The sequence below is a fragment of the Cupriavidus neocaledonicus genome, from assembly GCF_000372525.1.
Classification (GTDB): Bacteria; Pseudomonadota; Gammaproteobacteria; order Burkholderiales; family Burkholderiaceae; genus Cupriavidus; species Cupriavidus neocaledonicus.
The window spans coordinates 110,748-167,422 of sequence record NZ_AQUR01000103.1 but is presented as its reverse complement, the minus strand read 5'-3'; the positions used below and the strand labels follow the sequence as shown (position 1 = coordinate 167,422).

The 56,675-nt window shown below is 68.7% G+C and carries 46 protein-coding genes and 3 pseudogenes (2 of these 49 cut by a window edge); 24 read left to right on the top strand and 25 right to left on the bottom strand.

The window, feature by feature from the left end:
- Positions 1-99, bottom strand: partial view of an antibiotic biosynthesis monooxygenase family protein gene (locus A3AG_RS0122065; RefSeq protein ID WP_026164392.1) — the 5' portion only. It extends 192 nt beyond the left edge of the window; the window shows 99 of its 291 coding nt (coding positions 1-99); its start codon is at positions 97-99; its stop codon lies beyond the left edge, outside the window.
- A 154-nt stretch (positions 100-253) separates the two neighbouring features.
- On the opposite strand from A3AG_RS0122065, the gene A3AG_RS0122060 reads away from it, so the two are divergent.
- Entirely contained in the window at positions 254-2,068 is a 1,815-nt protein-coding gene (locus A3AG_RS0122060) for an ExeM/NucH family extracellular endonuclease (RefSeq protein WP_020384474.1), read from the top strand.
- Here A3AG_RS0122060 and A3AG_RS0122055 read toward each other — a convergent pair.
- From A3AG_RS0122055 to A3AG_RS0122025, 7 genes and pseudogenes are all read right to left on the bottom strand, one after another.
- Positions 2,020-2,487, bottom strand: a complete 468-nt coding sequence (locus A3AG_RS0122055) for a DUF2127 domain-containing protein (RefSeq protein ID WP_018007522.1) — start codon at positions 2,485-2,487, stop codon at positions 2,020-2,022. The genes A3AG_RS0122060 and A3AG_RS0122055 overlap by 49 nt on opposite strands.
- Positions 2,488-2,576: 89 nt before the next feature.
- Entirely contained in the window at positions 2,577-3,056 is a 480-nt protein-coding gene (locus A3AG_RS34765; protein WP_026164406.1) for a YbhB/YbcL family Raf kinase inhibitor-like protein, read from the bottom strand.
- A gap of 105 nt (positions 3,057-3,161) precedes the next feature.
- Positions 3,162-3,698 (bottom strand): annotated as a pseudogene (locus tag A3AG_RS34760) (SRPBCC family protein); the annotation flags it as partial.
- A 106-nt stretch (positions 3,699-3,804) separates the two neighbouring features.
- Complete coding sequence (locus tag A3AG_RS0122040) at positions 3,805-5,322, bottom strand: efflux transporter outer membrane subunit (RefSeq protein ID WP_115678623.1); 1,518 nt, start codon at positions 5,320-5,322, stop codon at positions 3,805-3,807.
- Positions 5,323-5,410: 88 nt separating this feature from the next.
- Entirely contained in the window at positions 5,411-8,596 is a 3,186-nt protein-coding gene (locus A3AG_RS0122035; protein WP_018007519.1) for an efflux RND transporter permease subunit, read from the bottom strand.
- A 322-nt stretch (positions 8,597-8,918) separates the two neighbouring features.
- Entirely contained in the window at positions 8,919-10,160 is a 1,242-nt protein-coding gene (locus tag A3AG_RS0122030) for an efflux RND transporter periplasmic adaptor subunit (RefSeq protein WP_018007518.1), read from the bottom strand.
- Positions 10,161-10,406: 246 nt separating this feature from the next.
- A complete protein-coding gene (locus A3AG_RS0122025; RefSeq protein WP_026164391.1) occupies positions 10,407-11,315 on the bottom strand; it encodes an alpha/beta hydrolase in 909 nt (302 codons plus the stop codon).
- Between the two features lie 418 nt (positions 11,316-11,733).
- Here A3AG_RS0122025 and A3AG_RS0122020 point away from each other — a divergent pair, with 418 nt between their 5' ends.
- Positions 11,734-12,669 (top strand): LysR family transcriptional regulator, encoded by a 936-nt coding sequence (locus A3AG_RS0122020; RefSeq protein ID WP_026164390.1) that lies wholly within the window; start codon positions 11,734-11,736, stop codon positions 12,667-12,669.
- Positions 12,670-12,812: 143 nt separating this feature from the next.
- The gene (locus A3AG_RS0122015) at positions 12,813-13,385 is read left to right on the top strand and encodes a superoxide dismutase family protein (RefSeq protein ID WP_018007517.1); all 573 of its coding nucleotides are present in this window, start codon (positions 12,813-12,815) and stop codon (positions 13,383-13,385) included.
- Positions 13,386-13,448: 63 nt separating this feature from the next.
- Here A3AG_RS0122015 and A3AG_RS0122010 read toward each other — a convergent pair whose 3' ends face one another.
- Complete coding sequence (locus tag A3AG_RS0122010; RefSeq protein WP_018007516.1) at positions 13,449-14,447, bottom strand: isopenicillin N synthase family dioxygenase; 999 nt, start codon at positions 14,445-14,447, stop codon at positions 13,449-13,451.
- A 429-nt stretch (positions 14,448-14,876) separates the two neighbouring features.
- Between A3AG_RS0122010 and A3AG_RS0122000 the strand changes: the two genes are divergently transcribed.
- Complete coding sequence (locus tag A3AG_RS0122000) at positions 14,877-16,454, top strand: phospholipase D family protein (protein WP_018007514.1); 1,578 nt, start codon at positions 14,877-14,879, stop codon at positions 16,452-16,454.
- Positions 16,455-16,522: 68 nt separating this feature from the next.
- On the opposite strand, the gene A3AG_RS0121995 is transcribed toward A3AG_RS0122000, so the two are convergent.
- Positions 16,523-16,786: a hypothetical protein gene (locus A3AG_RS0121995; RefSeq protein WP_018007513.1), complete on the bottom strand. Its 264-nt coding sequence runs from the start codon at positions 16,784-16,786 to the stop codon at positions 16,523-16,525.
- 125 nt (positions 16,787-16,911) lie between these two features.
- Complete coding sequence (locus A3AG_RS0121990) at positions 16,912-18,171, bottom strand: M20/M25/M40 family metallo-hydrolase (RefSeq protein WP_018007512.1); 1,260 nt, start codon at positions 18,169-18,171, stop codon at positions 16,912-16,914.
- Between the two features lie 181 nt (positions 18,172-18,352).
- Here A3AG_RS0121990 and A3AG_RS0121985 point away from each other — a divergent pair, with 181 nt between their 5' ends.
- Positions 18,353-19,456, top strand: coding sequence for a GlxA family transcriptional regulator (locus A3AG_RS0121985; protein ID WP_026164389.1), 1,104 nt, complete (start codon positions 18,353-18,355; stop codon positions 19,454-19,456).
- An 18-nt stretch (positions 19,457-19,474) separates the two neighbouring features.
- On the opposite strand, the gene A3AG_RS0121980 is transcribed toward A3AG_RS0121985, so the two are convergent.
- Positions 19,475-20,206, bottom strand: a complete 732-nt coding sequence (locus A3AG_RS0121980) for a BON domain-containing protein (RefSeq protein WP_018007511.1) — start codon at positions 20,204-20,206, stop codon at positions 19,475-19,477.
- Between the two features lie 173 nt (positions 20,207-20,379).
- Positions 20,380-22,044: an AMP-binding protein gene (locus A3AG_RS0121975; protein ID WP_018007510.1), complete on the bottom strand. Its 1,665-nt coding sequence runs from the start codon at positions 22,042-22,044 to the stop codon at positions 20,380-20,382.
- A 233-nt stretch (positions 22,045-22,277) separates the two neighbouring features.
- Here A3AG_RS0121975 and A3AG_RS0121970 point away from each other — a divergent pair, with 233 nt between their 5' ends.
- Positions 22,278-22,952, top strand: coding sequence for an SOS response-associated peptidase (locus tag A3AG_RS0121970; protein WP_018007509.1), 675 nt, complete (start codon positions 22,278-22,280; stop codon positions 22,950-22,952).
- An 80-nt stretch (positions 22,953-23,032) separates the two neighbouring features.
- Here the strand turns inward: A3AG_RS0121970 and A3AG_RS0121965 are convergent, their stop codons facing one another.
- Positions 23,033-25,243, bottom strand: coding sequence for a TonB-dependent siderophore receptor (locus tag A3AG_RS0121965; RefSeq protein WP_026164388.1), 2,211 nt, complete (start codon positions 25,241-25,243; stop codon positions 23,033-23,035).
- A 316-nt stretch (positions 25,244-25,559) separates the two neighbouring features.
- Between A3AG_RS0121965 and A3AG_RS34850 the strand changes: the two genes are divergently transcribed.
- Positions 25,560-25,853, top strand: a complete 294-nt coding sequence (locus A3AG_RS34850) for a BrnA antitoxin family protein (protein WP_370866998.1) — start codon at positions 25,560-25,562, stop codon at positions 25,851-25,853.
- Here A3AG_RS34850 and A3AG_RS0121960 read toward each other — a convergent pair.
- The 3 genes from A3AG_RS0121960 to A3AG_RS0121950 all read right to left on the bottom strand — a co-directional run bounded on the left by A3AG_RS0121960 (position 25,781) and on the right by A3AG_RS0121950 (position 28,713).
- On the bottom strand, positions 25,781-26,329 hold the full coding sequence (locus tag A3AG_RS0121960) for a TetR/AcrR family transcriptional regulator (RefSeq protein WP_018007507.1): 549 nt from the start codon (positions 26,327-26,329) through the stop codon (positions 25,781-25,783). The two genes, A3AG_RS34850 and A3AG_RS0121960, sit on opposite strands and share 73 nt — an antisense overlap.
- Before the next feature lie 111 nt (positions 26,330-26,440).
- Entirely contained in the window at positions 26,441-27,832 is a 1,392-nt protein-coding gene (locus A3AG_RS0121955; RefSeq protein ID WP_018007506.1) for a dihydrolipoyl dehydrogenase, read from the bottom strand.
- 149 nt (positions 27,833-27,981) lie between these two features.
- Positions 27,982-28,713: a glutathione peroxidase gene (locus A3AG_RS0121950; protein WP_018007505.1), complete on the bottom strand. Its 732-nt coding sequence runs from the start codon at positions 28,711-28,713 to the stop codon at positions 27,982-27,984.
- Between the two features lie 255 nt (positions 28,714-28,968).
- Between A3AG_RS0121950 and A3AG_RS0121945 the strand changes: the two genes are divergently transcribed.
- Positions 28,969-30,741, top strand: coding sequence for a dipeptidase (locus A3AG_RS0121945; RefSeq protein ID WP_035849407.1), 1,773 nt, complete (start codon positions 28,969-28,971; stop codon positions 30,739-30,741).
- Positions 30,742-30,795: 54 nt separating this feature from the next.
- Here the strand turns inward: A3AG_RS0121945 and A3AG_RS0121940 are convergent, their stop codons facing one another.
- The gene (locus A3AG_RS0121940) at positions 30,796-31,275 is read right to left on the bottom strand and encodes a nuclear transport factor 2 family protein (protein ID WP_018007504.1); all 480 of its coding nucleotides are present in this window, start codon (positions 31,273-31,275) and stop codon (positions 30,796-30,798) included.
- A 203-nt stretch (positions 31,276-31,478) separates the two neighbouring features.
- Between A3AG_RS0121940 and A3AG_RS0121935 the strand changes: the two genes are divergently transcribed.
- On the top strand, positions 31,479-32,228 hold the full coding sequence (locus A3AG_RS0121935; RefSeq protein WP_051073558.1) for a 2OG-Fe(II) oxygenase: 750 nt from the start codon (positions 31,479-31,481) through the stop codon (positions 32,226-32,228).
- A gap of 7 nt (positions 32,229-32,235) precedes the next feature.
- A complete protein-coding gene (gene ada / locus A3AG_RS0121930) occupies positions 32,236-33,315 on the top strand; it encodes a bifunctional DNA-binding transcriptional regulator/O6-methylguanine-DNA methyltransferase Ada (RefSeq protein WP_018007502.1) in 1,080 nt (359 codons plus the stop codon).
- A gap of 13 nt (positions 33,316-33,328) precedes the next feature.
- On the opposite strand, the gene A3AG_RS0121925 is transcribed toward ada, so the two are convergent.
- Positions 33,329-35,077, bottom strand: a complete 1,749-nt coding sequence (locus A3AG_RS0121925; protein ID WP_018007501.1) for an FAD-dependent oxidoreductase — start codon at positions 35,075-35,077, stop codon at positions 33,329-33,331.
- Positions 35,078-35,282: 205 nt separating this feature from the next.
- Here A3AG_RS0121925 and A3AG_RS0121920 point away from each other — a divergent pair, with 205 nt between their 5' ends.
- The 3 genes from A3AG_RS0121920 to A3AG_RS0121910 all read left to right on the top strand — a co-directional run bounded on the left by A3AG_RS0121920 (position 35,283) and on the right by A3AG_RS0121910 (position 37,846).
- Positions 35,283-36,014: a YceH family protein gene (locus tag A3AG_RS0121920; RefSeq protein ID WP_026164386.1), complete on the top strand. Its 732-nt coding sequence runs from the start codon at positions 35,283-35,285 to the stop codon at positions 36,012-36,014.
- Between the two features lie 202 nt (positions 36,015-36,216).
- Positions 36,217-37,119 (top strand): patatin-like phospholipase family protein, encoded by a 903-nt coding sequence (locus tag A3AG_RS0121915; protein WP_018007500.1) that lies wholly within the window; start codon positions 36,217-36,219, stop codon positions 37,117-37,119.
- Positions 37,120-37,237: 118 nt separating this feature from the next.
- Complete coding sequence (locus A3AG_RS0121910; protein ID WP_018007499.1) at positions 37,238-37,846, top strand: TetR/AcrR family transcriptional regulator; 609 nt, start codon at positions 37,238-37,240, stop codon at positions 37,844-37,846.
- 19 nt (positions 37,847-37,865) lie between these two features.
- Here A3AG_RS0121910 and A3AG_RS0121905 read toward each other — a convergent pair whose 3' ends face one another.
- From A3AG_RS0121905 to A3AG_RS0121895, 3 genes are all read right to left on the bottom strand, one after another.
- Complete coding sequence (locus tag A3AG_RS0121905) at positions 37,866-38,372, bottom strand: hypothetical protein (RefSeq protein WP_018007498.1); 507 nt, start codon at positions 38,370-38,372, stop codon at positions 37,866-37,868.
- Between the two features lie 197 nt (positions 38,373-38,569).
- Complete coding sequence (locus tag A3AG_RS31870) at positions 38,570-39,319, bottom strand: Hpt domain-containing protein (protein WP_240619924.1); 750 nt, start codon at positions 39,317-39,319, stop codon at positions 38,570-38,572.
- A gap of 1 nt (position 39,320) precedes the next feature.
- A complete protein-coding gene (locus A3AG_RS0121895) occupies positions 39,321-39,944 on the bottom strand; it encodes a response regulator transcription factor (protein WP_026164385.1) in 624 nt (207 codons plus the stop codon).
- Positions 39,945-40,415: 471 nt separating this feature from the next.
- On the opposite strand from A3AG_RS0121895, the gene A3AG_RS0121890 reads away from it, so the two are divergent.
- A complete protein-coding gene (locus A3AG_RS0121890; protein WP_018007495.1) occupies positions 40,416-42,401 on the top strand; it encodes a PAS domain-containing sensor histidine kinase in 1,986 nt (661 codons plus the stop codon).
- 10 nt (positions 42,402-42,411) lie between these two features.
- Here the strand turns inward: A3AG_RS0121890 and A3AG_RS0121885 are convergent, their stop codons facing one another.
- Positions 42,412-42,885, bottom strand: a complete 474-nt coding sequence (locus tag A3AG_RS0121885; RefSeq protein WP_018007494.1) for an Lrp/AsnC family transcriptional regulator — start codon at positions 42,883-42,885, stop codon at positions 42,412-42,414.
- Positions 42,886-43,121: 236 nt separating this feature from the next.
- Here A3AG_RS0121885 and hppD point away from each other — a divergent pair, with 236 nt between their 5' ends.
- The 8 genes and pseudogenes from hppD to A3AG_RS34845 all read left to right on the top strand — a co-directional run.
- A complete protein-coding gene (hppD, locus tag A3AG_RS0121880; RefSeq protein WP_018007493.1) occupies positions 43,122-44,201 on the top strand; it encodes a 4-hydroxyphenylpyruvate dioxygenase in 1,080 nt (359 codons plus the stop codon).
- Positions 44,202-44,384: 183 nt separating this feature from the next.
- A complete protein-coding gene (locus A3AG_RS0121875) occupies positions 44,385-45,779 on the top strand; it encodes an amino acid permease (RefSeq protein WP_018007492.1) in 1,395 nt (464 codons plus the stop codon).
- A gap of 115 nt (positions 45,780-45,894) precedes the next feature.
- The gene (locus tag A3AG_RS0121870) at positions 45,895-47,091 is read left to right on the top strand and encodes an amino acid aminotransferase (protein WP_018007491.1); all 1,197 of its coding nucleotides are present in this window, start codon (positions 45,895-45,897) and stop codon (positions 47,089-47,091) included.
- Positions 47,092-47,386: 295 nt separating this feature from the next.
- Positions 47,387-47,956 (top strand): 2Fe-2S iron-sulfur cluster-binding protein, encoded by a 570-nt coding sequence (locus A3AG_RS31865; RefSeq protein ID WP_018007490.1) that lies wholly within the window; start codon positions 47,387-47,389, stop codon positions 47,954-47,956.
- Positions 47,957-47,964: 8 nt separating this feature from the next.
- Entirely contained in the window at positions 47,965-48,963 is a 999-nt protein-coding gene (locus A3AG_RS0121860) for an FAD binding domain-containing protein (RefSeq protein ID WP_018007489.1), read from the top strand.
- Positions 48,960-51,167: a xanthine dehydrogenase family protein molybdopterin-binding subunit gene (locus tag A3AG_RS0121855; protein ID WP_018007488.1), complete on the top strand. Its 2,208-nt coding sequence runs from the start codon at positions 48,960-48,962 to the stop codon at positions 51,165-51,167. The genes A3AG_RS0121860 and A3AG_RS0121855 overlap by 4 nt, the downstream gene beginning before the upstream one ends.
- A gap of 92 nt (positions 51,168-51,259) precedes the next feature.
- Positions 51,260-52,132 (top strand): MipA/OmpV family protein, encoded by an 873-nt coding sequence (locus A3AG_RS0121850; RefSeq protein ID WP_051073554.1) that lies wholly within the window; start codon positions 51,260-51,262, stop codon positions 52,130-52,132.
- Between the two features lie 58 nt (positions 52,133-52,190).
- Positions 52,191-52,292 (top strand): annotated as a pseudogene (locus A3AG_RS34845) (tripartite tricarboxylate transporter substrate binding protein); the annotation flags it as partial.
- 49 nt (positions 52,293-52,341) lie between these two features.
- Here A3AG_RS34845 and A3AG_RS31860 read toward each other — a convergent pair.
- Positions 52,342-54,565: pseudogene (locus tag A3AG_RS31860) on the bottom strand (TonB-dependent receptor).
- 247 nt (positions 54,566-54,812) lie between these two features.
- Here A3AG_RS31860 and A3AG_RS0121835 point away from each other — a divergent pair.
- Positions 54,813-55,415 carry a cysteine hydrolase family protein gene (locus tag A3AG_RS0121835; RefSeq protein WP_018007486.1) on the top strand — a complete coding sequence of 201 codons (603 nt, stop codon included), beginning with the start codon at positions 54,813-54,815 and terminating at the stop codon, positions 55,413-55,415.
- 60 nt (positions 55,416-55,475) lie between these two features.
- Positions 55,476-55,850, top strand: a complete 375-nt coding sequence (locus A3AG_RS0121830) for a VOC family protein (RefSeq protein WP_018007485.1) — start codon at positions 55,476-55,478, stop codon at positions 55,848-55,850.
- Between the two features lie 27 nt (positions 55,851-55,877).
- On the opposite strand, the gene A3AG_RS0121825 is transcribed toward A3AG_RS0121830, so the two are convergent.
- Positions 55,878-56,675 carry the 3' portion of a universal stress protein gene (locus A3AG_RS0121825; protein WP_018007484.1) on the bottom strand. 45 nt of this gene lie beyond the right edge of the window, so the window shows 798 of its 843 coding nt (coding positions 46-843); its start codon lies off the right edge, out of view — the gene reads right to left on this strand; its stop codon occupies positions 55,878-55,880.

The following is a 56,675-nucleotide window of genomic DNA, read 5'->3' as shown; positions in this document are numbered from 1 at the left end:
GTGCGAGCGCAGAAACAGCGGCGTGGCCTGGCTCACGCCTTGCTCGAACTGCTTGTCCATGCCGGGCTTGATGGTGATTTGCGCGATTTCCTTGATCATGTCGTCGTGGCGATGAAGTGGTTGCCGGCGCCGGTCGGGTACCGGCGGGTCTCTACTACCTTAGCACGATCGCGACGTCACATGCCCACGGCAAGCATTCCGTTACAAGCGGGGGTTAGCATCGTCCACCTCGCCTCGACCTGCCGAAACCGCCATGCGTTTGCCCTTGCCTGAATCCAGCACTGCGCTGCCCGCCCTGTACCTGGCCTGCCTGATGGGATTGCCGTCCGGCGCGGATGCTGCAATGCAGCCATGCGGCAGCCCGGCAACCGCGCTTGCCGACGTCCGCAGCCCGGCCCAGGTCGCGGCGCTGGCGGGACGCATGATCGAAATACAGGCCATTGTCACGGCGGACTTCAGCGGCGACGGCGGCCTGCGCGGCTTTTTCCTGCAGACCGCGGACGCGCAACGCGTGCATCGGCCGGGCCTTTCGGAAGGGCTCTTTGTCTACGCACCGCGCGCGCGTGCCGATGTCGGCGACATGGTGCGCGTGTCCGGAAAGATCGAAGAAAAATTCGGACAAACGCAACTGGTGCTGTCAGGCTCGCCCCCCGTCGTCTGCGCCCGGGGGCTGTCCGTCACGCCGCAAACGCTGACGCTGCCGCTTGCCGGCGAATCCGACCTGGCCGCGCTGGAGGGCATGCTGGTGCGGCTGCCGCAGACACTGACCGTCAGCGATGTCCACGAGCTCGGCCGGTATGGCACGTTGGCGCTGAGCCACGGGCGCCCCATCGCGCCCACGCAACAGGCCCTGCCGGGGCCGGCTGCGCAGCAGGCCGCCGTGGCCAATGCCCGCAACCGCTTGTTGCTCGACGATGGCTCGACGCGGCAGTTTCCCGCCGTGGTGCCCTACCCGCCCCCGCGCCTGTCGCCGGACCATCCGGTACGCGCCGGCGATACCATTACCGGCGTGCAGGGCGTGCTGGAGCGACGCCACGGACAATGGCGGCTGCAGCCGGTACGCGGTGCCGGCGCACCGGTCTACCAGCACGCCAACCCGCGCCCTGTGGCGCCCCCGCGGCATCCCGCCACCGCGCTGCGCGTGGCGGCCTTCAACCTGCAGAACTATTTCAATGGCGATGGCCACGGCGGAGGCCTGGATGCCCCTGACAATCGCGGTGCGCCGGACACTGCAGCGCTGGCACGGCAACAGGCCAAGCTTGTGGCCGCGCTACGCGGCCTGGACGCCGACGTGATCGGCCTGATGGAAGTCCAGAACAATGGCTATGGCCCGACCGGCGCGATCCGCCAGTTGGCCGCGATGCTGGGGCCGGACTGGCGCGTCGCCGATCCCGGCACCCCCGCGCTCGGCACAGATGCCATCGCGGTCGGGCTGCTCTATAACGCCCGCAGCGCGCTTCCCGCCGGCCGGGTGGCCACCACATGGCTTGGCGAGCGCAGCCCCCAGCCGCTCGCGGCCACCTTCCGTGCCGCGGTGAGTGGCGCGCCGGTGACGGTGGTGGTCAACCATTTCAAGTCCAAGAACTGCGTCGAGGCCGCCGGCGCGCAAGCCGACCAGCGCGACGGCCAGGGCTGCTGGAATCCCGCGCGCGTGCAGGCCGCCGACACCCTTGCGCGCTGGCTCGGCACCGCGCCGACCGGCATCGCCGACGCCGGCGTGCTGGTGATCGGCGACCTGAACAGCTACGCGATGGAAGACCCGATACGCCTGCTGGCACGACGCGGCTACTCCGACCTGGTGGCGCGCTTTGCCGGCCCGCACGCCTACAGCTACGTCTACGCGGCGCAGGCCGGCTACCTGGACCATGTGCTCGCCGACCCCTTGGCCGCGGCGCATGTGGTGGCCGTGCAAGCCTGGCATATCAATGCCGACGAGCCCGCAGCCTTCGCCTATGCCCCGACCCGAGGCTCCGGCGGCGCGCCTGGCTTCTATGCGCCCGGCCCGTACCGCTCTTCCGATCACGACCCTTTGGTGGTCGACTTCGCCAGCAGCCCGCGCACCAGGTAGAGCACCACCAGCAGGTTGGCAGCGGCCAGCGCGCCATGCAGCCAGCTGGGGTGGACCAGCGCTTCGTACAGTTCCAGCGGAATATAGATGCCGCCCGACCACACGCCGAGCCAGTTGCCCCACGCCAGCCCGCGCCAAAGCCCGTAGGCCTCGGCAAAGCGCAGCAGCGCATAGGCCGCGGCGGATCCGCCGATGGCCCACAGGCGTGCATTGTCGGGATGCTCGAGCAGCGACAGGAAGATGGTGGGATAGCGGCTGGCCGGATTGACATGCCAGCGCTGGATGATGGCTTCGGCCAGTGCCTGGGCATCGCGATGCAGCAGTGCGGCAAGGCCCAGCCCGGCCACGATCACCAGCAGCCCCTTGGCGGCCTCGAACAACGCAATGCTCCTGAGGCCCAGTGCGCCCTGCTTTGCCATGCGGTATCTCCGGTCGATGCAAGATCTGCAAAGCCGGTATTGTGCAATATCGACAAACGCAAGGGCTGGCCGAGCCCCGCGCGCGCCGCCTACGGGCGTGCCTTCTGGTAAGTGCCGATCAGTTCCGCCTTGGCCAGCACATGGCCTTGCATCGATCGCTCCAGGGCGGCCTTGTCCGGCTTGCCGATGTCCGGCAGCGCCACATCCAGCGCATAGAGCTTGAAGACATAGCGGTGCCGGCCGACCGGCGGACACGGGCCGCCGTAGCCCGTGCGGTGCCAGTCGTTGAGCCCCTGGCGCGTGCCGGCGGGCAAGCCGGTCCTGGCGATGTCGGCGGGGAGCGCGGCGGCGTCGGCCGGCAGGTTGTAGAGCACCCAGTGGACCCACGTCATCTTCGGCGCGGCAGGGTCGGGCGCGTCCGGGTCGTCGACGATCAGCGCCAGGCTTGCCGTGCCGGGCGGCAGGCCGCTCCAGGCCAGCGGCGGAGAGATATCGGCGCCCTCGCAGGTGTGCTGCGCCGGGATCGCGCCGCCCGGGGCAAATGCGGTCGATTGCAGCTGGAACGGCATACGGGCCTCCCTGGAGGCAATGCGCAATGGCTCCAACTTAGGCCGGATCGGTGCCGCGCGCAAGGCGCCGCGCTGCGATGGCGGCGGCTCGGCCTCGAGCAGCGCCTTGAGCCGGCGCACCGCTTCGGTGGACTCGGCCTGCAACTGGTCGCGCAGCATCAGGCGGTTGATCAGCGCGAACAGCAGCGTCGGCGAGCGGTAGTGGAATTCGCGCTCGAAGCGCGTGCCTTCGGCCGCCGGGGTCAGCGAGGGGGTGATGGCGGGCGTCAGCCGGTAGGTGATGGTGCCGACGCGGCGTCCGGCGGCCACGCCCTCGATCGACCACGTGCGCGGCCGCTGGCTTTCGATCACCGTCCAGACCACCACGCCGCCGCGCCGCGCCAGCATGAACGTTTCGGCGACGCGCTCGCCGCGCTCCAGCGGATGGTCAGTGGCGCCCGCCACGCCGAGCGAGGCCGGATGCCAGGCGGGCCAGTGCCGCGGGGTCGCGACAAAATCGAAGACCAGCGCCAGCGGACGGGCGATCACTACCTCGTCATGGATGGCGGTGCGGTCCAGCCCGGGCAGCGGCGCCAGCAGCGCGCCCACCGTGACCGCGGCGAAGACAAAACCCCAGAGCAGTTTCCTGTGTCGGACAAGCATGGCGGCGGGACCGGATGCAACCGGGGCGCACCCGTGCATCCCATACGCATGGCGCGATGCTTACAGTGTAGTGACTGCCCGGCATCGCGCCAGTCCCATGCGTGGCTCAGCGCGCCACCGGAGCGGCGGCGCCGTCGGCCGCAGGCGCCGCCGCCACGGATGCCGGCAGCGGTCCCCAGCCCCCGCCCAGGCGCCGCACCAGCGAAACGGTGGCGGCCGCGCGCAGTCCGGCAACCTGGTTGGCCTCGCGCTGCGACTGCAGCACGGTGCGGTCGGCGTCGATCACCGTCAGGTAGTCGACCGCGCCCGCGTCGTAGCGGCTGCGCGAAATCCGCGCCGCCCGCTTCGCGCCGCCGAGCGCGCTGTCCAGCGCGCCGGCCTGCTGGCTGAGCCAGCGCACGTCCGCGAGGCTGTCCTCCACCTCGCGGAACGCCACCAGCACGGTCTGGCGGTAGCTGGCCACCGTTTCCTCATGCGCGGCGCGGGCGCCGGCCAGGTTGGCGCTGTTGCGGCCCCCGTCGAACACGGTCTGCGCGATGCTGGAGCCGATCAGCGGCCCGAGCATCCAGGTGCGCGATGACCACTTGAACAGGTTGGACAGGTCGGCCGATTCAAAGCCGAACAGCCCGGTCAGCGTGATGCGCGGGAAAAACGCCGCCTTGGCCACGCCGATGCGCGCGTTGGCCGCGGCCATCTGGCGCTCGGCCGCGGCGATATCCGGACGCCGCTCCAGCAGCTCCGACGGCAGCCCGGCCGGGATCGCCACCGGCGCGGCATCGAACGGCCTGGACGGCAGCGCGAACGCCGCCGGCGGAACGCCGGTCAGCACCGCCAGCGCATGCTCCTGGTTGGCGCGGCGACGCTCGATGCCGGCCAGGTCCGCGCGCGCGGTGCCCAGTTCCGCTTCGGCGCGGGCGGGGTCGAGGTCGGTGGTTTCCCCGGCGTCATAGCGCTTCTTCAGCAGCGACAGCGCATCCTCGCGCAGCCTGATGGTGGCGTTGAGCAGCTCGCGCTCGCTGTCCAGCGTGCGCAGCGCGAAATACGCCTGCGCCACGTCGGCCTGCAGCGCCAGCTGCACCGAGCGGTACAGGTCTTCCGCGGCCTCGCCTTCGGCGCGGGCGGCGTTGACGCTGGACGCGACGCGGCCGAACAGGTCCAGCTCATAGCTGGCGAAGGCACGTGCCTTCAGCACCGTCTGCGGCGGCACGCGGGTGCCGTCGGGCAGGCCTTGCGAGGCCGCCGACGGCTGCGAGCGGGTCGGGTCCAGCCCCACGCTCAACTGCGGATAAAGGTCCGCCTCGGTGGCGCCGGTGAAGGCACGCGCCTGCTTCAGGCGGGCCGCGGCGATGGCGAGGTCCTGGTTGGATTCGCCCGCCGCTGCGATCAGGCGGTCGAGTTCGGCGTCGCCGAAGATCTTCCACCATTCGCCGCGGTGCTGGCCCTCGGCCGGCGTCGCGGTCTTCCATTGCGCGCCTTCGGCCTGGGCCGCCTCGGCTTCCTTGAAGGCCGGCACGGTGGCCGTCTCCGGCACCTTGTACGTCGGCGCCAGCGAGCAGCCGGCCAGCACCAGTGCGGCGGCCAGCGTGGCGATTCGGGGCAACTGCCTTGAGATCTGGGCAATCATGTTCATTCCTTGATTGTTCTGCGCTCTGGCGGATTCCACCCGCCGAGATCGCTCCCTCTCCCAGTGGGAGAAGGGAGCAAACATGCGTTTATTCAGCCGAAGCCACGGCCTGGTGCTCTACCTGCGCCGGCTGCGCGCGGCGCTGGCCGCGCGTCGCCAGCAGCCGCAGCGCCACATAGAACACCGGCGTCAGGAACAGCCCGAAGAAGGTCACGCCAAGCATGCCGGCGAACACCGCCACGCCCATCGCATGGCGCATCTCGGCGCCGGCGCCGGTGGAGACCACCAGCGGCACCACGCCCATGATGAACGCGAACGACGTCATCAGGATCGGGCGCAGGCGCAGGCGGCTGGCCTCGATCGCCGCCTGCACCACGGTGCGGCCGTGATGCTCCAGCTCGCGCGCAAACTCGACGATCAGGATCGCGTTCTTCGCTGACAAGCCCACCAGCACGATGAAGCCGATCTGCGTGAAGATGTTGTTGTCGCCCTGCGTCAGCCACACCCCTGTCATCGCCGCCAGCAGGCTCATCGGCACGATCAGGATCACCGCCAGCGGCAGCGTCAGGCTCTCGTACTGGGCAGCCAGCACCAGGAATACCAGCAGCACGCACAGCGGGAAGATCCAGATCCCGGCATTGCCGGCCAGGATGTCCTGGTAGGTCAGCTCGGTCCATTCGAACTTGATGCCCTTGGGCAGCGTTTCCGCGGCGATGCGCTCGGCGGCGGCCTGTGCCTGGCCCGACGAGAACCCAGGCGCGGGCCCGCCGTTCATGTCGGCGGCGGTAAAGCCGTTGTAGCGCACCACGCTGTCCGGACCGAAGCCCTGCTTGACCTGCACCAGCGACGACAGCGGCACCATGTCGCCGGCGGCATTGCGCGTCTTCAGCTGCAGGATGTCCTCGGCATGGGCGCGGAACGGCGCGTCGGCCTGCACCTTGACCTGGTAGGTCCGGCCGAACTTGTTGAAGTCATTGACGTACGCCGAGCCCAGGTAGGTCTGCAGCGTGTCGAACACATCCGTCACCGGCACGCCCAGCTGCTTGGCCTTGACGCGGTCCAGCCTGACGTCGAGCTGCGGCACGTTGACCTGGTAGTTGCTGAAGATGCCGGTCAGCTCGGGCGTGGCGCGCGCCTTGTTGGCGAACGCGTTGGTGGCCTCGAACAGCGCGTCATAGCCCAGCGCGGCACGGTCCTCGATCATCAGCTTGAAGCCGCCGATGGTGCCCAGGCCCTGCACGGGCGGCGGCGGGAACACCGCGATGAAGGCGTCCTGGATCGCCGCGTACTTCTGGTTCAGCTCGGCGGCGATGGCCGCGCCGCCCAGCTCGGCGCTCTTGCGCTCCTCGAACGGCTTGAGCGTGGCGAACACGATGCCGGCGCTCGGGCTGTTGGTGAAGCCGTTGATCGACAGGCCAGGGAAGGCCACCGCCGATTCCACGCCCGGATGCTTGAGCGCGATGTCGCTCATCTTGCGGATCACGTCTTCGGTGCGGTCCAGCGTGGCGCCGTCAGGCAGCTTGGCAAAGCCCACCAGGTATTGCTTGTCCTGCGCCGGCACGAAGCCCTTGGGCACCAGCTGGAACACGCCCCAGGTCAGCGCCAGCATCACCGCGTACACGCCGAACACCGAACCCTTGCGGCGGATCACGCCCTTCACGCCGCGGCCGTAGCTCTCGGCGCTGCGGCCGAAGAACTTGTTGAAGCGCTTGAAGAAGCCGCCGAAGACGCGGTCCATCCAGCGCGACAGCCAGTCCTTGGGCGCGTCGTGGCTCTTGAGCAGCAGCGCCGACAGCGCCGGCGACAGCGTCAGCGAGTTGAACGCCGAGATGATGGTCGAGATCGAGATGGTCAGCGCGAACTGCTTGTAGAACTGGCCGGTCAGGCCGGTCATGAAGGCCAGCGGCACGAACACCGCGATCAGCGTCAGCGCGATGGCGATGATGGGGCCGCTGACTTCGCGCATGGCCTTGTAGGTGGCCTCCTTCGGCGTCAGCCCCTCCTCGATGTTGCGCTCGACGTTCTCCACCACCACGATCGCGTCATCGACCACGATACCGATTGCCAGCACGAGCCCGAACAGCGACAGCGCATTGATCGAAAAGCCGAACAGATGCATCAGCCCGAAGGTACCGACGATCGACACCGGCACCGCCAGCAGCGGGATGATCGACGCACGCCAGGTCTGCAGGAACAGGATCACCACCAGCACCACCAGCGCGATCGCCTCGAACAGCGTGTGCGTGACCGCCTCGATCGAGTGGCGCACGAACTGCGTCGGGTCATAGACGATGCTGTAGTCGATGCCGTCGGGGAAGTTCTGCTTCAGCTCTTCCATGGTCTTGCGCACGTCATCCGAGATCTGGATGGCGTTGGAACCGGGCGCCTGGAAGATGGGGATCGCCACCGCCGGCTTGTTGTCCAGCAGCGAGCGCAACGCGTATTCCGACGCGCCCAGCTCGATCCGGGCGACATCCTTCAGGTAGGTCACGGCGCCGTCGGCGGAGGTGCGCACGACGATATCGCCGAACTCTTCCACCGTGCTCAGGCGGCCCTGCGCATTGACCGACAGCTGCAGGTCGGCGCCCGGCAGCGACGGCGACTGGCCGATCACGCCGGCCGCCACCTGCACGTTCTGCTCGCGGATGGCCTTGATCACGTCGCCCGTGGCAAGCTGGCGCTCGGCCATCTTTTCCGGGTTGAGCCACACGCGCATGGCGTAGTCGCCCGAGCCAAACAGCTGCACCTGGCCCACGCCCTGCAGCCGCGCCAGCCGGTCCTTGACGTTGATCACCGCGTAGTTACGCAGGTAGGTCATGTCATAGCGGTCGTTGGGCGAGACCAGGTGGACCACCATGGTCAGGTCCGGCGAGCTCTTGACCGTGGTGATGCCAAGCCGCCGCACGTCTTCGGGCAGCCGCGGCTCGGCCTGCGAGACGCGGTTCTGCACCAGCTGCTGCGCCTTGTCCGGGTCGGTGCCCAGCTTGAAGGTCACGGTCAGGGTAAGCAGGCCGTCGCTGTTGGACTGCGAGGACATGTAGAGCATGTCCTCGACGCCATTGATCTGCTCTTCCAGCGGCGACGCCACGGTCTCGGCGATCACCTTGGGGTTGGCGCCCGGATACTGCGCGCGCACCACCACCGACGGCGGCACCACTTCCGGGTACTCCGAGATCGGCAGCTTAAACATCGAGATGGCGCCGATCAGGAAGATCAGCACCGACAGCACCCCCGCGAAGATGGGGCGGTCGATAAAGAATTTTGAGAGATTCATGTTGGTCTCTGCTAAAAGCGCTCCCCTGGCGGCCCGCTCGTGGCGGGCACCATCAACTGCTTTGGGAGCAATACAAACTAGGGCGCTGGCAAGGCCGACGGTTTTGGGTGCGCCAAAGCCGCCCGAACTAGCCTAGGCAAGGTGTTCTCCCTCTCCCCTCATGGGGAGAGGGCCGGGGTGAGGGGGGTCTAACAAGGAACCACAACAAACGAAGCCAACTGTTTTAACCCACTGGCCTCAGCCTTTGACGCTCCTGCCCTCATCCCCTGCCCCTCTCCCGCAAGCGGGAGAGGGGAGCAAACCGCCTCAAGCTCTGCTGCGCTCAACTCACCGGCTTTGCCTCACCCTCGCCCTTCTCGCTCGCGGCCTGCTTGCGGTCAGGCGCTGCCGGGCGCGGTTCCAGTTCGCTGCGGTAGGCCATGGCCACCGTCTTGGGCTGCACCGTGTCGCCCGGCCGCACGCGCTGCAGGCCATTGACGACGATGTTCTCGCCCGGCTTCAGCCCCTTGCGGATCACGCGCAGGCCTTCATAGTTGGGCCCGAGCTCGACTTCGCGGTAGACCAGCTTGTTGGCCTTGTCGACCACCAGCACGAACTTCTTGCCCTGGTCGGTGCCAACCGCACGGTCGTTGACCAGCACCGCCGCATGCGGCGCGCCACCGCCCATCTTGACCTTGGCGTACAGGCCCGGCAGCAGGCGGCCGTCGTCGTTGTCGAACACCGCGCGTACACGGATGGTGCCGCTGCGGGTGTCGAGCCGGTTGTCGACCGACTGGATCTTGCCCTGGTGCGGATGGCCGTCTTCGTTGGCCAGGCCCAGGAAGACCGGCAGGTTGGCCTGCCCGCCGCCGGCACCGGGAGCGGTGTAGCGCAGGTAGCTCTGCTCGTCGATCTCGAAGCTGGCGTAGATCGGCGACACCGACACCACCGTGGTCAGCGGCGGCGTGGCCACGCCGGGCGCCACCAGGTTGCCCACCGTGATCTCGGCGCGCGACACGCGGCCGGACACCGGCGCGGTAATGCGGGTGTAGGCCAGGTTCAGGCGCGCGGTTTCCAGCTGCGCCTGCGCCGCGCGCACGTTGGCGCCGGTTTCGCGCGCGGCGTGGATGCGCTCGTCGAACTCGCGCCGCGAGATCGCGTTGTCGTCCAGCAGGCGCTGGGCGCGCTCGCCCTCGCTCTTGGCGTGCGCCGCGCGCACCTGCGCCGCGGCCAGCGCGGCCTCGGCGCGTGCCACCTCCGCGGCATAAGGCCGCGGGTCGATGGTGAAGAGCGGATCGCCCTTCTTCACCAGCGCGCCTTCGCGGAAGTGCACGGCGTCGATGGTGCCGCCCACGCGCGGGCGGATTTCGACCCGGTCCACCGCTTCGAGGCGGCCGGAGAATTCATCCCACTCGGTGATGGTCTGCCCGACCACGGCGGCCACCTCGATGGCCGGCGCCGGCGGCGGCGTGTTGGCGTGGGCTTCGCCGCTGTGCCAAGGGCGCAGGACCGAACCGGCCACGCCGGCACCGAGCACCACGACGATGGCGAGGGCAATCAGGGTACGTCGCTTCTGCTGCTGCATTTCTCAAACTCCTGGATCGGGTTTTCTTCAACCGGAAAAGCAAATGGCCGAACGCCGCCTGCCGGTCCGCGCGGGCGGATCGGAACCATGGTCAAACTGATGGTCGGACTTGGGACCGCGCGCATCACGGCGCGCGCTGCGGTCCTGGCTCTGGCCGAAACAGAGCCGGCTGGCGGTTGTCTGGAGCGGCTCAGCCGGCGGGCTTGGCTCCAGGCCGGCTGGCGTTGGCGCCAGCGCAGCGTTCAGTCAAGGTGAGGTAGCGTCGGCCACGGCCAGACATCGCCGCAGGAACCGCGCCCCTTCGTCGACCCATGCCTGACAGCTGTCATGGGCCTCTTCCACGCCGTCGCCGCAGGCGCCGGGCATGATCATGGCTTGGGCCGGCACACCGGCCTTGCCCAGGCGCCCGGCGAAGGCTTCGCCTTCGGCACGCAGCGCGTCGTGTTCGGCCACCTGCACCAGCGTGGGCGGCAGCCCGGCCAGGCGCGAGGCCAGCGCCGGGGCGGCATACGGATGCACCGTATCGGCCGGCGTCGGCAGGTAGTCGCGATAGTTGTCGGCCAGCCGGCGCAGCGTTTCCATCGGCACCGTGCCGCCGCCAAAACCCGCGCAGGAGGCATGCTGCAGGCACGGATCGGTCACCGGGCGGATCAGCCACTGACCGCGCGGCTGGGCGGTGCCGCGGTCACGCAGCATCTGCGCCAGCGCGATCGCCAGGTTGCCGCCGGCTTCCTCGCCCACCAGCGCAAAGCGGGTCTTGTCCACCTTCAGGCGCCGGGCGTTGCGCAACACCCATTGCACCGTGCTGTGCGCGTCCTCGGGCGCCGCCGGGAACGGGTGGTCGGGCGCCAGCGAATACGCCGGCGTGACCACCACCGCGGGCACCGTCGTGGCCAGGTCCTGCACCAGGTGGCAGGCGTGCTCCAGGCCGCCGTCGACGAAGCCGCCGGCGTGCAGGTACACCAGCCACGGCAACAGCGCGGCGCTGTCGATGCCCGGTGCCGGGTAGCCCGGCGGATAGCACACCCGCACCAGGATCTCGCGGCCGTCGCTGGTCACCGTGTGCTCGGCCACGCGCGCCTGTCCCGGCCCGGCTGCCGCGGGGGCAGTGGCGGCGCTGGCGGCTGCGGAGCGTTGGCCTGGCTTCTGTGACATGGCATCGGCGCACGGCATGGACAATGCGCTTGAGTGTTGCGATGCAACGGATTATGGTGATTGACGAGGATGGGATAAAGCGAGAGATCGCCAATGCACTGTTCCGGGATTGGAATAATCGCAAACCGCCCTGTCATGCGTCTGAAAACCGAAATCCCCACGCATGACAAGGTCTTGGATTTTGTGATTCACTCCCGATCTCGGCACGCGCGGCGGTTGGCCAGGCCGTTGCGCGCCCGGTCCGCGGGTCGGACTCTGGCGGCGCCGCACGCCTGACTGAACCCATGCCGGCATCGCGCCCAGCCAGCGCGCATCCAGTGCCAGCCGCCGGCAGACTCCCCATCACAACAACAAGACAGGCCGCGTGCGCCACGAGCGCGGGCGGCGCGCCGTTCGGATCTATCGTCGGAACCTCATCATGGACCGTCTCGTATCAATGCAGGCATTCACCCGGGTCGTCGACGTCGGCAGCTTTGCGCGTGCCGCCGAGTCGATGGACCTGCCCAAGGCCACGCTGACCCGCCTGATCCAGAACCTGGAGACCCACCTCGGCGTGAAGCTGCTGCACCGGACCACGCGCCGCATCAGCGTGACCAACGACGGCGCCGCCTACTACGAGCGGTGCGTGCGCATCCTGGCCGATGTCGAGGAAGCCGAGCAATCGCTGACGCGGCAGAATAATTCGCCGCGCGGCACGCTGTCGGTCGACACCACCGCCGGGCTGGCGCAACTGGTGCTGGTGCCGCACCTGCATGAATTTTTCCAGGCCTATCCGGACCTGAAGCTGGAGCTGACCATCAACGGCAAGCCGATCGACCTGCTGCAGGAAGGCGTCGACGTGGTGCTGCGCGTCGGCATTCCGCTGGACGAGGCCATGGTGGCCCGCCGCATCGGCCACGTGCAACTGGCGTTCTACGCCTCGCCGATCTACCTGAACCGCAACGGCACACCGCGCGACCTGGCCGAACTGGCGCAGCACAAGGCGGTCAATTTCCTGTCCAACCGCACCGGCCGGGAAATGCCCTGGCCGCTGGCGCGCGGCACCGAGCGCGGCGAGGTGCTGCTGCCCTCCGCCATTTCCACCAATGACGCCGATGTCTACCTCGGCTGCGCGCTGGAAGGCCACGGCATCGCCCGCATCTCGCGCGCCATGGCCGAGCCCTATGTGGCCAGCGGCCGGCTGGTCGAAATCCTGGCCGACTGGCAGACCGATGAATTGCCGATCTCGGCGATGTACCCGCAGAACCGGCACCTGTCGGCCAAGGTGCGGGTGTTCGTGAACTGGGCCGCCGAGCTGTTCTCGCGTCATCCGCATTTTGGTGCGGCACAGCAGCCGCTGCCCGTGGCGGCCTGACAGGTGAATGCGTGGCTGGCCTGCGCTGGCGCGTCCGGCATCGGCGCGCATGCCAGGCGCCATGTAGGATAAAACCGGAAATCGGTTCAGCGGCCGCCGACCTATACTGTTTCTTCCGAAATCACGACAAGAAGAGGATTCCGATGAAACAAGTGCTTCTCCCCCTGGCGGCGTGCATTGCCGCAACCGTGGCACTAGCCGGCTGCGCCGGCTCCGGCATGCCTTCGTCGTCGGCGGCCCAGCCCGCCGCCACCGGCGCCACCACCGGTGCCAGGGCGTCGGCCACGCTGCAGCCCAAGAGCGGCTCCAACACCGCGGGCACCGTCACCTTCCAGCAGCAGCCGGGCGGCGTGATGATGACCGCGGCGATTACCGGGCTGCCGCCCAATTCCGTCCACGGCTTCCACGTCCACGAGAAGGGCGACTGTTCGGCGCCTGACGCGATGAGCGCGGGCGGCCATTTCAACCCGACCGGCAAGCCCCACGGGCAGATGACCATGCCGGACCACCATGCCGGCGACATGAACAACGTCACCGCCGATGCCAGCGGCAACGTGCGCGTCAGCATGCTGCTGCCGTCGCTATCGGTGGGCACCGGGGCCAACAGCGTGATCGGCCGCGCGGTGGTGGTGCACAAGGATCCGGACGACTACAAGACGCAACCCACCGGCAACGCCGGCGGCCGCATTGCCTGCGGCGTGGTGGCCGCGTCCTGAGCGCCGCGCGGGCGGCGGGCCTGGACCACGCGGGTCCGGGCTCGCCGCGCTGCCGCGCTCCTTTCAATACCCCTTGAAGTTCGCATTGACCCGCTGGCGCAGGTAATCCCCCGCGCTGATCGGCGGGTACTTGCCGCCCGGTCCTGCGATCGTCGCACCGCGGTTGGCCTGGCAGAAGAACGCCATGCTGTAGCGCGGCCCCATGTATTCGCCCGGCGCGGGATTGCGGACCCGATGGAAGTTCGACGGCAGTCGGTCATCGCTCCAGCGCATCAGCATGTCGCCGATATTGCAGGTGATGACGGTTTCGTCCGGCTCGATCGGGGTCCATGCCTGCGCCGCCATCTCCTTGCCGGGGCACACCTGCAGGCCGCCCTGCCCGGGGCGCTGGAACAGCAGCGTCAGGCAGTCGAAATCCGTATGCGCGCCGGCGCGCCACAGCCCCAGCCCGTCGCGCCGCTCGGGCGGGATCGCGTAGTAGTGCAGCAGCCGCAGTGTGCTCTGGTAGTCCGGCGCGCGCGGATCGTGCGCCTGCCTGAAAAAGTCGCTGGCGAAGCCCAGCTTGTCGGCAAAGCATGACAGCACTTTCATGCCGACTTCCCAGCATTGCGCCTCGAAGGCAAGCATGGTGTCGCGGAAGCCGTCGAGTTCGTCATCGCCCGGCCACAGGCTATCCATGTGCGGGCGCGTGATCTGGTAGGACTCTTTCTGGTCCGGCGTGCCGGTGGAGGGCCGGACCTGCGCGCGGCTTTCCCAGCCGGCGTTGTTGGCCTTCTGCAGCGGATATTGCGCCTTCACTTCATCGGGCAGCGCAAAGAAGCGCTCGGTCATGGCAAAGGCATGGCGCACGCTGTCCAGGTCGATGCCGTGGTTGGCAAGCTGGAAGAAGCCGACATCGACCGACGCCTGCCACAGCGCGTCGGCAATCTTCGGCTTGCGCCGCGCGTAGTCGGACAGGTCGATGCGGCGGATCTCGCGCCGGCGGGTTTCGGAACCGAACGCGCCCATGCGCGATTCGCGGTGGAGTTCGTCCAGGGTACAGGCCTGGTCTGGCTGGGTCATGGCATTCCTCGTGGCAAGCGGGTCAGGGACTGGCCCCGTGCCGGCCCAGGCATGGCCGCCAACGACAATGCGCGCCGGGACAGCGCGCTCCTGAGGCCGACGGTGCCAGCCTGCGCAGCGGCGCGGGGCACGGACTTCAAGAGCAATTCCCGGCCAGCCCGCATGCGCATCGATCTGGCGCGCGGCTGGTGAACGCTTCTACTCTTGCCAGCGCTTACGCAGGTTCCGGGCCAGCGCCGTGCCCGCGCGACACGGCGGTTTTGCCCCATGGCGGCCCGCGCGGTGCGCCGTCATGGCGCATGCCGGGGCCTCTCTGGTGCAGTGCACAGTCGCGCCGGCCGGCCCGAATCGCGACGCCCGCGGCGCGGCATGGCAACATGGCAGCATCGCCGACACCACGGGCCCGCAACCGGGCCGCCCGGACGCCCGATGCCTTTGCCGACAGACACCGCATTCGCCCCGCCCCGCCGCCTGCGCGCCAGTTCGCTGATGCTGTGCTGCGCCGCCCTGCTCGGCGGCTGCGCGCTGCCGCCGCTGAGTCCCCGCACCGAATCCTCGGCGCTGACGCCGGCCGAGGGCCGGGCCACGCCGCTGGGGCAGGCGCTGGCCGATGAACTGGCCCGGCACCCGGGACTGAGCGGCATCCATCCGCTGCCGAACGCCTACGCCGCCTTTGCCGCGCGCGTGCAGCTGGCCCGCACCGCGCAGCGCACGCTCGACGTGCAGTACTACATCTGGCGCGACGACCTGACTGGCACGCTGCTGCTCGAGGCACTGCATCAGGCCGCCGAACGCGGCGTACGGGTGCGCCTGCTGCTCGACGACAACGGCATTGCCGGCATGGACGAACTGCTGGCCGCGATGGACGCGCACCCGCAGGTCGAAGTGCGCATCTTCAATCCGTTCGTGATCCGCCATCCCAAGGCACTGAATTTCCTGACGGACTTCGGGCGCCTGAACCGGCGCATGCACAACAAGTCGTTCACCGCCGACGGCGTTGCCACCATCATCGGCGGGCGCAATGTCGGCGACGAATACTTCGGCGCCAGCGACGGCGTGCTGTTCGCCGACCTCGACGTGATTGCCGTCGGCCCCGCGGCCGGCGACGTGGCGCACGATTTCGACCGCTACTGGTCCAGTGCCTCGGCCTACCCGGTGGACCGGCTGCTGCCGCCGGTCAGCATGGAACGCCTGCAGGCTCTGGTCGGACACGCGCGTGAGGTCGAGCGCAACCCGGCCGCGGCGGCCTACCTGGCCGCGGTGCGCGAACTGCCCGACGTGCAGCGGATGCTGGACGGCACGCTGGAGTTCCAGTGGGCCACCACGCGCATGGTCAGCGACAATCCCGCCAAGGCGCTGGGCGAAGCCACGCGCGGCACCCTGGTGGCGCACCAGCTGCGCGAGATCCTGGGCGAGCCGCAACGCGAGCTCGACCTGGTCTCGCCGTATTTCGTGCCCTCGACCGGCGGCACCGCCTTTTTCACCGACATGGCAAGTCGCGGCGTCGCGGTACGCGTGCTGACCAATGCGCTGGAGGCCACCGACGTGGCCGCCGTGCATTCCGGTTATGCCAAGCGGCGCAAGGCCCTGCTCGAGGCCGGCGTGGACCTGTACGAGTTGCGGCGCGCGGCCGAGCCGCGCAAGAAGGAAGAGCGCGCCGGCCCCTTCGGCAGTTCGGGCTCCAGCCTGCACGCCAAGACCTTCGCGGTCGACGGCAGCCGGGTCTTCGTGGGCTCGTTCAATTTTGATCCGCGCTCGGCCATGCTCAACACGGAACTCGGCTTCATCATCGACAGCCCCGCGCTGGCGGGCCGCATCGAATCCACCTTCGCCAGCGTGGTCCCGCAAGCGGCCTACCAGGTCAAGCTGGACCAGACCGGCCAGCTCTACTGGCTGGAACGGCGTGGCGACGAAGTGATCCGCCACGATACCGAGCCCAACACCAGCTGGTGGCGCCGTCTCGGCATCTGGTTCCTGTCGATCCTGCCGATCGAGTCGATGCTGTAGCCACGCGCTCGCTCGGGTCCGGCCACTCAGGTCCGGCCACTCAGGTCCGGCCACTCAGGTCCGACCGCTCAGATCTGGTCGATCAGGCTGCGCACCACGTCGGCCAGCCGGCCGGCGCGCTGGCGCCCCTTGGCGTCGAGCCCCATGCCGCTGCCGCCGGCCAGCGCCTTCAGGCCGAACAGTGCATCGCCCACGTCGCGCCACGCCGGGAAATCGGCATGGAGCTTCTCCAGGGCGGCGGCGCCCGCCTCCACCTGCGCGGGCGCGGGGGTGTGGCCGGCCGCCAGGTCTTCCAGCGCCATGGCGGCGTCGACCAGGCCTTTGCGATTCATCTGCTGTCTCCCCGAAAGCGCTTTTGTCATGGCCGCCAGGCAGGCGGCCATGACACTGTAGCAGGCCCGTGGATGGCCTTTGCCGGGATGGGGGAAAGCCCGGGGGCGGGCAAGGTGATGGCGGCTCAGTTGCTGCCGATATCCTGCAGGATCCGGGTCATCAGGTACAGGCGCGGCACGATCGAATCCAGTTCGATATATTCGTCGCGCGCGTGGTAGCCGAAGCCGGCCAGGCCGAAGCTTTCCACCACCGCGGGCTTGCCCGAACGGGCGGCGTAGCTGGCGTCGGTGGCGCCGCCGGTGCCTTCGGCCAGCGCCAGCGTGCGGCCGTCCAGCTCGGCATAGATTTCCTGCGCGCGCCTGGCGAGCGCACGGCCGCGCGCGTCGGCAACGAACGGCGGACGGCCTTCTTCCATCGTCACCGTGGTGTGGGTGTCGGGCACCAGCTGGCTGGACTTGACCTTGTCCTGCAGCGCCACCTTCAGCTTTTCGGCGGCACCGGCGGCCGTGGTGCGCACGTCGCCATAGGCCACGGCGCTTTCGGGGATCTGGTTGCGCACCGTGCCGGCCTGGGCCTGGGTCCAGTTCAGCTGCGAACCGGGCACCAGGCTGGCCGCGTCGCGCGTCTGCTGCAGCTGGTGGGCCAGTTCGAGCAGCGCATTGCGGCCGCGCTCGGGCGCGGCGCCGGCGTGGGAGGCGCGACCCTTGACCTGCATGGTGGCGGTGGCGGTGCCGGAGGCGCCCAGCAGCAGTGCCTCGGCCTTGACCACGTCCTTGGCCGCGGTGGGCTCGCACGACAGCACCACGTCATGCTGCGCCGCCAGCGTGGCGATGGTGTCGGCCGACCCGACCGAGCCCACCTCCTCGTCGGGATTGAACAGCACCGTGATCTGCGCGTAGTCGCGCCAGCCCTGTTGCTTCAGGATCTCGAGCGAGTGCAGGATCACGGCGATGCCGCCCTTGTCGTCGGCGATGCCCGGGCCATAGAGCCGGTTGCCCTCCTCGCGGATCGGCTGCGTGGCGAGCGTGTTGTCGGGGTACACGGTGTCGAGGTGGGCAATCAGCATGACGCGGCGCTTGCCGGTGCCGGTGAAGGTGGCCTTGACCATGGTGCCCGGGCCCTTGGTCACGGGCAGGCGCTCCACCCTGGCGCCCAGCGCCTGCAGGCGCTTCTCGGTGTAGCTGGCCATCTGCGCCAGCCCCTTGGCATTGGCGCTGCCGGATTCGATCGACACCATCTCCTTGAGCGACTGCACGACCCTGGGCTGCGCAGCCTGCGCGGCGGACAGCAGCGCGGCATCGGGCTGCGCGGCAATGGCCGGCATGCCGGCTCCGGCAAGCGTCAGGGCAGCGGCAATGGCAACGTGGCGAACGGAAAACGGCATGGAATCTCCTCGGTTTGGTCTTGTTGGTGGTGCCGCGGGCATGGCCGTTCGCCGCGACACAACGGCACGATGCTAGTCCTTGCCAGCAACTATGGGGAGGTTCAATATCGCCAATCCGGATGCCGATCCCGCCACGAGCCCCGGCGCCCCCCGTCCGCAACCATTCGAAGCGCCTCAAGGCATGCCAGCCCCCACCGTCGCCATCGCGCCCCCGTCACAGAACGTCCCGCTGCACGTGCGCCTGCTGTGGCTGCCGCAAGCCATGCCCGGCAGCCTGTTCACCACGCTCGACGTGCTGCGCACGGTCGCCGGCGTAGCCAGCCTGCAGCGCCCTGGCGCCGCGCCCACGCTGAGCTGGCAACTGTGCCGTGCCAACGGCCGCACCCTGGCCACCGAACTGCCCGGGCTGGTGTCGTCGACGCGGCGCGCCCGTGCGCCGGGCAGCCGCACGCTGCTGGTCATTCCCGCGCTGCTGGCCAGCAATGCGCCGGAACTGGGCGAACTGGTGCTGCGCGATGCCGCGGCGCTGCGGCTGGTGGAGCGCCACGCGCGCGCCGGCGGCTGGATCGCCGCGTGCGCGTCGGGGATGGTGCTGCCGCTGCAGCTGGGCTTGCTGGATGGCGCCAGCGTGGGGGCGCCATGGATGTTCCAGAGCTGGATGGCGCGCCAGTACCCGCATTGCGATCTGACCAGCGACGCGGCCATGAGCGTGCACGGCCACGTGTTTTCCTGCGTGGCGCCCGCGCTGCAGGTGGAATTCATGCTGCGCGTGCTGGGCCATCTGCACGATCCTGACCTGGCGCAGGCGGCGTCGCGGCTGATGCTGTTCCAGCCCGAGCGCCAGCGCAGCGTGCCGGCGCTGGTGTCGCAACGCTGGCTCGGCCGCACCGCCGACAGCCCGGTCTACCGCGCCATCCAGTGGCTGCGCGACCATGTGTCCGAGCCCTACCGGCTGGCTGCGGTGGCGCAGGCGGCGGCGGTCAGCGAACGCACGCTGCTGCGGCATTTCGGCCAGGTCACCGGCATGACGCCGCTGGACTACCTGCACACGCTGCGCGTGGAGCGTGCCCGCATGCTGCTGGAAGTCACGCTGCACGGCACCCATGCCATTGCCGAGGCCTGCGGCTACAGCGACGCCGCGGCGTTCCGCCGGCTGTTCCAGCGCGCCACCGGCATGTCGATGTCGGATTACCGCGCCCGCTTTGCGCTGCGGGCGCGGCGGCGCTACTGGCGCATGGAAGATACCGCGGCAAAGCGCGCCGCGCAGCGCGGCGCACACCGGTAGCCGGTCCCGGGCCCGCGCTCAGGGGCGCAGCGAGATGTGGTTGACCACGTCCTCCACGCCCTGCACGTACCAGGCATCGCGCTCGGCCTGGAGGCGCGTGCGCTCGTTGCTGACGCAGCCCTCGAGCGTCACCACGCGGTCCTGGGTATGCGCGCTGAGCTGGGCGGCATCGACAAAGGGGTCGGTTTCCAGCACCAGCATCAGCGCCTCGGTGATTTCATCGTCGCGGTCGGTTTCGGCGGGCGCCACCACCAGTTCATTGACCACGCAGCGGCAGCCGCGCGACCACCACGCCAGCACGCCGGCCAGGCGCATGTGCGACAGGCTGATCACCTGGCCCCACAGCGTCACCACGCCGTCCTGCACCGCGACTTCGATCCAGCCGTTGCGTTCGCTCACGGGTTCGCGCATGGCCTCTGGCTTGCCCTTGACGCGCGCGCAAATCTTGCAATTGTGAAATTCGACGGCATTGAGAAGGCGCTCGCACACGGCGTCGCGCAGCTCGCCGTCGCCGATCGGGGCGCCGCCGTCGGCCACGCGCAGGTGGTCGATCACGCTGGTGACGCCGTCCACGCGCCGCAGCGTCGCCGCGGCCCGGGTCTTGTCGACGATATCGGCCACTTCGCCCTCGAGGATCAGGGCCCCGTCCGAGAGCCGCAGCTGGATGGTGGGATGGAGGACATGGCCCTGATAGGGCACATGGGCCAGGGCTGCGCGCGCCTGCGTCAGCACCGCTTCGCTACTCTGCATGTTGTCGCCTCGCCGGTTGTCTGGAGATGGAGGGAGGCGCGCCCCTGCCTGCAGGCGCGCCGGAGCGGCGCCGCGGCCTCCTTCACCCCCGGGACCCCGGCAACCGCTTCCTCATTATAGGAAGCGGTCCGCCCCCGGGGCGCTGCCGCCCAGCCGAGCCGGCAGCGCCCGGTTCAGGCGCCGGCCGCCGTGCGCGCGCGGGCGACCTCCTGGTTGCGCAGGATAAAGCGCTGGACCTTGCCGCTGGGGGTCTTGGGCAGTTCGGCGACGAACTCGATTTCGCGCGGGTAGGCATGGGCGGCCAGGCGCTGGCGCACGTGCAGGCGCAGGGTCTCGGCCAGCTCGGGCGAGGCCGGGTGCTGCGGGTCCAGCACCACGAAGGCCTTGATCAGTTCGGTGCGCTCGGGGTCGGGCTTGCCGATCACCGCAGCCTCGACCACGGACGGGTGCTCGATCAGCGCGCTTTCCACGTCGAACGGGCCGACCCGGTAGCCGGAGGTGGTGATGACGTCGTCGGCGCGGCCGATAAAGCTGATGCTGCCGTCGTCGTTGAGCTCGGCGGAATCGCCGGTCAGGTAGTAGTCGCCGGCAAAGGCGCTGGTGGGCGTACCGTGGTAGCCGCCGAACCAGCACATCGGCGAACGCTTCAGGTCTAGCGCCAGCGTGCCCGGCTGGCCCGGCGGCAGCTCGCGCAGGGCCTCGTCGACCACCACCACGCGGTGCCCCGGGCTGGCAAAGCCGGCCGCGCCCATGCGCACCGGGTGGGCCAGGGCGTGGTGGTTGCACAGCACCATGCCCAGCTCGGTCTGGCCATAGTGGTCGTGGATGGTAACGCCCAGCTCGCTGGCGAACCAGCGGATCACTTCCGGGTTGAGCGGCTCGCCGGCGCTGCTGACGGCGCGCAATTGCCCGCGCAGCGGGCCGGACACGGCCTCGCCCGCCGCGATCAGCAGCCGGTAGGCCGTGGGCGACCCGGCCAGATTGGTGATGCCGTATTTGCGGATCACGCGACAGGTGCTGTCGACGCTGAACGGGCCGTCGTAGAACGTAGTGGCATGGCCCAGCGACAGCGGGCCGGTGACGGCGTAGTACAGGCCGTAGGCCCAGCCCGGGTCGGCCAGGTTCCAGAACGCATCGTCGTCGCGCAGGTCAACCGCATCGCGCATATAGGCGGCAAACGCGGCAATGGCCTTGAGCGGCACCAGCAGCGGCTTGGCCGGGCCGGTGGTGCCGGAGGTGAACATCATCAGGAAGGGGTCGTCGCCGCGCCGCATCACGGGCGCGAACGATGCCGGCTGGCGTGCCAGCTCGGCCCAGAAGCTGAAATCGCCTGCCGTCACGGCCGGTTGTTCCGTGCCGCCCCGGCTGCCGGCCACGGTGACGATAGCCGGACAGCCGGCTACTTCGGCCAGCTTGGGCCGGTTAGCGGTATCGGTGACCACCACTTTCGCCCCGGACGCATTGAGGCGATGCTCGATGGCCTTGGGGCCGAAGGCGGTAAACAGCGGCTGGTACACGGCACCGGCGCGCCACGTGCCGAGGATCGTCACCAGCAGCTCGGCGTTGCGCGGCAGCAGCCCCGCGACGCGGTCGCCCGGCTGCACACCCTGTGCCTTCAGGAAACCCGCGAACTGCGCCGACAGCGCCTGCAGCTCGGCAAAGGTCCAGCTGCGCGCGTCGCCGTGGCGGCCTTCCCAGTTCAGCGCAATGCGGCCTGGCTGTGCGTGCCGGTCGCAGCATTCGACGCAGGCGTTCATCGCCGCCAGGCTGCCGTGCAGTTGCCGTGCCACGGCGTCGTCATAGGAAAATCCGTCGAAAGCTTGGGCGTAGTCGCGCATGGGGTCTCCTGAATCCGGCTTGTGCCTTGTAGTCGGTGGCCGTGCGCGTTCGCCGCGCCACGGCTGTCGCAAGAGTGTGCGCCACGGCGCGCCGGTCCGGCAATAACCGATTCCGCCAGCGCGGCTGACGGTTTTTGCCATGCCTGCATTGCGGATCAACGGGGCGCCGCAGCGGCCTTGACGCGGCGCCCGCGGCCCCACACGATACCGGCATCACCCTCCGGAGAGAGCGCATGTGCACCAACTATGCCCCGGTCCAGCGCCGCATCCTGCGCGAAATCTTCGGCGTGGAGCCACCGCCGGGCGTGTACAAGGCCGAGACCTATCCCGACTATGCGGCGCCGATCGTGCGCGCCGCCGAGGATGGCAGCCGCAGTGCCGACCTGGCCTCGTTCGGCATGGTGCCGCGCGCGCGCATTCCGCCCGGCGCACGGCGCTACGACACCACCAATGCCCGCAGCGAAACCGTTGGCGAGCGCCCCGCCTTTGCGGGCTACTGGCGCCAGGGCCAGCTCTGCCTGATACCGGCCACGGCGTTCTATGAGTTCGCGTATCCCGACCACGGGGCGGACAGTGCGGCGCCGGGCAAGCCAGTGCGCTGGCGCGTCTGGCTGCCCGGCGAGCCGGCCTTCGGCATTGCCGGGCTGTGGCGCGGCTGGCCGGACCAGGCGCTGTCCTTCACCATGCTGACCGTCGACTCGGCGCAGCACCCGCTGATGCAGCGCTTCCACAAGCCGGGCGACGAGAAGCGCTCGGTGGTGATCGTGCCGCGCGCGCAGTGGGACGACTGGCTGGCGTGCCGGAACCCCGAGATCGCGCGCACCTTCCTGCGGCTGTTGCCGGCCGATGCCCTGCAGGCCGAGCCGGCGCCCAAGGTGCAAGGCGCGCCCATCCCCGACGCCGATTAGCCCGCCGGGCGGCGACTTTGGCCGGCTTATCGGCCCCCGACCGTCCTGGCCGGGGGCGCGAGGCTTTGCGCCAGTTCCGCTCAGAAGCGGTAGGTGACGGTACCCACCACGGTGCGGCGCGCGCCGAAGTAGCAGTCCCCGCGCGCCAGGCAAGTGGTCAGGAACTGCTTGTCGAACAGGTTGTTGGCGTTCAGCGCGACCCGCAGCGGGCCATGGTCATAGGCAATCATGGCGTCGTACAGCGTTACGCCGCCCACCCGGTTCTGGTCGGCGCCGTCATAGCTGGGGCCGACGTAGCGCAGGCCGCCGCCCGCCACGAAGCCCGGCATCCCGAACAGCTTGAAGCGATAGTTGGCCCACAGCGAGGCCATGTTCGACGGCGTGCTCGCCAGCTTCTTGCCGACCTCGGCCGGGGTGCCGTCGATCACGCGCGCATCCAGGTAGGTGTAGGTCGCGATCAGGTCCAGCCGGTTCGTCAGCGAAGCCAGTGCCTCCACTTCGATGCCGCGCGTGCGCGCTTCGCCCACCTGCACCGAATCCGGAATGCCGTTGACCACGCCGGCGGTCTTGCGGTTCTTCTCGCGCATGTCGAATGCCGCGATGGTCAGCGTGGCGTTCTTGCCAGGCGGCTGGTACTTGATGCCCGCCTCCCACTGCGAGCCGCGCAGCGGCTTGAAGGCCTGGTTGGCCTTGTTGAACCCGGCCAGCCCCTGGAACGACTCGGAGTAGCTGACGTACGGGTTCAGGCCGATGTCCGAACGGTACATCAGGCCGGCACGCTTGGTCAGCTCGCTGTCGTCGCGGCTGGCCGAGGGCGTGTTGTCCTGCGCGGCGCGCGACCAGTCATAGCGCAGCCCCAGCATCAGCAGCCACTTGTTCCAGGCCAGCTGGTCCTGCACGTACAGGCCGGTTTGCGCCTGCGTGGCCGGATTCAGCGAGCGCGTGCCCGGCGGCGTGAAATTGCCGTAGACCGGGTTGAACACATCGAGCGGCGCGGCGGACCCGCCCACGCCGGTGGTCCCCGTGATTTCAGCGTGCTGGTAGTCAACGCCCGTCAGCAAAGTGTGCTGGATCGGGCCGGTGCGGAAGTTGGTCTGTGCCTGCGTGTCCAGCGCGAACGAATTCAGCGTCGGCTGATTCACGTAGACGGTGCGGTTCATCAGCGTGTTGCTGCCCGGCACCCAGCCACGATTGGCATCATTGAATCGCGCATAGATGCTGCGGTAGTCCACCGAGCTGTGCGAATAGCGCAGGTTCTGCCGCACCGTCACAGTGTCGTTGAACTTGTGCCGAAATTCGTAGCCGACCGACTGCTGCTCCGCGGTGTAGCGGTCAAAGCCGGGTTCGCTGATGAACAGGTGGTCGGGAATCTGCCCGCCCGGGTTCGGATATAGCGTGCCGCGCCATGGGAAGAATCCGACCGAGGTCCCGCTCACATCGCGCTGGAAGTTGGCCAGCAGCGTCAGCGAGGTGTCCTGTGTCGGCCGCCAGGTCAGCGACGGCGCGAGCAGGTAGCGGTTGTCCTGCACGTAGTCCACCTGCGTGTCGCTGTCGCGCGCCAGCGCCACCAGACGGTACAGCCACTTGCCGTCCGCATCCAGCGGCCCGGTCAGGTCGGCCTGCACCTGCTTGCGGTTGTAGTTGCCGAACTGCACCCCGACCTCCCGCGCCGCTTCCGCCTGCGGACGCTTGCTGACCAGGTTCAGGATGCCGCCGACCGCGCCCTGCCCGAACAGCATCGACGACGGCCCGCGCAGCACATCGATGCGCTCGAGTGCATAAACATCGGGACGCACGTTGTTGTAGAAGCCGACCTGGTTCAGCAAGCCATCGCGATACTGCGTGAAGTCCGTGCCGCGGAACTTGCCCCAGTCTCCGCGCGCGTCATTGCCGAAGGGACCGGCGTAGACGCCGGCGCTGTAGCCGATGGCTTGCTGCACGGTCTGCGCACCCTGCGCTTCCATGCGGTCACGAGTGATGACGGTGATCGACTGGGGCGTCTCCATCACCGGCGTGTCGGTCTTGGTGGCGGTGGCGCTGCGTTTCGCCACAAAGCCATGGACCGGGCCGGTGGCGGTCTCATCGTCGTGGCTGGCGCGCACCGTGACCGCCGGCAATTCTCCTGCGGCTGCGGCCGCCGGCGTGGCCGGCACAGGGCTATCGCCGACCTGCGCAAACACGCCGCCGGCCTGCAGGCTCAGCACAAGGGTGGTCAAGGAAAGACGGCATGGGGTGACAAGCGGGGAGCGGGCAAAGCGCGACTTCGCCCGACGGTTCGGGTGCAGAGACATCACTCAGGGATCAAATTGTGGCGGTGCCGCTAAGCGGCATCACAAGTGGAAAATTCTGATTACGAATAGGAATGATTCGTGATTACATCAGAATTGTAGCCTGAATGTGTCACGGACGAGACATATGATTCGGACTTTTCGTGGATCTTCCTTGCTCGAGAGACCGATTTTCCTGCGGGACTATGAACAGGAAACCTGACCTCATCCGCCCCCCCCCCCGGCAGAGGACGCCGCCATCGCGCGCGGCATTGAGCTAGACCCCGATGCGGCGTCAGTGCCGACAGAGCAGTTCACGAAGATGCGCCCGGCATGAGAGTTGCTCGGCGACGAGACGGTCGAGGCACTGGCGAAACGTCGCGGCAGGCCTGCCAAACCGGTTGGCGAGCGCAAGGTGAATCAGACGCTGCGCATCGATCCCGACGTGCTGGCGCCCTACAAGGCAACCGGTAGCGGCTGGCAAACGCTGATGAACGAGGCGCTGCGCGACTATCCGGCAGCCCGCAGGATGCTGCCCCGGCGCCAGGCCGGACGATCCCGTCATTCGCCCTGCAAACGGCCAAGGAACCGCCTGCCCGCCTCGATCACCGCGCTGTCCGGCTGCATCTGGTAGCGCACGATCATGCCCTCGATGCACAGCATCGCCTCCGCCGCCACCGCCAGTGGCTCGCGCAGCCCCAGGTGCGCCGCGATATCGGCGACGAAGGCCTCCAGGTCAGCCTTGTGGGCCACCGCCTGCTGCTGCGCCTCAGCGTCGCCCCCCGCTTCCGCCACCACGTTGATGAAGGCACAGCCGCGAAAGTCGCGGGCGAACCAGTCGGCCAGCGCGTCGGCGATCACGTCCAGGCGGGGCCGCTCGGCGAGGCGGGCTTCCACGTCCTGGCGGAACCACGCCATCCACTCGTCATGCCGGCGCGCCAGGAACGCCGCGATCAGCGCGTTCTTGGAGGCGAAATGCCGGTAGAGCGACATCTTCGCCACGCCGGATTCGGCAATGATCCGGTCGATGCCGGTGGCGCGATAGCCCTCCTGGTAGAACAGGCGGGCGGCGGTGTCGAGGATGCGGTCGCGGGCGGAAGGCGTGGCCATGTGATTCAAGCGGGATAGCGAGAACAGGAGAACGCCCGGGTTGCGCGCAGCGCGGCCCCGGGCCTGTGCTTCGATACTATGACAGACAGACCTGTCTAGCAATCGCCGCGATCAGCCTTCCAGCCTGGCGGCCGCGTCGCGCAGTGCCGTGCGCAGGCCTTCTTCCACCACCGGATGGTAGAACGGCATCGTCAGCATCTGCGCGATGGTCAGGCCCTGCTGGTACGACCACGCCAGCAGGTGGGCGATATTCTCGGCGCGCGGGCCGGTCCATTCGGCGCCCAGGAAGCGGCCCGTGGCCCTGTCGGCATAGACGTGCATCAGTCCCCGGTTCTTCAGCATGACGCGGCTGCGACCCTGGTCTTCAAAGCTCACCTCACCGGTGACGAAGCTGCCCTCGGCCAGGTCTGCGTAGCGCTGGCCGACCATCGCGATCTGCGGGTCCGTGAACACCACCGCGATCGGCGCGCGGCGCGCCAGCGGCCTCACCTGCGGATAGCTGGCGGCGTTCTCGCCGGCGGCCTTGCCCTCGTCGGCGGCCTCATGCAGCAACGGCAGGATGTTGTTGGCATCGCCGGCGATAAAGACCGGCGCGTTGCCGCACTGGAGCGTGTTCGCGTCGAACAGCGGCACGCCGCGCGCATCCAGCGCCAGGCCGGTGTTTTCCAGGGCCAGGCCGCGCACATTGGGGGCGCGGCCGGTGGCCGCGAGTGCGTAGTCGAAGCGCTCGGTCACGCTGCGGCCTTCGCGGTCGAGGTAGGTCACCACCACCTGGTCGCCATCGCGGTCCATGTCGGTCACCTGCGCGTCGGGATCGAGGTAGAACTCCTGGTTGAAGGTGCGCGCCGCGTCGGCGCGGATCACCGGGTCGGTCAGCGGCCCGAGCGAGCCACTGACGCCGAACACGCGCACCCGCACGCCCAGCCGCGACAGCGCCTGCCCCAGCTCCAGCCCGATCACGCCGGGGCCGAACACCACCACGCTGCCGGGCAGGTCCTGCCAGGAGAACACATCGTCATTGACGATCAGGCGGTCGCCGAACACCTGGAACGGCGCCGGCAGCACCGGCGTGGAACCGGTGGCGATGACCACGCGGCTGGCGCGCACGGTGGTGTGCCCGTCCACTACGAGCGTGGTGGTGTCGATAAAGCGGGCATAGCCGCGAATGCGGTCGGCCGGCGCGATGTTCTCCACGCCGCGCACCACGAAGCCGACAAAGCGGTCGCGCTCGCTGCGCACGCGCGCCATCACTTCGCGTCCGTCGACGCGGACCTGGCCGTCGACATGCACGCCGAACGGCGCGGTGTGGCGCAGCTCATGCGCGGCCTCGGCAGCGGCGATCAGCAGCTTGGACGGCATGCAGCCCACGCGGGCACAGGTAGTGCCGTAGGGGCCGCCCTCGATGATCACGGCGCGCTTGCCCGCCGCAATCGCGGCGCGGTAGGCGGCAAGGCCGGCGGTGCCCGCGCCGATCACGGCGACGTCGGTCTGGATGGTGGTCATGGCGGTGGTTCCTTTGTTAAGCGTCAGGCTGGGTCAATCAGCGGGCTGGATGGCGCTGCCCGGCGCGGTGCGGGCAAGGCGGCGCCATCGGGTCCGGCGACTGCCGGCCCCGTGCATCGGGGCAAGAATGGGAATCAGCTGATTGCGGCTCAGGCGGCCAGGTACTGCTGCAGCGCTTCGGCGCCGCCGATCAGCTTGCCGTTGATAAAGACCTGCGGTGCGGTCATCTCTCCCGACACGGCGCCCAGCACCTTGCCGCGCACCTTGTTGTCGAGCGGCACGTCGACGTAGTCGAAGCCGTTGTCGTCGAGCAGCTGCTTGGCCTTGGCGCAGAACGAGCAACCGACCTTGGAGAACACCACCACCTGGTCAGGTTTGCGCGCGCCGGGGGCGATGTAGGCCAGCATGGTGTCGGCATCGGACACCTTGAACGGGTCGCCCGGCTCTTCCGGCTCGATGAACATCTTCTGCACCACGCCGTCCTTGACCAGCATCGCATAGCGCCAGCTGCGCTTGCCGAAGCCCAGGTCGGCCTTGTCCACCAGCATGCCCATGCCTTCGGTGAATTCACCATTGCCGTCGGGGATCATGGTGATGTTTGCGGACTCCTGATCCTTGGCCCATTCGTTCATCACGAAGGTGTCGTTCACCGACACGCACAGGATGTCGTCCACGCCATGCCTGGCGAAGACCGGGGCCAGTTCGTTGTAGCGCGGCAGGTGGGTCGACGAACAGGTCGGCGTAAAAGCCCCCGGCAGCGAGAACACCACCACGGTCTTGCCGTCGAACAGCTCGCCAGTGGTGACGGTCTTCCACTCGTTGTCTTCACGTACACGGAAAGCGACATTGGGAACGCGTTGGCCTTCGCGGGATTGCAGCATTGGTTCACTCCTGGTTCTGGATCGGGTTGGTTTCGGCTGCGGGTTGCAGCGAAGGCCCCATTCTGTAGACCGGGAAGTGATTTGTACAATTCATCATTTCAACAGCGATGATTGCCAAAGACTATGATTGAGACATAGGCACCACCTATCGGTCCGCAAGGCATGCGGGCCGCGCGGACGAAAAAGCATATTTTTTCGGGAAAAGCCCGGAGAGTGCCCTATCATGCGGCATCTCCTAAGACTCCCTTCTTCGCAATGACCCGACCTTGCCGCCTGCCGTACCGCCATCGGTGGGCATCCCTGCTCGTGCTGTCGCTTGCGCTGGCCCTCCCCGCGCACGCCCAGACGCTGAAGAAGCCGGCGCTGGAAGCCCTGACGGGCAACAGCCCGGCCGTCGCCAAGGCGGCCCAGGCCGACCTGCCCGCCTTCATGGCGGCGGCAGCCAGGGCCGAGCCCCTGGTCGCGCCCGCGGTGGCTGCGTGGCAGGCGAAGGCGCCGCTGTCAGGCGACAACCTGGTCAATGTCGCGCGGCTGCTCGGGGTCTACAACCGGCTGCGCAACGAGGCCCCCGCCATCGATGTGCTGGGCAAGATGGTGGCGCTGCGCACCGTGCGCGAGGAAAAGATCGCCCAGCACGAGAATCCCGCCATCATTGAATTCGGCAAGATGATCGAAGGCATGGCGCGCGATTTCGGGCTGGCCTATCGCAATGTCGACAACCGGGTCTTCGAGGTGACCTTGCCCGGCGGCGGCAAGGACACCTTCGGCATCCTGACCCACGCCGACGTGGTACCGGCGGTGGCCGAGGAATGGGTGCTCGACGACGGCACCAGGCTGGACCCGTTCCGCATGACGCGCATCGGCGACCTGCTCTACGGGCGCGGCACCATCGACGACAAGGGCTCGATCGCCGCGGTGCTGTACGCGATGAAGACCGTCAAGGAAAGCGGCGTGCCGCTCGAGCGCAGCATCCGGCTGATGATCGAAACCACCGAGGAAACCGGCGGCGACGGCATGAAATACTACCGCCAGCACACCACGCTGCCCGAGTACAACGTGGTGCTCGACAGCAAGTATCCGGCCGTAGTGGCCGAGAAAGGCGCGGGCACGCTGACGGTTTCGTTCGGCATCAAGGCGGCCGACGACAAGCGCGCGCCCAGCCAGGCCGACAGCAAGGGCCCGGCCATTGTCGCGATGCGCGGCGCGGCCTCGGCCAACGCCATTCCCGAAACCGCCACCGCGCGCATCGCCGGCGGCGATCCCGCCGCGGTGGCCGCCGCGCTGGAACAGGCGCGCGCGGAATTCGTGCGCCGCTACACGCCGCGCGGCAAGTTTTCGATCGACGTCAAGCGCGCCGGAAACGATGTCGAGGTCAAGGTCACCGGCGCCTCGGCGCACGGCTCGCGGCCGGAAGAAGGCGTGAACCCGCTGCCGCGGCTGGCGTTGTTCCTGCAGGCCAGCGGCGTGCGCTTTGCCGAAAACCACTACCTGAACGCGGTCCGCTACCTGAACGACCTGTACGGCCTGGACTACCTGGGCAACCGCATGGACGTGGCCTACCGCGATCCGTTCATGGGCCCGCTGACCATGTCGCCCACGCTGGTGCGCGAGCGCGGTGAGTACGTCGACGTGGTCACCAACGTGCGCATGCCGCGCGGGCGCACCCCGGACGAGCTGGGCGGCAAGATCACCAAGCGCATTTTCGGCTGGGCTGCCACCCATGGGCCGGTCGAGATCAAGTACGACCAGGGCAACTGGATGGCGCGCGATCCGAAGGGCGCGTGGCTGTCGACGCTGCTGAACATTTTCGGCGATACCACGGGGCTCGAAGCCAAGCCGGTCTCCACCGCGGGCAGCACCACCGCCAAGCTGATGCCCAACGCCATCAACTTCGGCCCGGCCATGCCGGGCAAGAAGTACACCGCGCATAATGCGCGCGAGTACAAGGAAGTGGCCGACCTCAATCTCGATATGCAGATGTTCACTGAGATGCTGGTGCGGATCGGCAACCTGGACAAGATGCAGTAAACCGGCCTTTGTTTTTGCCGCCTCTCCCGCGCGCGTGAGAGGCGGCGCGACCGATCACAGCCCCAGTTCGCTCAAGCCCGGATGCCCGTCCGGACGCCGGCCCAGCGGCCAGTGAAACTTGCGCTCCGCCGCCCGGATCGGCGCATCGTTGATGCAGGCAAAACGCTTGCGCATCAGCCCCGCCTCATCGAATTCCCAGTTCTCGTTGCCATATGACCGGTACCAGTTGCCGGAATCGTCGTGCCATTCATAGGCAAAGCGCACGGCGATGCGGTTCTCTTCGTGCACCCATAGCTCCTTGATCAGGCGGTAATCCAGCTCTTTGTGCCATTTGCGCTGCAGGAACGCGACGATATCGGCGCGGCCGTTGACGAATTCGGCGCGGTTGCGCCACGCGCTGTCGACGGTATAGGCCAGCGCCACGCGTTCCGGGTCGCGGCTGTTCCAGCCGTCCTCGGCGGCGCGGACCTTGGCCATAGCTGTTTCGCGGGTGAAGGGAGGCAGCGGCGGGCGGGTTTCAACGGGTGTGGACATGGAGGCTCCTTGGCAAAAGACGAGGTGATACAGGTCTGTCTCATTATTGGTAGACAGATTTGTATTGTCAAGCCAAGGATGCCGGGCAAAATTCAAAAGCAAGACCCGGAGTGCGCCGCGCACGCCCCCGGCCTAAAGTTGGCACCATGCAAGCACAGGACAGGAGATTTGCAGTGGGCACCAGCCAGATCCAGCACCCGGAAATGGCCGTCGCCGGACGCGCGGCTGTCGCGCGTCGGCATGCGGCAGACGTGGCGACCCGGGTCAATGGCATCGACTGGGACGCGGTGGCGCGCGAGCTCGATGACTTCGGCTGCGCCGCCATCCCCGGCCTGCTGTCCGCCGGCGAATGCGACGCGCTGGCGGCCGGCTATGGCAACGACGCGTTGTACCGCTCCCGCATCGAGATGCGCCGGCACGGGTTCGGCCAAGGCGAATACAAGTACTTCCGCTATCCCCTGCCCGGCCTGGTCGCCGCACTCCGCACGGCGCTCTACCCGCGCCTGGTGCCGGTGGCCAACCGCTGGAATGCCGCCATGGGCATCGACGTCCGTTATCCCGCCGCGCACCGGGACTTCATCGCGCGCTGCCACCACGCCGGCCAGTCGCGGCCGACGCCCTTGCTGCTGCGCTACGGCCCCGGCGACTACAACTGCCTGCACCAGGACCTGTACGGCGAGCACGTGTTCCCGCTGCAGGTCGCGATCCTGCTCTCCGAGCCCGGCCGCGACTTTACCGGCGGCGAGTTCGTGCTGACCGAGCAGCGCCCGCGCATGCAGTCGCGGGCCGAGGTGGTGGCGCTGCGCCAGGGCGATGCCGTGGTGTTCGCGGTCAGCCAGCGGCCGGTGCAGGGCACCCGCGGCAGCTATCGCGTCAACCTGCGGCACGGCGTCAGCCGGCTGCATGCCGGACAGCGCTACACGCTCGGCATCATCTTTCACGACGCTACGTGAGGCATCCATGACCCGATCCTTCCGTTCCGCACCGGCAGCCGAAGCCACCCTGGTCGAACAGGATCCGCGCTGGGCACGCGTGCTGGCGCGCGACCCCGGCGCCGACCGCGACTTTGTCTATGCGGTCAGGACCACCGGCGTGTATTGCCTGCCGAGCAGCCCGTCACGCCTGCCGCATCCGGCCAATGTCGAATTCTTCGACAACGCCGCCGCGGCCGAAGCCGCCGGCTACCGGCCCAGCCGCCGTGCGACGCTGCCCGCGCTGGCGGCACGGCATGCGGCCATGGTGGCCGACGCCTGCCGCCGCATCGAGGCCGCCGACGCCGTGCCCACGCTGCCGGAGCTGGCCAGCGCCGCTGGTGTCAGCCCCTATCATTTCCACCGCCTGTTCAAGACCGCTACTGGCCTGACCCCGCGCGCGTACGCCGCCGCGCATCGGGCCAGGAAACTGCGCGAGCAACTAGGCACCAGCGACTCCGTGACCGAGGCCATCTACGATGCCGGGTTCGGCTCCAACAGCCGCTTCTACGAAGCCTCCGACGCCGTGCTCGGCATGACTCCGTCGCGCTACCGCGCGGGAGGCGCCGACATGGATATCCGCTTCGCCATCGGCCAATGCTCGCTGGGCGCAATCCTGGTGGCGCAGAGCCAGCGCGGCGTTTGCGCGATCCTGCTGGGCGACGATCCGCAAGCGCTGCTGCAAGACCTGCAGGACCGCTTCCCGCGCGCCAACCTGATCGGCGGCGACGCGCAGTTCGAGCAGCTGGTGGCCCAGGTGGTGGGGCTGATCGAAGCACCTTCGATCGGCCTGGCGCTGCCTCTGGACGTGCGCGGCACCGCGTTCCAGCAGCGCGTATGGCAAGCGCTGCGGGAGATCCCGGTCGGCAGCACCGCCAGCTACGCCGAGATCGCGGCCCGCATCGGCGCGCCGCGTGCGGTGCGCGCGGTGGCGCAGGCCTGCGCGGCCAACCACCTGGCCGTGGCGATTCCCTGCCATCGCGTGGTGCGCAGCGACGGCGACCTGTCAGGCTATCGCTGGGGCGTGGCGCGCAAGCGCGAGCTGCTGGAGCGCGAGGCGCAGGGCTGAAACGGCCTGCCGCTCAGTGGGGGGCAGGCGCCTGGATCTTTGCCAGGTAGTCGTGGATCTGCGCCACCACCGCCGCGCCTTCGCCGACCGCGGCGGCGACGCGCTTGGTCGATCCCGCGCGCACGTCGCCGATGGCGAACACCCCCGGCACGCTGGTCTGCAACGGATACGGCACCGCCGAGGCGCAGCCCAGCGCGCCGCCGCCGGTGCGCACGAAGCCCTTGTCGTCGACCTCGACATGGCAGGTGCGCAGCCACGCCGCATTCGGGTCGGCGCCGATGAACAGGAACAGGTGCCGCACCGCCATGGTGACCGGCGTGGCCTGCTCGGCGCGGCAATCATAGTGCACCGCGCTGAGCCAGCCGTCGCCGTCGAGCGCGCTGACCTGGGCATGGGTATGCAGCGTGATATTCGGCAGCGCGGCGATGCGGTCGATCAGGTAGCGCGACATGGTGGCGGCCAGCCCCGGGCCGCGCACCAGCATATGCACGTGCGCCGCATGCGAGGCCAGGAACACCGCCGCCTGCCCGGCCGAATTGCCGCCGCCCACCAGCATCGCCGGCTCGTTCTTGCACAGCTTGGCTTCCACCGGCGAGGCCCAGTAGTAGACCCCCCGTCCTTCGAAATGCTCGAGCGCGGCGATGCCGGGCCGGCGGTACTGGGCGCCGGTGGCGATCACCACGGTATGGGCCGGGACCATGCGGCCGTCCGCGAGCTCCAGCCGGATCGGGTCGGCCCCGCAGTGCAACGCCTTCACCTCAAGCGGAATCGCGATGTGGGCGCCGAACTTGAGCGCCTGCACGAAGGCGCGCCCAGCCAGCGCCTGCCCGGAAATGCCGGTCGGAAAGCCCAGATAGTTTTCGATGCGCGCGCTCGCGCCCGCCTGCCCGCCCGGCGAGCGGCAATCGATCACCGCCACTGACAGGCCTTCGGACGCGGCATAGACCGCCGTCGCCAATCCTGCCGGTCCGGCCCCGACCACCACCACGTCATAGACGTAGTCGGGATCGAACTCCGGCAGCAGGCCAAGGCACGACGCCAGTTGTCCTTCGTCCGGGGCGCGCAGCACGCGGCCGTCGGCGCAGATCACCAGCGGAAAGTCGCTGGCGGGCGCGTTGGCGTAGTCGAGCAGCAGCGAGCAGTCGCGGTCGGCGTCGATATCGATGACGGTATGCGGGTAGCCGTTGCGGCGCAGGAAGGCCTGCAGCGCCAGCAGTTGCGGCTCGGTGCCGTGGCCCACCAGCACCGGGCCGCTGCCGAACTCGATCAGCCCGACGCGGCGCAGGATCAGCGCGCGCATGATGCGCTCGCCCAGTTCGGCCTCGGCCACCAGCAGCGCACGCAGCCGCTCCGGCGGGATCACATAGCCGTGGGTCTCGGTGACCGCGACGCCGTCGACCAGCGCGGGGCGGCCGGACAGGGTGCCGACCTCTGCGAGGAAGTGTCCGGGCCCCTGCTCGGTGATCTGGTGCTCGCGCCCCAGACCGTCGCGCCGCATCACGCGCACGCGGCCGCTGGTGACCAGGTACATGCCGCGCCCGGCGTCGCCGATGGCGAACAGCTTCTCGCCCGCGCGCCAGCTCTGCGGCGTGCCGAAGCGGCGCACGCGCTCCATCTCGTCGGCGGTCAGTTGCGGGAACATCTGGTGCCAGCGTGATTCCAGCGTGGAGTACGGTGCCTCCAGCCCGCCGACGGCGTCCGGACCGGACTCAGCGCCCGGCTCGGCTTCGGCTGCCACTGCATCCGCCTGCAAGTTCGCCATGCTGCCTCCCTGATTGCATCAGTCACCGCCAGATTGCAAGTTTCCGGCTGCCGCGGCGCGACCTATGGATAGTAGACGGCGCGACGGGGAATGCGAGGCCGCCGGCGCCAACAGTTGCGCATTGCGCCGGCTTGGGATTGAATGGTCGCCTCGGCGCGCCGGCAAGCCCCGGCAGCGCCGCCACCGTCAGCAAAATCAAGCCTTGATGCAATCCACCCCTGAATCCGATCCGACTCCGCCCAACGACCGTCCCGCGCGCCCGGCATTGCGCGCCCTCACGCCGGTCGAGGGACGCGTGCTGGGCGTGCTGGTCGAAAAGCAGCACACCGTACCCGACACCTACCCGCTGTCGCTCAACGCGCTGGCTTCCGGCTGCAACCAGAAGACCGCCCGGGCGCCGGTGATGAACGTCAGCGAGGCCGAAATCCTGGAGGCCATCGACGGCCTCAAGAGCCTGAGCCTGGTCTTCGAAGGCAGCAGCAGCCGCGTGCCGCGCTTCGAGCACAACATGCAGCGCGCGCTCGGCGTGCCGAGCCAGTCAGTCGCGCTGCTGGCGATGCTGCTGCTGCGCGGCCCGCAGACCGCCGCGGAATTGCGCCTGAATACCGCGCGACTGCACAGCTTTGCCGACATCTCGTCGGTCGAGGCCTTTCTCGACGAGCTGGCCGGCCAGACGCCGCCACGCGTGGTGCGCTTGCCGCGCGCCCCCGGTGCGCGCGAAAACCGCTGGATGCATCTGCTGAGCGGCGAAGCCAGCGCCGCCGCGGCGGCCGAAGACAGCGGGCGTGCCGCCGACGCCGACGCCGCGCCGTCGGCCGAACTGGAACAGCTGCGCGCCGAGCACCAGGTCCTGTCCGAAAAAGTGGCAAGGCTGCAAGGCCTGGTGGAACACATGGCCGCGCAGCTAGGCATCTCCGCCGACGAATTCCTCGGCTGATCCAGGCATCACCACCCCGCCGGAAGCCCTGCCCGCCCCTTGCTGGCTCACATCAACGGGCGGGGTGAACTCATGGCGGTTAATTGCACTGTCGCGCAAAAGAACGCGCCCGCCGCGGTGGCAGGCCGAACTGTCGGATGGCCCCTGCGTCGCCTATCCTTTTGCACAGGACGCCGACAAGCCAGGGGAGACCGCCGCAGCCATGGACAAGACAGCCTTTGTATTCGCCGGCGGCGGAAGCCTGGGTGCGATCCAGGTCGGGATGCTGCGTGAACTGGCGGCCTGGGGCGTGAGGCCGGATATCGTGATCGGCGCGTCGGCCGGGGCCATCAACGGCGCGTACTTTGCCTGCAACCCGGGCCTGGCCGGCGCGCAGCGACTCGAGGAACTCTGGCGCGCGATCCGGCGCACCGACATCCTGCCGTGGAGCTGGCGCAGTGTCTGGAACGTGTTCGGCGGCAGCCGCGGCCACCTGGTCGAGGCGACGGGTTTGCGCACCCTGCTGGCACGGCATTTCGGGCCGCGCGCCCTGGAGGCCGCCGAACTCCCGTTGCACGTGGTGGCGACCGACATGCACAGCGGCGACGAGGTGGTGCTGTCCAGTGGCAGCATCGTCGACGCGGTGCTGGCCAGCGCCGCCATCCCTGGCGTCTTTCCGCCAGTGCAGTTCGGGGGCCGTACCCTGATCGACGGCGGCGTGGCCAACAATACGCCGGTGTCCACCGCGATCCGTCTGGGCGCCACCCGCGTGATCGTGCTGCCGGCGGGCTTTACCTGCGCCGAGCGCCGCCCGCCGCGCGGCGCGCTCGAGCATGCGTTCAACGCGCTCTCGCTGCTGGTGGCGCGCCAGCTGGTGCACGACCTGCAGCACTTCGCCAACCAGGCGCAGATCAGCGTGGTGCCGCCGCTGTGCCCGCTCGATATCTCGCCCTACGACTACTCCCGCTGCGGCGAGCTGATCGACCGCGCCGCGGCCACCACGGCCGAGTGGCTGCGCGGCAAGGGCCTCGACACCCCCCGCATCTCCGGCGCCCTCGCCCCGCATTCGCACGACGAAACGGCACCGAGCTGCAGTGCCGACATTCCGGCGGCAGCGCCGCACTGAAGCACCGGCTCAGCGCCGCGGCCAGCGCTGCGCGGGCCCGCATTTCCGGAGTGGATCGAAGCGCCGCGATACCGCGGGGACGGCGAGCCACCCTCGCGCGGTTGCTACAATCCGGCCCATGCCCAGCCAAGCCGAACGCAGCGCCAGTACCCGCCAGTCCCTGATCGACGCCGCCGCGACCCTGCTCATCGAGCAAGGCTACGCGGCCTTTGCCGAAGCGCGCGTGTGCGAGCTGGCGGGCACCAGCCGCGGCTCGCTGCGCCATCACTTTCCGGAAGGGCGTTACGACTTGCTGCCGGCCATGCTGGAGTCGCTGCTGGAGCGCGAAGCCGACCGCCTGGCGGCGCTGGGGCCGCTGAGCCCGTCGGTGCGCCTGCACCTGATGCTGCATGTGCTGGCACACCGGCCGCAGCGGCATGCCTCGCTGGCGATCCTGGAGGTGTGGATGGCAACGCGCGGCGACATCCGCCTGGCGCGCGCCGTGCATGCGCCGCTGGCGGCGGTGCCGCAGCGGCTGTTCGGCCAGCCGCCGGACGCCCCGCCCCAGCCCGAATGGCTGGCGCTGCGTTGCTTCCTGCACGGCGCCACCTTGCACAGCTTTGCGCCGGACTACGACGCGCAGCAGCTGTCCGAGGCCGTGCGCTGGCTGATCGCGCAGCTGCCGCGGCCCGACGGACTGGACGCGGTGCTGGACCGCATGCTGGCCCGGCCAGCGCTAAAGCGCTGACCCGCGTGCTGAGCTGTGCTCAAGGCAGCCGCGCCAGCAGCCGGTCGTGCAGCGCAGGCGGCAATGCGAGCCGACCCTTGCGGCCCGGCGCAGCCGGATCGAACACCACCGCCTGCCCGTCCCAGCTGAGCCGCACCGGCCCGGTACTGGTGAAGGTGCGCTGCGCCAGTACCCGGTCGCGTTCGGCGCCGTAGATCCGCAGCAATATCCGCTCGCCGCCCAGGTAGCAGTATTCGGCGGCGTAGCGGGCCGCGGCATCGACTGCCGGCACGCGGCGGCAGTTGTGCGCGCCGGCCCGTTCGGTGACGCCATGGCCGTAGACGATGGCGGTCCAGATGGCGCCGACCGCCAGCACGCGTGCGGCGCTGACCAGCAGCACGCGCCGGGCACGCGCCGCGCGCCCGTGCTGCGACGCCATGACATAAGCCACCGCGCGGAACGCGGCCAGCCCCAGCAGCAGCAGCGCCACCGCGGCCAGATGGAAATAGGCCGCCGAATCCGGCATTGACGCCATGATATGGGCCATCCCTGCCCTCCTCTCCCGAAATCCCTGAAGTCGCAGCCCAGCGAGCGCCTGGCGGTAATCCGGCGCTCGCTCAGTCGCGCGCCAAATAAATCAGGGCGATTTATTCCTGAAAATCAAACAGGCACGCCTTATTTCGTTTTAATGCACCAGAATAATCAAGCGCCGGCCCCGCGCCAATTCGGTGTATTCCCGCTGTACTATTTTCCGGGGACGTTGTCGTCGTTATCGTCGATATCAGCGTGATTTGCGCAAGGCAGGCTGGCCAGCAGGCCGAGCAGGCGTGCCGCCGTTGACGCCACGATCGCTGCCAGCGCCGCGGCCGTGGCTGCATCGCCATCGCGGGCGGCATGCTCGAGCCGCTGCGCCATCAACCGCAGCGCATGGCAACCGACGTAGTGGGCGGAGGCCTTGAGCCGGTGCGCAACACCCCGTATCGCCTCGAGGTCGGCGCCGGCCTGGCGCAGTTGGGCCAGGTCATCGCGCGTAGAACTCACCAGCGCCTGCAACAGTTCCCTGGCGAATGCCGGATTGCCGAAGGTTTGCCTGGCTATGGCCCCGGCGATGCCGGCGGCCTCGCGCGCGGACAGCGCCACGTAGTACTGGCCGGCGAGCATGGCCAGCAACGCCGCTTCGGTGACCGGCGCGGCCAGGGTGGCCACGTCGGCGTCTGCGCCGGCCGCGGGCAGCGCGCCCGGCGGCGACACCACGGCGCAAACCGCGCCGCGCGCGCGCCATGCGTGCATCAGCGGGGAAGGCACGCCGGCAGCGGCACTGGCCATCACCAGGTCGCCCTCGGCAGCCATATCCGCCACCCGCGCGTTCACTTCGATCTGCGCCACAAAGCCGAGGCCACGCAGGATCCGCACGGCATCCGCCAGCCAGCCAGAATCGCCGGCGCGTGCCAGCAGCAAGGCCCTTGGTCGGGACTGCGCTTCGGCGGCGTCCACGCTATCCCACCGCAATATGGTGGCGCCGCGCAAAATCGATGACATCGACAATCGATGTTGCGCCCAGTTTTTCCATCACCCGGGTCTTGTGCGTGCTCACGGTCTTGTTGGAAATAAACAGGACTTGCCCGATTTCCTTGTTCGACATGCCCTTGGCCAGCATCTGCATGACCACCAGTTCCTTGTCCGACAGCGAGGCCAGGCGTTCGGCTTCGTCAGCCAGCCCGGACTTGCCGTGGTCGATCTCTGGCATCACGGTATAGCCCGCCAGCACCGACTCCGTGCACCGCACGATTTCGGCCAGTTCCTGTGTCTTGCTGACAAAGCCGTGGGCGCCGGCATGGCGCGCGCGCGGGGCGAAGGCGTTCTGGTCCTGGCCCGAGATGACCAGGATGCGCACGGTGGGATGGCTGGCCTTGAGGCGCGGAATCACGTCGAGCCCGTTGATCTTGGGAATATCCAGATCGAGGATGACCACGTCGGGCAGGTATTGCCGCACGATCTCGATGGCAGCCTGGCCATTGTCGGCTTCCAGTACGTGGGTGACGCCCAGCACCTGGGAAAAATGCGTCTTGAGTACGGCGCGCATGGGCGGGTGGTCATCGACGATCAGGATCGTGGTCAAGCTTGTACTCCGTGGCAACATCGCGTTTTCCGCGCGAGCGCGGCACATCATTGTGCTAAGCATTTGCGCCTCACGAAACCGGAAATTTCCGAGGCACAGGTGGTTTCTTCCGAAAGACCGTGCTGGCCCATGGCGGTGGCGCCGTGCATGGGATGCACCGCTAACGCGCTGGCATTGTCGCGCCCTGGCCATGCTTTCCATCGCGCCGCAAGCGGGCCCAGATTGTGTTCTATATGTGGCACGCCGGCCGGCAAGGTGCCCGCGATTTCGAAATTTCCGTATCAATTTCAGATTCGTCCTAATGAGATGACGGGTCGGCGCCCCTAGAGTGAAGGCAGTTCACCGACCTCGCCTACCCGCTTGCCGTTCCGTCCACCCTCTTCCGCTGCGTCTTCCGCGACTACGCGCCCGCTTCGAACTGCTGTCGACCCCACCCAGCCCGCCCGGGCCTCGGCACGGGTCGGCCCGAGCGTGCGTGCGCGGCTGCCGGCGTGCGCCCTGGCCCCGGCCATCGGCCTGTCGCATGGCACGGCGAGCGCCGCGCTGGCAGCGACCGCGCCGGCAGCGGACTTCCATGCGCACCTGCTCGGCTGGTGCACCGCCATCCTGTGTGCGCTCACGCCCTGCCTGCTGGCCTGGATCATTGCGCTGTACCGCGAGGTGCGCCGGCGCCGTGCCGCCGAAACCGCCCTGCAAGACTGCGTGGCCATCCAGACCGCGCTGCTTGACGGCATTCCGCAGCCGGTCTACCTGCGCGATGCCGCGTTGCGGCTGATCGCCTGCAACCGCGGCTATGAGGAACTGGTGGGCGCCACGCGCGCCAGCCTGCTGGGACAGCCGCTGGACGCCGTGCTGTCGGCACACCCCCTCGCCATCGACATGGCCGAACTGGCGCGCGACTACCGCCGGGTCATCGAAGACGGCGCGCCGCTGCGCACGGACCGGTGCCTGCGCCTGGGCGACCGCACCCTGCATGTGCTGAACTGGCTGACCCCGCTGCGCGGCGCCGACGGCACCATCAAGGGCCTGGCCGGCGGCTGCGTCGACCTGACCGAGCGCCACCAGATGCTGGCCGAGCTGGCCCAGGCCAAGACCGAGGCCGAAGCCGCCAACGGCGCCAAGTCGGCGTTCCTGGCATCGGTCAGCCATGAGATCCGTACCCCGATGAATGCCATCACCGGCATGCTCGAGCTGACCCTGGCGCAAGGCCAGTTGCCGGATGCGCAGCGGCTGCAGCTGGTCACCGCGCACAGGTCGGCACTGGGACTGCTGGCGCTGATCGATGACATCCTCGACCTGTCCAAGCTCGAGGCGGGCAAGTTCAGCATCCACCCGGCGCCCGCGTCGCTGCCAGCGCTGGTCGACGATACCCTGCTGATCTTCGGACCCGTGGCCGCGCAAAAAGGCCTGCCCCTGACCAGCGGCGTCAGCGCCGCGCTGGCGCCGCTGCATCAGGTCGACGCGCTGCGCTTCCGGCAGATCCTGGCCAACCTGGTGTCCAATGCGGTGCGCTTTACCGACAGCGGCACGGTCCATGTCCGCCTGGACGCGCAGGCGCCCTGCGACGGCGTCCAGCACGTCATGCTGACCGTCTCCGATACCGGCGTCGGTATTCCCTTCGAGGCCCAGCCCCGGCTGTTCCAGCCGTTCGAGCAGGCGCACGGCTGTGCGCGCAGCCACGCCGGCGGCACCGGGCTGGGACTGGCAATCTGCCGGCGCCTGGCCACGGCCATGGGCGGGCGCATCACGCTGACCAGCCAGCCGGGCCGGGGCACGCGCGTGCTGGTGTCGCTGCCGCTGCGGGTCGCCAGCGCGCCGCGGCCAACCGATCCGGCCGAACCGGCCGAACCGGCACCGCCGTCACCCCTGGCCGCTTGCCCGCGGCGCGACGCCAGTATCCTGGTAGTCGATGACCACGCCCCCAACCGGCTGCTGCTGCAGCGCCAGCTGGAACACCTGGGCCACCGCGTGAGCACGGCATGCGATGGCCGCGAAGCCCTGGCCGCGCTGGACCGCGGCACGTTCGACGTGATCGTTTGCGACTGCGCCATGCCGATGATGGACGGCCTCGCCTTCACGCGCGCGGTGCGGGCCCGCGCCGACGCGCACCGCCGCGTGCCCATCATCGGCTGCACCCCCAGTGCCGTGGCCAGCGACCACGCCGCGGCCCTGGCCGCGGGCATGAACGCCGTGGTGGTCAAGCCGGTGGGCCTGCAGGCCCTCGATGCCGCCGTGTCGCAGGCGTGCGGCGGCCGGCCTCCGCCGCCGTCCGGGTCGCCGCAGCCGGAACCAGCCGGTCCCGGTCCCGCTCAGGCACAAGACCTGGCGCTGCCCGCCGGCACGGGGGGCGGCGACAGTTGCCACGGCGAGGCCGCCCCCGGCGCGCGGGCATCGTGGTGTGCGGTCTGCCGTGCGATGAACGTGCAGTGCGACCGCATCGATCTGCCCGAGGACTGACCGGTCCGCTTCAGGGCTCCATCGGCACCGCGCTGGTGCACTTGATCTCGTCCAGGCACACGCTCGACTTCACGCCGCTGACGCCGGGAATGCGCATCAGCGTATCGAGCAGGAAGTCGGACAGCGATTTCAGGTCGCGCGCCACCACCTTCAGCACGTAGTCGATATCGCCCGTCACCGAGAAGCACTCCTGGATCTGCGCCAGTTCCGCGACCAGGCGCTTGAAGTTGGACAGGTCGCGGATATGGCCGCGCTCCATGGTCACGTGGATAAAGGCCACCACGCCGAAGCCCAGCGCCGCGGCGTCCAGCCGCGCCTCGTAGCGCTTGACCAGCCCGGCTTCTTCCAGCCGACGGTGGCGCCGCAAAGTCTGCGCCGGCGACAGCGCGATGGCCTCGGCCAGCTCCAGGTTGGATGCCCGCCCGTGCTCCTGCAGCACCCCGAGCAAGCGGCGATCGGTGCGGTCCAGCTCGATTGATTGCACTTCGGTTTCCTCATCTCAAGAATTCAAGCAATCAAATTTCATAATCTAGGGTTTCCCTGCCTCTTTTACGAAATCCAATTTTGCCGCCCCGAATATACACTGCATCCCAAGCAAGCGCACCGCAAACCCGTGCCGTTACGGGCCCGGTGCCGAGCCGGCTGGCCCCGGCGCGACTGCGCAAGCAGTGCTGAAGCCACAATATTATTTCCCGCCCCTACGTTCTTACCGAGAAAGCCATGGCCGACCTGTTTGACAATCCGATGCAGCTAATGGGCTTCGAATTCGTGGAATTCGCCTCGCCCACCCCCAACCTGCTTGAGCCGCTGTTCGAGCAGATGGGCTTCACGCTGGTGGCAAAGCACCGTTCCAAGGACGTCGTGCTGTACCGCCAGGGCGAGGTCAACTTCATCGTCAACCGCGAGCCGCACAGCCACGCCGCCTACTTTGCCGCCGAGCACGGTCCGAGCGCCTGCGGCATGGCTTTCCGCGTCAAGGATTCGCACAAGGCCTATGCCCGCGCGCTGGCGCTGGGCGCGCAGCCGGTCGAGATCCCGACCGGCCCGATGGAGCTGCGCCTGCCGGCGATCAAGGGCATCGGCGGCGCGCCGCTGTACCTGATCGACCGCTTCGAGGAAGGCAAGTCGATCTATGACATCGACTTCGAGTTCATCGAGGGCGTCGACCGCCACCCGGTCGGCCACGGCCTCAAGCTGATCGACCACCTGACCCACAACGTCTACCGTGGCCGCATGGCATATTGGGCCAATTTCTACGAAAAGCTGTTCAACTTCCGCGAAATCCGCTACTTCGACATCCAGGGCGAGTACACCGGACTGGCCTCCAAGGCCATGACCGCGCCGGATGGTAAAATCCGCATTCCGCTGAACGAGGAATCGTCCAAGGGCGCCGGGCAGATCGAAGAGTTCCTGATGGCCTTCAACGGCGAGGGCATCCAGCACATCGCCTTCCTGACCGACAACCTGATCGAAGTCATCGACCGCCTGCAACTGGCCGGCGTGCCGCTGATGACCGCGCCGAACGACTACTACTACGAGGCGCTCGACACCCGCCTGCCCGGCCACGGCCAGCCGGTCGAGCAACTGAAGTCGCGCGGCATCCTGCTGGACGGCACCACCGAAGGCGGCAAGCCCCGTCTGCTGCTGCAGATCTTCTCCAAGACCGCGCTCGGCCCGGTGTTCTTCGAGTTCATCCAGCGCCAGGGCGACGAAGGCTTCGGCGAAGGCAACTTCAAGGCACTGTTCGAGTCGCTGGAGCGCGACCAGATCGAACGCGGCACGCTCAAGGTCGAGGCCTGACCGGCATCGGCCCCGCCTGACCGGCCGCCTTCGACGGCGCGCCGGTCCGGCAACGCGCACGCCCCGGGCGGCAGACACCCTGCCGCGCGCGCGGCGACGACCCCCAAGGCCCAAGCGTCCGACTCAGACAACAGCCAGAGACGCGGGCCCGCATTCCATGAGAATGGGTAGAGGAAACACTGCATGCATTCCAGCAACAATGACGGCTCGCTCAAGCGCGGGCTGAAGAACCGGCACATCCAGCTGATCGCCCTCGGTGGCGCCATCGGCACCGGACTTTTCCTGGGCATCGCCCAGACCATCAAGATGGCGGGGCCTTCGGTCCTGCTGGGCTATGCGATCGCCGGCATCGTGGCCTTCTTCATCATGCGCCAGCTCGGCGAGATGGTGGTGGACGAGCCCGTCGCCGGCTCGTTCAGCTATTTTGCCGACAAGTACTGCGGCCATTTCGCCGGCTTCCTGTCGGGGTGGAACTACTGGGTGCTGTACATCCTGGTGAGCATGGCGGAACTCTCCGCCGTCGGCATCTACGTGCAGTACTGGTGGCCGGAGATTCCCACCTGGGTCTCGGCGCTGGCGTTCTTCGTCATCATCAACGCGATCAACCTGGCGAGCGTGAAGTCCTTCGGCGAGATGGAATTCTGGTTCTCGATCATCAAGGTCGCGGCGATCATCGGCATGATTGGCTTCGGCGGCTACCTGCTGCTGTCCGGCCATGCCGGCCCGCAGGCCAGCGTGGCCAACCTGTGGCAGCACGGCGGCTTCTTCCCCAACGGCATGGGCGGCCTGGTGATGGCGATGGCGGTGATCATGTTCTCGTTCGGCGGCCTGGAACTGGTGGGCATCACCGCGGCCGAGGCGGATTCGCCGGAAAAGACCATCCCCAAGGCCACCAACCAGGTGATCTACCGCATCCTGATTTTCTACGTGGGCGCGCTGGCGGTGCTGCTGTCGCTGTACCCGTGGGAGAACGTGGTCACCGGCGGCAGCCCGTTCGTGCTGATCTTCCACGCGCTCAACAGCAACTGGGTGGCCAACGTGCTGAACGTGGTGGTGCTGACCGCGGCGCTGTCGGTCTACAACAGCGGCGTGTACTGCAACAGCCGCATGCTGTACGGCCTGGCGCAGCAGGGCAATGCACCCAAGGCGCTGCTCAAGGTCAACCAGCGCGGCATCCCGCTGACGGCGCTGGCGTTCTCGGCGGTGGCCACCGCGGCCTGCGTGGTGATCAACTACTTCATGCCGGGCAAGGCCTTCGAGCTGCTGATGGGGCTGGTGGTGTCGGCGCTGATCATCAACTGGGCCATGATCAGCCTGATCCACCTGAAGTTCCGCGCCGACAAGCGCAAGGCCGGCCAGGCCACGGCGTTCCAGAGCTGGGGCTATCCGCTCACCAACTACCTGTGCCTGGTGTTCCTGGGCGGCATCCTGGTGGTGATGTACCTGACCGAAGGCCTGCGCATCTCGGTGTACCTGATCCCGGTGTGGCTGGTGGTGCTCGGCGTCAGCTACCTGGTGCGTCAGAAGAAGGCCGGCGCCGCGCTGCAAGCCGGCGTGGCAGCGCAGCAACTGCGCTGAGCGGCCCCCAGTCAGGCTGGCGCCTGCAGGCTGCGGGCGCCGCCGGTTAAAATCCCAGTGCTGCGCGGCGTCTCGCGCCGCGGCAGCCGCCCCCGACCCAACTCCATCGCATCCCATGTTCGCACACATCGAGGCCTTTCCCGGCGATCCGATCCTCTCGCTCAACGAGGACTTCCAGCGCGACCCGCGCACCGACAAGGTCAACCTCAGCATCGGCATCTACTTTGACGACGACGGCCGCCTGCCGGTGATGCAGGCGGTGGCGCAGGCCGAGGCCGCGCTGCTGGCCGACATGGGTCCGCGCCCCTACCTGCCGATGTCGGGTCTGGCGGCCTACCGCAACGCCGTGCAGGCGCTGGTGTTCGGCGAGGACTCGCCGGCGCGCGCCGCCGGCCGCATCGCCACGCTGCAGACGCTGGGCGGCTCGGGCGCGCTGCGGGTGGGCGCCGATTTCCTCAAGCGCTACTATCCGCAGGCGCAGGTGTGGATCAGCGACCCCAGCTGGGAAAACCATCGCGTGGTGTTCGAGCGCGCCGGCTTCACCGTCAATACCTACCCGTACTATGACGACGCCACCGGCGGCCTGAAGTTCGACGCCATGATGGACGCGCTGCGCGTCATCCGGGCCGGCAGCATCGTGCTGCTGCACGCCTGCTGCCACAACCCGACCGGCGTCGACCTGAACCAGGACCAGTGGCGCCAGCTGATCGCGCTGCTCAAGGCCAACCAGCTGCTGCCGTTCGTCGATATGGCCTACCAGGGCTTCGGCGCCGGCCTGGAAGACGACGCCTTCGCCATCCGCGAACTGGTGGCGCAGGACGTGCCCTGCCTGGTGGCCAACTCGTTCTCGAAGAATTTCTCGCTGTACGGCGAGCGCTGCGGCGGCCTGAGCGTGTTCTGCAACACCGCGGCCGAGGCCTCGAACGTGCTGGGCCAGCTGACCGGCGCGGTGCGCGCCAACTACAGCAATCCGCCGACGCACGGCGCGCGCGTGGTCTCCAAGGTGCTGACCACGCCCGAGCTGCGCCAGCTGTGGGAACAGGAACTGGCCCAGATGTGCGGCCGCATCGCGCGCATGCGCGAGGCCATCCACCACCACCTGCGCGACCATGTCAGCGGCGAGGCGCTGTCGCGTTACCTGACCCAGCGCGGCATGTTCACCTACACCGGCCTGACCGCCGGCCAGGCCGAGCGCCTGCGCGAGCAGCACGGCGTGTACCTGCTGCGCTCGGGCCGGATGTGCGTGGCCGGGCTGAACGAGCGCAATGTCGGCATCGTGGCCAAGGCCATCGGCAGCGTGCTGCAGGGCTGAAGCCGGTCCCGCACAGCCTCATGGCGGCGCCTTCGGGCGCCGTTTTTGTTGGCGGTCCCGGGTTGGCGGTCACGGGTATCGCCGCACGGGGCGGCGCAGGTATTGCACGTAGCGCCCAGCGTAATTTCTACACGCACCGCGTGGCGTTTTTGACGCTTGCCGCGCCGCATTGCCGGGCCGCGCGCGGCACCATGGCCGGGCGCTGGCCGGGCGCTGGCCGGCACTGAACTTGCAGCCGTCCGGTATTCCCGGCGCGATCTCACGACATGCCGGGACGCCGACAGAAGGCTCGCCCATGTCCGAAGACAACGTTCCGGCCCATTGCAGCACCACCGCCCCGCCAGGCGCGGCCACCCGCGCAGTCACGCTCCACGTCAACGGCAAGCCCTGCACGCTGCAGCTGGAACCGCGCTGCACGCTGCTCGACGCGCTGCGCGAGCTGCTCCACCTGACCGGCGCCAAGAAAGGCTGCGACCGCGGCCAGTGCGGCGCGTGCACGGTGCTGGTCGAGGGCCGCCGCATCAATGCCTGCCTCACGCTTGCGGTAATGCAGGAAGGCCGCCACATCACCACCATCGAAGGCCTGGCCAGCGGCGACACCCTGCATCCGATGCAGCAGGCCTTCGTCACGCACGACGCGCTGCAGTGCGGCTTCTGCACCCCGGGCCAGATCTGCTCGGCGGTAGGCATGCTGGCCGAGGCGCAGGCCGGCCATGCCAGCGCGGTGCACCCGCTGGGCCCGGCGCCACTGCCGCTCGGCGACGACGAGATCCGCGAGCGTATGAGCGGCAACCTGTGCCGCTGCGGCGCTTACCCCAATATCGTCGCCGCGGTCCGCGCAGCCTGCGGCAAGGGCGGCAGCTAAGGCTGGCTATGAATTCTTTCGCTTACGAACGGCCGGGCTCGGTCGAAGAGGCCATGCGCCTGGGAAGCCAGCCCGGCGCGCGCTATGTGGCGGGCGGCACCAACCTGCTCGACCTGGTCAAGGCCGGCGTGGAAGCGCCGCGGCTGCTGGTCGATGTCAGCCGCCTGCCGCTCGACCAGGTCACGGCGCTGCCCGACGGCGGCCTGCGCGTGGGCGCGATGGCCAGCAACACCGATGCGGCCAACCACGCGCTGGTGCGCGAACGCTATCCGCTGCTGGCGCAGGCGCTGCTGTCGGGGGCGTCCGGACAGTTGCGCAATATGGCCACGGTGGGCGGCAACCTGCTGCAGCGCACCCGCTGCCATTACTTCTATGACCTGGGCTTCCCGGCCTGCAACAAGCGCCAGCCCGGCTCGGGCTGCGGCGCGCGCGACGGCATCAATCGCATCCATGCCATCCTCGGCGCCAGCGAGCATTGCATCGCCGTGCATCCGTCCGACATGTGCGTGGCGCTGGCCGCGCTCGAGGCCGTGATCGTGGTGCGCGCCACCACCGGCGAGCGCCGCATCCCGATCGGCGACTTCCATCGCCTGCCCGGCGACACCCCGCAATGCGACACCATGCTCGCGCCCGGCGAGCTGATCGTCGCCATCGACCTGCCACCCTCGCCCTACGCCGCCCATGCGCACTACCTGAAGGTGCGCGACCGCTCCAGCTTTGCCTTCGCCCTGGTGTCGGTCGCCGCGGCGCTCGAACTCGACGGCAAGCTCGTGCGCAGCGCCCGGCTGGCGCTGGGCGGCGTGGCGCACAAGCCCTGGCGCGTGCCCGCGGCGGAACGCGCCCTGGCGGGCCGGCCGCTAAGTGCGCACAGCGCGGCCGACGCCGCGCGATTGCTGCTCGACGGCGCGCACCCGTATGCGCACAACGCGTTCAAGATCGGCCTGGCGCAGCGCGCCGTCGCCCTGGCGCTGAAGGTTGCCAGCGGCCCGCAAGGAGCTTCGGCATGAGCATAACCGGCACTCCGCTCGACCGCGTCGACGGCATCCCGAAGGTCACCGGCCGCGCCCGCTACACCGCCGACCACACCCTGCCGGGACTGGTCCATGCGGTGATGGTGACCAGCGCCATCGCGCGCGGCGAGATCGTCGCCATCGACACCGCCGCGTGCGAACGGATGCCGGGCGTGCGGCTGGTGCTGACGCCGTTCAACGCGCCGCACCTGCCCCGGGGCGGCAAGGCGGCCGCGGACATCCCCACCGCCGGCCATGTCATGAGCCTGCTGCAGGACACCGCGGTCCACTACAACAACCAGCCCATCGCGGTGGTGGTGGCCGATACGCTCGAGCAGGCCCGCGACGCCGCGCACTGCCTGCCGGTGCAATACCGACAGGCCGATGCCACGCTGGACTTCGCGCAGGCGCGTGCGCGGGCCCGCAAGCCTGACGAGGACGAAGACGCCGACAGCCGCCGCGGCGACCCCGATGCGGGCCTGCGCGGCGCCGCGGCCGTCATCGACGCGGTCTACACGACGCCGATGGAAAGCCACAGCCCGATGGAGCCGCACGCCACCCTCGCCGCATGGGACGGCGACCAGCTGACCCTGTACGACGCGACGCAATACGTCAGCGGCGTGCGCAAGGCGGTCGCCGCCGCGTTCGGCATCGCTGCCGACAAGGTGCGCGTGATCTGCCCCTATGTTGGCGGCGGCTTCGGCTGCAAGGGCTCGGTATGGTCGCACGTGGTGCTGGCCGCGATGGGGGCGCGGCAGGTCAGCCGTCCGGTCAGGCTGGTGGTGGAGCGGACCCAGATGTTCGGCCCGGTGGGCGGGCGTCCGCTGACCGAGCAGCATGTGGTCGCCGCCGCGGCGGCGGATGGCACGCTGCACGCGCTACGCCATGACGTGAGCGCATGCACTTCGGCGATCGAGGAATGGCTCGAATCCGCCGCGCTGATCACGCGCCGGCTCTACGCCTGCGCCAACGTGCAGACCAGCCACCGGCTGGTCGAGCTGGACATCGGCACGCCCACCTTCATGCGCGCGCCGGGCGAAGCCCCGGGCAGCTTTGCGCTGGAGTGCGCGCTCGACGAACTGGCGCAGCGGCTGGGCCTCGACCCGGTCGCGCTGCGCCTGCGCAACCACGCCGACACCGATCCGGACAAGCAGTTGCCGTTCTCGAGCAAGTCGCTGCGCGAATGCTATCGCGACGCCGCCGAGCGCTTCGGCTGGGCCCGCCGCGATCCCGCCCCACGCTCGATGCACGCCGACGGCAAGCTGGTGGGACTGGGCATGGCCACCGCCACCTATCCCACCTACCGCTCGCCCGCCAGCGCGCTGGTGCGCCTGCTGCCGGACGGCACGGCGCTGGTGCGCACGGGCTCGCAGGACCTTGGCACCGGCACCTATACGGTGATGACGCAGGTCGCCGCCGATGCGCTGGGCCTGCCGCCAGCACAAGTCCGCCTTGAACTGGGCGACACGGCCTTCCCCGAGGCGCCGGTGTCGGGCGGCTCGCAGTCCGTGGCCAGCGTCGCGCCCGCCGTGCAGCAGGCGGCCGAGGCGGCACGGCAGCGCCTGATCCGCCAGGCCGTGGCCGATACCGCCTCGCCGCTGGCTGGCGCGCCGGTGGAGGACGTCGAGATCGTCGATGGCTGGCTGCAGTGCCGCTCGGATCCGGCGCGGCGCGAACCCGCCTGCGCGCCGATCCGGCGCGCAGGCGGCCGTGCGCTCGAAGCCCGCGCCACCACCAAGCCCGGCAAGGAGCGCCAGGCGTATTCCATGCACGCCTTCGGCGCCGTCTTTGCCGAAGTCCGCGTCGACCCGGAGCTGGGCGAAATCCGCGTCCACCGCGTCGTTGCCAGCTACGGCGCCGGCCGGCTGCTGAACCGCAAGACCGCGCACAGCCAGCTGATGGGCGGCATCGTCTGGGGCATCGGCATGGCGCTGCACGAGAAGACTGAGCTGGACCTGGCCACCGGGCGCGTCGCCAATGCCAACCTGGCCGAGTACCACGTGCCGGTCAATGCCGACATCGGCGCCATCGAGGTCACGGTGGTGGACGAGGACGATCCGCATATCAACGCGCTCGGCACCAAGGGCATCGGCGAGATCGGCATCGTCGGCGTGGCCGCGGCCATTGCCAATGCCGTGTACCACGCCACCGGCCGGCGCGTGCGCGAGTTGCCGATCACGCTGGACAAGCTGCTGGACTGAACGCCCGGCACTCATCGCCGGGCCGCGCCAGTGGTTGCGCAGGCGGCGATCCGGTGGAAAGATGTCGCCCACGGGCCCTGCGCCCGCTATTCATGGAGGCTGCCGTGACCGAGCGAATTCCACCGCGCACTTCCTCGTGCATCGCCCTGCTGCTGGCCGCCGGCGCGCTGCTGGGCGCCGGCGGGGCCAGCGCCCAGACGCCGGCACCGCTGGCCGAATGGCAGTTCTCCGCCGGCATTCCGCTGCAGAAGCTGTTCCAGGACGACATCCCCGACTGGCAGGTCCGGCTTGGCGCCGCCGCCATGCTGCGGCCGCGCTACGACGGTTCGTCCGAGTACATCGTGATCGGCGGTCCCAGCATCGATATCCGCTACCGCGACCTGGCCTTTGCCTCGATCGGCGAAGGGCTGGGCGTGAACCTGCTGCGCGGCAGGAACTGGCGCGCCGGCATCGCCCTCACCTACAACCTGGGCCGGCGCGGGCAGGAAGACTCGCCCCATTTGGACGGCATGGGCAATATCAATCCGGCGCCGGAAGGCAAGCTGTTCGCCGAATACGCGGTGTCGAAGGAGTTTCCGCTGGTGCTGCGCATCGACGCACGCCGCAGCCTGGGCGGCAGCGACGGCTGGATCGGCGACATCGGCGCCTATATGCCGCTGCCCGGCAGCTCGGAGAAATTCTTCTGGTTCGCCGGTCCCACCGTCACGCTGGCCGACTCGCGCTACATGAATGCCTGGTACGGCGTCAGCGCGGCGCAGGCGCGCGCCGGCCGGCCCCAATACCACGCGCGCGGCGGGATCAAGTCATACGGCTTCGGCGTAACCTCGGTGTGGTACTTCGCCAAACACTGGTTTGCCAGCTCAGACGTGGCCGTGTCGCAGCTGACGGGCGATGCGGCCGACAGCCCGATCACGCGCAAGCGCACCAACGCGGTGTTCGACCTGTCGGTCAACTACGAATTCTGACGATCGGCGCGCAGCCAGCCTGGTTCGGCTATCGCACATTGGACGTGGTTCGGCCGCCGTTCCGGTGCGCGGGACGCCCGGGGAATTGCGCAAGCTGATCGAGCGCGATACGAAGCGGTACGCGCAGATCGTCAAGGCGGGCAAGATCACGCTCGATTAAGGCCGCGGGCTGGCGGACCGCAAGCGCCGCCAGCCACGCCGGGCCGCGCTTACCAGCGGTGCTGGTACATCGCCGTCAGCGTGATGCCCGGTGCCGGCAGCCGGCTGGTGTTGTTGCTGTTGCGCAGCAGCTGGCTGTACAGCGGGTAGTAGTTGCGGTTGAACAGGTTCTCGATGCCGACCGTGATGGTGTCCTTGCGCGTCAGTTCATAGCGGCTGATCAGGTCCACGGTGGTATAGCTGCTGACCTCGCGCCGGCCGAAGCTGTTCTGCCCGTTGAGCCGGTAATCGCGGCTGGCGTAGTAGCTCAGCTGCACGCGGTTGCTCCACTGGCTCACGGGCCGGAACTGCAGGTAGGCCGTGAGCTTGAGCGGCGGAATTCGGTACCCGGTCATGTCCTGGAAGGACGCGCTGCCTTGCGGCCGTTCGCGTCCGTTGATCCAGGTGATGGTGCCGCCCGCGCCCCAGCGCTCGTCGTCCGAACGGTAGTCGGCGGCCGCTTCCACGCCCGCGATGCGCTCCTCGGTGCGGGTCAGGATCAGGCCGTTGTTGAAGCTCTGCACGTCGCCAAGCTTGGACGTGGTGTAGAACAGCGCCACGCTCGCCAGCGTATTGCCCAGCGCGCCGCGCCAGCCCACCTCATAGTTGTTGGTCTTGACCGGATCCAGGCTGGACGAATTGATATCGAAGCCGGCGCGCGCATTGCGGATCTGCAGGCCGATGTCCGGCAGCTGGAAGCCCTGGCTGAACGAGGCATAGAACTCCTGGCCCTTGACCGGCGCATAGGCCGCGCCCAGGTTGAACAGCCAGGCGCCATAGTCGACCGTGCCGCCCTTGACCGTGGCCGGATTGCTGACGCGCGATTGCGACAGCGGCACGAAGTCATCGAAGCTGGCGCTGGCGCGCTCGTAGCGCAGGCCGCCCTCGGCCGACCACTGCTCGCTGAACTTGTGCTGCAGCTGGCCGAAGATGCCGCCACTGCGCGTGGTCAGCGGCGGCATATAGGTGGCCGTGCCGATGCGGTTGAAGACCAGCCCGCCACTGCTGTCGTAGGCGCGCGGGTCGAACAGGTCCAGCGGCATGTCGCTGCGCTCCTGGTTGTAGTCGGCGCCCCACAGCAGCTTGGTGGCCTTGGCCTGGCCCAGCGGCGTGCTGATGGTCAGGCGCCCGCCGAAGACGTCGCTGTTCTGGCTGATCTGGTCGACATTGCCGCCGCGCGTGGCCACCGCGCGCGCATCGAAGGGCGGGAAACGCGTGAAATAGTCGCGGTAGTAGAACTGGCTCGATACCGTGCTGCCGAACAGGTCCTGGTGCTGGTAGTCCAGGTTGACCACGGTATTGCGCAGCTCGTTCTGGTTCTCCAGCTGCAGGCCGCGAATGGCGCGCGCGGCGGTGGAGCCGGCCGGTGCCCGGGCGACCGACGGATCGGAGGCATAGTCGGTGTTCTGCTTCGCCTGGTAGCGGCTGACGCTCAGCTGCAGCCGCTGCTGGCCGTCGATGCGCCAGCCCAGCTTGCCGCTCAGGTTGTAGACGTTGGCATCGAAGAGATCGCCCTGGCTGGGCTCCGGCGCAATGCGGTGGCCTTCGGCATCGTAGGGGCTGCCGATGCGCTGCGCGCCCAGGTGGAAGGCATAGTCGATCGGGCCCTGGCTGCCGGAAAAATGCTGCTGCACGTTGGCGCTCAGCCCTTCCTTGCTCAGGCGTGTCAGCGGCGTGCCCAGCGTCACCGTGGTATCCGCGCTCGGCGGCCCGCCGGCCTGGCGCGTGGTGATCGAGATGATGCCGCCGCTGGCGCCCGCCCCGTAGAGCGCGCTGCTGCCGCGCAGCACCTCGATGCTCGATATTGCTGGGATCGATGGTGGCCAGGTTGCGCGCCGAATCGCGGTTGGTGTTCAGCGGGATGCCGTCGACCAGCACCAGCGCACTGCGCCCGCGCAGCGTCTGGCCGAAATCCGTCACCGTGCGGCTCGAATCGGCCATGCCCGGAATGACCTTGCTCAGCATGGTGGCAAGGTTGGTCGAACCCGTGCGCAGCTCGTCCAGTTCCTCGCGCTCGATCACCGTGACCTGCCGCATCGGGTTGACCAGGTCGCTCTTGATACGGTCGACCCGCACCTCCACGGCATTCAGGCTGCCCGCTTCCACCGATGCGGCCGAGGCCTGGGCCTGGGCGGCGGAGACAAGCGGCAGCGTGCCAGCGATGGCACAGATCAGCAGGGACAGCGGGCGGGGACGAAGAGCGAAGCGGATAGAGGTGACCGGAACGGATGGCATGGTGGCAGCAGGCGCTCGCGCGAGGGCTTTAATGATTTGTAACAAAAACCGGAAATGATAATGATTCCTGATTGTGTCAGCAAGCGCGGATGTGGCCCTGCTTATGTTTGACATGGCATATGGCAGCTCGGAACGCGACCGGAACCTGCCCCGATTGCCGTGATAGAGTCGGTCTTCATTCTGTAGCCAGCCTTGTCGCCATCCATCGATGCGTGGATCAGGCGATCCGGCCCGCCGCCCACCTCGCATGGAAAACCACGCCGGTACGCACAGCATGACCGTCACGATCCCGCCTGTCGTCCCATCGCAAACCGCTCTGGTAGTCATGCACTACCAGACCGACATCCTGAACCTCTTCCCCTGCGTCGCCCCCACCTTGCTAGCCAATACGCGCAAGCTGTGCGACGCCGCGCGTTCGCGGGGTGTCGGCGTCTATTTCGCCAAGATCCATTTCAGCCCGGGCTATCCGGAAGTCAGCCCGTTGAACCGCAATGGGCAGGGCATCAAGCGCCTGGGGCTGTTCGTCGACGACCAGGTCTCGCCCGAACTTGGGCGGCGGGACAGTGAACCGCTGGTCATCGCCCATCGCGCCAGCGTGTTCTTTGGTACCGACCTGCAGGTACGACTGTCCGCGCAGGGCATCGATACCCTGCTGATGGTGGGCATTGCCTCGACCGGCGTGGTGCTGTCGTCGGTGGCGTATGCGAGCGATGCGGATTTCCGCCTGTTCACGGTCAAGGATTGCTGCTACGACCCCGACCAGGTCGTGCACGACCATCTGTTTGCCACGGCGTTCGATTCGCGCACCACGGTGCTGTCGCTCGCTGACGCCTTGGCACTGCTTGGCTGAGAGTCACCGTCCTCCGGCAGCAGGCGCAACGCGGGCACACAAAACGACTGAGGAGAACCCATGTTTGACCACGTCAAATTCGGCGTCAGCGACTATGCAGCAAGCAAGGCATTTTTCCTCAAGGCGCTGGAGCCGCTCGGTCTGGCGGTGGTCGCGGAGGGGCCGCCGGCCTACGGTGTCGAGCTCAGCGGAAAGGGCAAGGCGTCGTTGTGCCTGTTCCAGACCGACGAGAAGCCCGCGCACCTGCACCTCGCGTTTACCGCCGAGAGCCGGCAGCAGGTCGACGCCTTCCACCGCGCGGCGCTATCCGCGGGGGCCACGGACAATGGCGGACCAGGGCTGCGTCCGCACTACCACGCCAACTACTATGCGGCGTTCGTCATCGGACCTGACGAGCACAATATCGAGGTGGTCTGCCACGCGCCCGACGCGTAAGCCGATTGCAGGCCGGCTCATGCCGGCCTAATGCGACATGAACACCGGCAAGGCCGACTGCCGCAGCAAGACACGGGTGGTTCCGCCCAGCACCAGTTCGCGCAGCCGCGAGCGACCATAGCCGCCGGCGACCAGGAGGTCCGCGTGGATCTCGCTGGCCAGTGCGGGCAACACGTGGTCCGGGTCGCCCTCGCGGGCCAGTACTGCCGCATCAATGCCATGCGCGAGCAGCCAGGCGGTCAGCCGGTCCGCGCTGGCAACGAAACCGTCTGCCTCGGCGTCGGCGTCGCGCTTGCCGGCGCTGACGATCAGCACCGAGACGGTACTGGCATGCACCAGCCAGGGCAGTGCGTCGGCTACCGCCCGCGCGGCCTCGCGGCCGCCGTTCCAGGCGATGGCGATATGGCCGCCAATGCGCGGGACCGGATCGCCGGGTACCAGCAGGATGGGCCGGCCGGCGTTGAGCATCGCATACTCGGCAACCCCGGCCAGCAGGCCCGGCACATCGGCCGGCGCGGAGGGGGGTGCCGGCAGCACGAGATCGGCGAAGCGTCCCTCGTCGGCCAGCGCCCAGCCGGATTCCGCCGTGACCACGACGTGCCGCGTGGCAATGCCGGGCGACACCTGCCGCGCGAGCGTGTCGAGTGCGTTCCTGTGCGCGTCTGCCAGGGCCTGCATATGGCTGGCGGAGAGCGCGGCGTATTGCCCGGCTCCCTCGCCTGCGCCGCGGAAGGGTTCCAGGTGCGTCCCCGTTGCGGTCAGGCCGACCACGGTGCCGCCGGACCTTGCGGCAAGGTGTGCCGCGGTTTCAATGCGCGCGGACCG

What these genes read in the sequence shown, in the direction of transcription:
- A3AG_RS0121860 (WP_018007489.1), top strand. Translation starts at nt 47,965, where the DNA reads ATGAATTCTTTCGCTTACGAACGGCCGGGCTCGGTCGAAGAGGCCATG.
- A3AG_RS0121990 (WP_018007512.1), bottom strand. Translation starts at nt 18,171, where the DNA reads ATGCCGTTTTCCGTTCGCCACGTTGCCATTGCCGCTGCCCTGACGCTT.
- A3AG_RS0121965 (WP_026164388.1), bottom strand. Translation starts at nt 25,243, where the DNA reads ATGTCTCTGCACCCGAACCGTCGGGCGAAGTCGCGCTTTGCCCGCTCC.
- A3AG_RS0121920 (WP_026164386.1), top strand. Translation starts at nt 35,283, where the DNA reads ATGCAATCCACCCCTGAATCCGATCCGACTCCGCCCAACGACCGTCCC.
- A3AG_RS0122040 (WP_115678623.1), bottom strand. Translation starts at nt 5,322, where the DNA reads ATGATTGCCCAGATCTCAAGGCAGTTGCCCCGAATCGCCACGCTGGCC.
- ada (WP_018007502.1), top strand. Translation starts at nt 32,236, where the DNA reads ATGACCCGATCCTTCCGTTCCGCACCGGCAGCCGAAGCCACCCTGGTC.
- A3AG_RS0122015 (WP_018007517.1), top strand. Translation starts at nt 12,813, where the DNA reads ATGAAACAAGTGCTTCTCCCCCTGGCGGCGTGCATTGCCGCAACCGTG.
- A3AG_RS0121995 (WP_018007513.1), bottom strand. Translation starts at nt 16,786, where the DNA reads ATGAATCGCAAAGGCCTGGTCGACGCCGCCATGGCGCTGGAAGACCTG.
- A3AG_RS0122035 (WP_018007519.1), bottom strand. Translation starts at nt 8,596, where the DNA reads ATGAATCTCTCAAAATTCTTTATCGACCGCCCCATCTTCGCGGGGGTG.
- A3AG_RS0121975 (WP_018007510.1), bottom strand. Translation starts at nt 22,044, where the DNA reads ATGCGCGACTACGCCCAAGCTTTCGACGGATTTTCCTATGACGACGCC.
- A3AG_RS0121875 (WP_018007492.1), top strand. Translation starts at nt 44,385, where the DNA reads ATGCATTCCAGCAACAATGACGGCTCGCTCAAGCGCGGGCTGAAGAAC.
- A3AG_RS0121915 (WP_018007500.1), top strand. Translation starts at nt 36,217, where the DNA reads ATGGACAAGACAGCCTTTGTATTCGCCGGCGGCGGAAGCCTGGGTGCG.
- A3AG_RS34765 (WP_026164406.1), bottom strand. Translation starts at nt 3,056, where the DNA reads ATGCCGTTCCAGCTGCAATCGACCGCATTTGCCCCGGGCGGCGCGATC.
- A3AG_RS0122010 (WP_018007516.1), bottom strand. Translation starts at nt 14,447, where the DNA reads ATGACCCAGCCAGACCAGGCCTGTACCCTGGACGAACTCCACCGCGAA.
- hppD (WP_018007493.1), top strand. Translation starts at nt 43,122, where the DNA reads ATGGCCGACCTGTTTGACAATCCGATGCAGCTAATGGGCTTCGAATTC.
- A3AG_RS0122030 (WP_018007518.1), bottom strand. Translation starts at nt 10,160, where the DNA reads ATGCAGCAGCAGAAGCGACGTACCCTGATTGCCCTCGCCATCGTCGTG.
- A3AG_RS0121980 (WP_018007511.1), bottom strand. Translation starts at nt 20,206, where the DNA reads ATGCAGAGTAGCGAAGCGGTGCTGACGCAGGCGCGCGCAGCCCTGGCC.
- A3AG_RS0122020 (WP_026164390.1), top strand. Translation starts at nt 11,734, where the DNA reads ATGGACCGTCTCGTATCAATGCAGGCATTCACCCGGGTCGTCGACGTC.
- A3AG_RS0121985 (WP_026164389.1), top strand. Translation starts at nt 18,353, where the DNA reads ATGCCAGCCCCCACCGTCGCCATCGCGCCCCCGTCACAGAACGTCCCG.
- A3AG_RS0121870 (WP_018007491.1), top strand. Translation starts at nt 45,895, where the DNA reads ATGTTCGCACACATCGAGGCCTTTCCCGGCGATCCGATCCTCTCGCTC.
- A3AG_RS0122055 (WP_018007522.1), bottom strand. Translation starts at nt 2,487, where the DNA reads ATGGCAAAGCAGGGCGCACTGGGCCTCAGGAGCATTGCGTTGTTCGAG.
- A3AG_RS0122060 (WP_020384474.1), top strand. Translation starts at nt 254, where the DNA reads ATGCGTTTGCCCTTGCCTGAATCCAGCACTGCGCTGCCCGCCCTGTAC.
- A3AG_RS0121970 (WP_018007509.1), top strand. Translation starts at nt 22,278, where the DNA reads ATGTGCACCAACTATGCCCCGGTCCAGCGCCGCATCCTGCGCGAAATC.
- A3AG_RS0121855 (WP_018007488.1), top strand. Translation starts at nt 48,960, where the DNA reads ATGAGCATAACCGGCACTCCGCTCGACCGCGTCGACGGCATCCCGAAG.
- A3AG_RS0121960 (WP_018007507.1), bottom strand. Translation starts at nt 26,329, where the DNA reads ATGGCCACGCCTTCCGCCCGCGACCGCATCCTCGACACCGCCGCCCGC.
- A3AG_RS0121850 (WP_051073554.1), top strand. Translation starts at nt 51,260, where the DNA reads ATGGAGGCTGCCGTGACCGAGCGAATTCCACCGCGCACTTCCTCGTGC.
- A3AG_RS0121925 (WP_018007501.1), bottom strand. Translation starts at nt 35,077, where the DNA reads ATGGCGAACTTGCAGGCGGATGCAGTGGCAGCCGAAGCCGAGCCGGGC.
- A3AG_RS0121940 (WP_018007504.1), bottom strand. Translation starts at nt 31,275, where the DNA reads ATGTCCACACCCGTTGAAACCCGCCCGCCGCTGCCTCCCTTCACCCGC.
- A3AG_RS0121835 (WP_018007486.1), top strand. Translation starts at nt 54,813, where the DNA reads ATGGAAAACCACGCCGGTACGCACAGCATGACCGTCACGATCCCGCCT.
- A3AG_RS0122000 (WP_018007514.1), top strand. Translation starts at nt 14,877, where the DNA reads ATGCCTTTGCCGACAGACACCGCATTCGCCCCGCCCCGCCGCCTGCGC.
- A3AG_RS0121830 (WP_018007485.1), top strand. Translation starts at nt 55,476, where the DNA reads ATGTTTGACCACGTCAAATTCGGCGTCAGCGACTATGCAGCAAGCAAG.
- A3AG_RS0121955 (WP_018007506.1), bottom strand. Translation starts at nt 27,832, where the DNA reads ATGACCACCATCCAGACCGACGTCGCCGTGATCGGCGCGGGCACCGCC.
- A3AG_RS31865 (WP_018007490.1), top strand. Translation starts at nt 47,387, where the DNA reads ATGTCCGAAGACAACGTTCCGGCCCATTGCAGCACCACCGCCCCGCCA.
- A3AG_RS0121905 (WP_018007498.1), bottom strand. Translation starts at nt 38,372, where the DNA reads ATGGCCCATATCATGGCGTCAATGCCGGATTCGGCGGCCTATTTCCAT.
- A3AG_RS0121950 (WP_018007505.1), bottom strand. Translation starts at nt 28,713, where the DNA reads ATGCTGCAATCCCGCGAAGGCCAACGCGTTCCCAATGTCGCTTTCCGT.
- A3AG_RS0122025 (WP_026164391.1), bottom strand. Translation starts at nt 11,315, where the DNA reads ATGTCACAGAAGCCAGGCCAACGCTCCGCAGCCGCCAGCGCCGCCACT.
- A3AG_RS0121910 (WP_018007499.1), top strand. Translation starts at nt 37,238, where the DNA reads ATGCCCAGCCAAGCCGAACGCAGCGCCAGTACCCGCCAGTCCCTGATC.
- A3AG_RS0121945 (WP_035849407.1), top strand. Translation starts at nt 28,969, where the DNA reads ATGACCCGACCTTGCCGCCTGCCGTACCGCCATCGGTGGGCATCCCTG.
- A3AG_RS0121935 (WP_051073558.1), top strand. Translation starts at nt 31,479, where the DNA reads ATGGCCGTCGCCGGACGCGCGGCTGTCGCGCGTCGGCATGCGGCAGAC.